This window comes from Peribacillus sp. V2I11 (genome assembly GCF_030817135.1).
In the GTDB taxonomy this organism is placed as follows: Bacteria; Bacillota; Bacilli; order Bacillales; family DSM-1321; genus Peribacillus; species Peribacillus simplex.
In genome coordinates this window covers 3,004,559-3,062,229 of record NZ_JAUSYW010000001.1, presented here as the reverse complement: position 1 = coordinate 3,062,229, position 57,671 = coordinate 3,004,559, and the positions used below count along the sequence as shown (strand labels likewise).

The following is a 57,671-nucleotide window of genomic DNA, read 5'->3' as shown; positions in this document are numbered from 1 at the left end:
TGCCGACCCATCTTTATCACTAATCGGAAAAGGCCGAAGCGCATATGTATTCCGAATACATTCCACCAATGAAGCACTAAAAGTGTTTTTCCCGGATCATACTCACACAGCTAAAGTTGAAGCTGAAATATACAAAACCGTCCAATCCATCGAATACTATCCAACCCTATATGATGCGGGGGTAAATTACCTGGTTATAGATCACATTGAAGGCAACACTCTTTTTGAATGTTTAACATTGGGAATCCCGATAACGGAAGAAAACATCGCGGAGATAGACCATGCTCTGCAATTGGCAAGGAAAGAGGGATTGAATCCTTCGGATATCCATTTACGAAACATCTTCATCACTTCCGAAAAAAAGGTGAAGATCATTGACGTTGCAAGGTTTAAGCAAGTGAAATCCTGCAATCAGTGGCACGACTTGAAAAGTGCATTTCACCTTTTCTATTCGAAGTCATTTTTCCCGAAGAAGATCCCTGGCTTCATACTGAATTCCATTGCAGCGATTTACAAAAAGAGATTTCTTCCCATTTGATCATTACTATAAATAAATTACATTGGAGGCCCATATGAAAAAAATAATGACCATTGCTGTACTTTCCATCCTTACCTTAAGCGGATGCTCGCTTTTGGGAGAAGTCAATTCATCATTGGAGTATGCAGATGATGCGACGGAGTATGTAAATACCGTTAAGGATTTTGCCAATGAGGTGCCCGCATTGTCACAAGACGCCGTCACGAATGACGAAGCAAGAGCAAACCTTGAAAAAGAACTGGAATTGATGAAAACGGAGATTGAAGAATTCAATGCAACTGAACCACCCCAAATCGCTGAAGGCATCCATGAAAAGATCGTCAGCTCAAATCAACAGCTTTCAGATGGAATTGAATTATATCTGAATAATATTGAAAATGGCCAAATTGACCCTAAGGCATTGGAAGATTCAGAGATAATGAAATCAATCGATAATATAACAGGATTGGCAAAACAAATTGAAGAGTTGGGTAATTAAGCAGCCTGCAATGAATAAAAAGGAATCGCTTGAAACAAATTATTGACATGAAACCAAAAGGTTTTATATAATCAACAAAGCGAAACCAATTGGTTTCATATCTTTAATTAAAAAGGAGAATCAGTATGGAAAATCAGCATACATTACAGGATATCAAGAAGACGGTCATTCTTGAAGCACCTATCCAAAAAGTTTGGGATACAGTTTCGACTGCCGAGGGCATAGCTGCATGGTTCATGCCAAATGATTTTCAACCGAAAGTGGGACATGAGTTCCATGTGCAATCACCTTTTGGTCCATCTCCTTGTAAGGTAATGGAGTTAGATGCTCCTCATCTGCTTTCATTCAGTTGGGATACGGACGGTTGGTTCATTTCGTTCATTTTAAAAGAACTGGATGGCAAAACGGAGTTCACCCTTATTCATGGTGGTTGGAAAGAGCCCGAAACGATTCTTCCGAAACCGAACGAAAAAAGCTCAGTCATTCGCGATAGAATGGATCACGGCTGGGAACAGATCGTTAATCAAAAACTTAAAAAGGCTGTTGAGGGCTAAGTGTCTGCAGCAGAAAAGCATGATGTATTTCAGGCTATCGCCGACCCAACCCGCAGAAAGGTCCTGCAATTGCTTGCTGAAGGGGATTTACCCATTTCAGAAATCACTTCTCACTTTTCCATGAGCCGTACAGCGATTGCCAAGCATCTTCATATCCTTTCTGAAGCTGAATTGGTCAGTGGCCGGAAGGTAGGAAGAGAGAAACGCTTTCGGCTTCAGCCAGAACCTTTAGCGGAATTGAAACAGTGGCTTTCTTTTTACGATCAATTTTGGGATAACAAACTATCCATCCTTAAACATGTGATTGAAAGTTCAGGGGAAAATGGATTGAAAGTCATCGAAAAAGAAAAGGACACGGATGAACCATCATAAGAAAACCCCCGGCGCATTGCACCGGGGGTTTTCTTCATTAATTTATGCATCCAGCTCAACATTGTGTACTTTGCGCTTCCTGATGACCATCGTTAGCAATAGCAGTAGATTAAAGACAATGATGCATCCAGTAAGGAACACTATACTCGTTGTCAATGCATCCGCTCCAAGACTCGTACTCATCGCCTGACGGAAGCCCATGACGGAGTATGTCATTGGTATGAACGGGTGAACATGACTGAAGAAGTTATTGGTCAGTTCCACTGGGAACATCCCTCCGCTTGCACCTAGCTGTAATACAAGGAATACCATCGCCAATAAACGACCTGGATTTCCAAATCCTACGGTCAAGAAGGTTACGATGAACATGAAGGTAAGGGAAGTCAGTATGGAAACCCCAATGAATTGCCCCATGTTCTCGACCTGTAAATCCATTCCCCAAATCATGATTGCATCCAACACTAATGCTGAAAGCGTCGCTTGGATAAATAGGACCGTGAATTTACTGAACCACCATGCCAATCCTGATGTAGGCCTTGTTGAAGGCAAGCCTGTCGGGAATCCCATATTGAAGGCAATAGCTCCTACAAATAACCCAAGAGACAATACATAGGGAGCCAGTGCATGACCATAATTCGGCACGTCACTGCTTTTTTGTTCTTTAACCTGAGTCGGCTCAGCAATCATGCTGTAATTATCATCGGTTGTTTTATTTTCACTTATTTCTTCTGCACCATCACTGAGTTTTTCCGAAAGCTCGACCGTTCCATCTTTAAGTGAGGAAATTCCATCACCCAATTTACCGGAACCTTCAGCAAGTGCCGATGAGCCTTCATTGATCTTACCTGCGCCATCAGCAAGCTGGATGACTCCATTGCTTAAAGTGGGCAGATTGCTTGCCAATTGTTCAGTGCCTTTAACAAGTGCTGATGAGCCCTCGTTCAAGGCAGCTGAGTTGGCATTCAGTTGATTGGCCCCATTAGCAAGTTTGTTTGCGCCTTCGCCAACTTGGCTAACACCGAATGCATACTTCTCAAGACCATTCCCAAAGGAGGATGACCCTGCTTGAAGTTGTGAAACTCCATCAACCAACTGACCAGATCCCTCAGTTAGTTTTGAAAGGCCATTATTTAACGAGGAGCCGCCTTGTGCTAACTGGTTGATCCCCTTCACTAATTCTGGTGTCCGTTCATTTAAACTTTGTGTTGCCGCCGTTAATTGATTGCTGCCTTCAACAGCTTCATTCAAGCCGCCATTTAATTGGGTTGCACCAGGAATCAATTGTTCTTCCAGTGCGTTCCTTATTGCCGTATATCCGTTTAATGCTGAAACGGCGTTTGGATTGACCTTATTCACTGCATTATTTAAATTGGCCACTTGTTCTGGAAGCTGGCCTAATCCATTCAATATTGGCATCACTTTATCCGTTAATTGTGTCGATAAGTCGGATACACTTGCAGCAAGAGTCGATGCAAGATGTTTTTGTGCTTCCGCCTGGTTTTGAAGTTCATTTTGAATGGCTCCGATTAATTCGGATTGTTGTTCACTGGTCATGCTTTTGAACGCTTCCGTGTTTTGAACGGCATTGATTGTACTTTGCCCATTATTCGCAATCGTTGATTGAAGTTCCGTTAAAGCCGCTTGGCTATTCTTAAGATCTTGAGTAATGCCTGATACGGTACCGGACGTGCTGCTTCCTGCGGGAACCGCTTCTTGCAATTGATTTACCCCGCTTTGAATACTAGTCAGTCCTTGCTTAAGTTGACTCAGCTGTTCTTCTGCGGGCAATTGGCCATCCATTTTTTTCAGGCCGTCATTTAACGCCTGGCTTCCTTCTGCCAATTTATTGATTCCCTCATTCAAACTCTGCTGACCTGCTGCCAATTTTGGAATCCCTGTCGATTGGTCCGTCAGCTGGCTTGCATTTTGTGATAATTGATTCAACCCATCATTCAAATTCGCACTGCCTGTTTGCGCTTGTGCCAAACCGGTATTTAAACTTTGGGCTCCTGGAACCACTTTGGCCAGCCCAGTGGAAAGTTGGGAAGAACCTTGTATAAGTGCTTCACTATTATTAGTTAATTTCCCTGTGCCTGATGCGAGTTCGTCCGCTCCCTTTTGCAACTGACCTACACCGGAAGTGTATTGTGAAATTCCCTTATTTAATTCCGACGCGCCACTTTCAAGCTTATTTGCTCCTTCCAAAAACTCGCCGACGCCAATTTGAAGTTTATTCGCTCCATCTTTAAAGGTTAATGTGCTGGAAGCTAATTTATTCAGGTTTTCTGTCACTTCTTTGTTTCCATCATGCAGTTTTTCAGCACCGTCATCCAGTTTTGATGCCCCATCTGCTGCATCGCCGAATCCTTCTCCGATTTCATCCAGTTGGGAGAAGATTGCTTCCGCATATTCTTTTGTGACACTTTCGCCAATTTCCGTTTTCAAATTATTCGTTGCCTGTTTTCCGACCGTTTCAGAAACGAAACTGCGTCCAGGATTCACGTCATACGTTAAATTCATTTTTTTTGGCTTATCATCCATGACAGTAGAAGCATTTTTTGAAAAGTCTTCCGGAATGGTAACGACCATATAATATGTACCATCATCGAATCCTTTTTTCGCTGCTTTCTCCGTTACGAAATGCCATTCTAAATCATCATTGTCCTTTAATTGCTCGATTAGCTCATTACCGACTGTTAAGGTTTTCCCTTCATATTCCGCCTTCACATCCTTATTCACGACCGCAACAGGCAATTTACCTGTATTCCCGTATGGATTCCAAGCAGAACTAAGGAATAACCCCCCATATATAATCGGGACGAACAGTAAAACGATTGCGACACCGACCAGTTTTCGATTTGTAAGGAAAAGCTTCCATTCTTGTTTAAGCATGTTCACTTCTTTTCACCTTTCTTTTCACGCAGTACTTCACTCAATGACGTCGAATTCCAATTAAGAGTCGGTATGTCCGTGGTGCCAAAGCTTTCTTTAAGCAAATCAGCCACCGTTCGGCTGGAAAAGAAACCCACTAAAAGTTCGTCCGCCCGAGAAAACATCCGACGAAGGACGTCCATCCCCTTCTCTGCATACTCTCCATCTTTAAACGCTTTTTCTATAAGTCCTGTATCGGGAAACATCGAAATGGGGCCTTCCATCGCCTCAATAATTTCAAGGTTTTTAATCTTATCTACACTTTTGGCAAGAGTAAGGCCGCCATTATTACCAGGAACTGAAGTGATTATCTGCTTAACGACTAATTTCCTTATGATTTTTTTCAAATAAGAAGGAGACACTTCTAATCGCCTGCTGATCTCATTTGACGAAAGCGGTACATTTTTATCCTGGGTAGAGAGTATAACAATGATGCATATAGCTTGCTCGACCCCTTTTGTAAATTGCAAATCAGTTCACCTCTTCCAGTATCTATGTGGATGTTCAATATCCATAATGGATATTCAGTATCTATAATTAAAACCCGTTTCATCTTAGAAATCAAGTTATTTCTAGAAAAAATTTCTAAAAAAAGGTGAACCCCGCATTACAGGACAATGCGGGGTTCACCTTTGCCGGGATCTTTTATAGGTCTTTTAGAAATTCATTGACCGCTTCTGGAGTTTTAGCATTTGCACTGTGCAGGTGTGCAACCTTTTCTCCATTTTTAAATACTAATAATGATGGAATTCCCATTACCGTTTGCTCTTCAGAAATCTCTGGGAACTCGTCACGATCGATTGTAAACCACTGTTTGTCTTGATGTTCTTGAGTGATCTCATCGATGAACATGTCTAAACGTTTGCAGTCCGGACACCATGTAGTCGTAAAAAGCCCGACCGTCAGTCCCTCTTGGTTGATTTGTTCACGGTATTCTTGTTCAGTATTGATATTTTTCATGATCGTCTCCTCCGGGCTTTTCTTATCATCATACTTTAATCCATGAATTAATGTACTCAAGGATTAATATATAATTAATTCCTTCCCAGTACAAACGGTTTATCCTGGATCTATCAAACTCTTGCCCGATTTATGTACTTTTTCTATGCTTCGGGGAAAGCCTCACAAAGTCTTCTTTAAAAATCATGGTTTAGGGTGAGCACTTCCGAATCTCCTTTAGTCAACAAACTAAAAAGCCACTATCCAGTGGCCTTTTCACTTCATTCATATCGGGAGGTTGAGTTGCCAGGAAACACCAAATTTGTCAGATACCCAACCGAACTTCTTACTAAAGGAATAATCACCCAATGGCATCAGCACTTGCCCGCCATCAGTTAAGCTCGAATAAAGCCTTTCAATTTCCTCTTCACTATCACATGTTAGGAATATTGAAAACGAAGGTGTAAACGTAAATTGATGCTTAACATAGCTATCGATGCACATAAATTCCTGATCCTTCAAGGTAAAGGTAGCCTGCATGACACTTCCCTCTGTCCCCGCTTCATTTGCACCATACCGGATCATGCTGGTTATTTTCGATCCTTCAATTAAAGATGTATAATAATCCATTGCTTCCTCCGCATTTCCTTCGAACATCAAGAAAGGTGTGACCTTCATCATTCTCATCAAACTCCTTTTCATCTTTAATTAAGTTTCTTGCATTGAATCATGGCGCCCACCAGTTACCTGAAACCACGATCATCGTCTGTAATTTTATCGTATTGGCAAAATAATCATCATCATCTTGTTCCCGTATCGTCCGATTCCATAACCGATTAATCCATTGCTGATTGGAGGAATCAACCATGGCACTCACCATGAATGGAGCAACGAAGCTTGTACTATTCCCTTCTTCCACGGTTTTTCCGCTTAGCGTATAACCGGATTGGATATTTTCAGGGTTGCCATCCGTTTCCGCTTTAATCCAATCATTCATCCGCTTTAATTGCGGAAGCGCCCTTTCATCACCAGTTAATAAGTAATCGAGCGTAAAGCGCCAAGGGGTCCTGCTGCTGTTCCAGCTATAATGGCCGTCATTCTCCCCTTCTAAAAAATCAGCTTGTGCCGGCTGATATTCTCCCTTGGATTGTATAATGAAGTCCGGCATTAGACCTGTATTGTTGCTTTCCTCCTCATAAATTGAATGAATGACCGCATAGGCCTTATCCGTTACATCTTTCCATTCATCATTCCCAGTTACCGTCCCAAATGACTTAAAATGATTGAGAAGAAGGTCAGATGAACGAGTCGATTGTCCGTATACGTCATCTTGATCTTCCGCCCAGTCCCCTAGCTTAACCAGGGACTGCGACCGATTTATCTCATTCGACATGATCGCATCCAAGATGTCCCTTGCACTGGCAAGATAGTCGATTTCCCCTTCACTTCCCCACTGGCGATCGGCCAATAATAACGAATAAGCGATATCCATATCGCCATCAGTTGCTGAATCGGCATCCCCTGGCGTATTGATGATTTTACCCGATTTATCCTTTACTTGCTGCCACGCCATTAATGAAAGGTCATTATCACTTCGATGCGCTTTATAAAAACGATAAAGCCCATCGAAGTACTGCTTGTCCTGTCTGCCTGCCATGATTGCCGTTATCATCATCCCATAACCATGCGCTTCAGAAACGGTCACTGCGTTCTTCGGATCTGCATAACCTTTATCATTGTAAAAAATATAATATTGATCATTTTCATCGGCAGGCTGCTTAAGATATTCATTTTTCCAGGTTTCATAAAAATTCGCTACGGCAGCATCCATCTCCTCCTGTGAAAGATCGTCAGGTTTTATCGTACCCGCTTGATAGACTGTATGCTGTGGAAATGCCCTTTTACCGGCGTTCTCTTTCTTTTTGGTTTGGGAAACCAATGCCATCGAGGCAATCATCCCGAATATGATTATGCCCATCGCTATCAATAAACTTCTTTTTTTCATGGCTTTGCTCCTTGGGTTATGGTGCAGTATTCACTTCTTTTTTATGTTCGGCTAGGAACATTTCAATGGTGTTATTAAATTCTTTTAGACTGCTAAACTTGCTTTATCCTTTTGCCAAAATTACAATTTATTCAAAATCAAAACATAGCCTAGCCTTATTTAAAGAAAGTGATATTTAATTTACTCCTAATAATTAATACTGATATTAAGAGTAACAAGTTTATAATCATAAAACTCGAATCAGTAATGAGATTAAAGTAATATCTTAATCCGAATAAGATCATTATACTTATAATAACGATTGTCAAAAAAATAAAGTTCTTCAACCAATCACGCCTTTCATCATTCCAAATTCCGGACTTATCAATCTTTCCCCTTGGTTATTTTCAGCTTTTTCAATTCCATTAACCCTTCGCCATCCAATGAAATAGCTAGTTGCTGATTTATGACTAGCGAAAGGGGAAAGATTTCCGACTCTTTATCCGAGAAAATCCAACGCCGTTTCCTTGGACCTAAAAGTAAAAACGAACCTGCTTCATGTTCCCCCATGAAATTCAATCCATCTTCCCTTATCGCTTCACCCTTCCTTACAGGTACACCATTATTGATCAATTGATTTCCCAAAACGGTGACTTCATCTGTCGTAATGTTTATTTCACTAATGCACAGGACGTTTTGAGCTGAAAAAGACTTAGCCTCGGATTCGGGTGATACGGAATATCTCGATATGAACCCGACAATGTTGCCTGAAGGGTCTAAAAAATAAAAAGAATGTGCGTCTGAAAAGCTAAAATAAACTTCGTCATCATCATCTTCTCTAGTCAATTCCACTTTTGATTTGGCCCATGCTTTTGCCGAAGTAAATAAATTGGTCGGTATGTTCATGGCAAAATGATAAAAAGGCTTTCCTTTGTGATGATATTTTTTAATTTCAAGCACACTTTCCCCAGCCTTAATTTCAAAACCATCATCAGTTTGCGATAGTAAATCAAATCCTAACACATCAACATAAAAACTCCGCATTTCATTCCATGCATGACTATACAAAGTGACCTTATTGATAATCAACGTTCAATCCCCCTTATTCCGATACACCTAACAAATATTGTAAAGTAATCCTGAATTTGTGCAAACATTCCGTACTCTTCAAAATCTATATATTTCTATTCACGCTACCTATTTTTACCACAAATAACTAATGAATTATCTCTTAACTATGAAAGCCAAATCAAAAAGGACCGCCAAATTGAACTTCACCCCAATTGTTAGACAACATCTAACAATTGGAGGTGCAGTTTTTTTGACTAAATATACGATAGACGAAAAATCAAATGCAGTTTTAGAGTACTTAGAAGGGAAAAAATCCTATAAATCCATTGCTCAAGAAAGAAATGTAGGTTTATCCCCTCTGAAAAGATGGGTCGCTCGCTATCTAAAACATGGGATGGAGGGACTTGTTTCATCCTATACAAATTACACTTTGCCCTTTAAACTAGAAGTACTTAAAAATATGAACGAATATGGGGCATCGATCAACGAGACCGCTGTACACTATAACCTTCCTTCCGATTCTACACTTTTGAATTGGGCAAATCAGTTTCAGGAAGGAGGTATAGACGCCCTTAAACCAAAGAAAAAGGGGCGTCTATCCATGAAAAAAGAAACTAAGAAAAAATCGCCAGCTAATGGCTCTCAAGAAGCACTTCTTGCCGAATTAGAATACTTACGTGCAGAGAATGCCTATCTAAAAAAGTTGAATGCCTTAGTTCAAGAAAAGGAAGCCTTACAAAGAAAGAAAAAGGAAAGTAGTCCATGAACTAAGGAAACAATTTGATTTAAATCTGCTTCTATCCATTTCTAAAATGGCACGGAGTACGTACTATTATTGGGTAAACGCCTTCGGGCGTGAGGATAAATACACAGAAATTAAATCCCTTATCAAAGAGATATTCCATACGCATAAAGGGCGTTATGGGTATCGGCGTATCACCCTAGAATTACGTAACCGAGGTGCTCGCATCAATCATAAAACAGTTCTCCGATTGATGAATGAACTAGGATTGAAGTCATTAGTTCGCATGAAGAAATACCGTTCGTACAAAGGGAACATCGGCAAGATTGCGCCCAACATTCTAGCACGTGATTTCAAGGCGGCAAAGTCCAATGAAAAATGGGTGACAGACGTCACAGAATTCCATCTAGCTGGGGAGAAACTATACTTATCGGCCATTCTAGACCTGTTTAATGGAGAAATCATCGCCTATAATATCGAATCTCGTCCTGTTTATCCGCTCGTTTCCAAAATGCTGGATAAAGCCTTTGATCGCTTGGAATCGAAAGATTCACCCATTCTCCATTCAGATCAGGGCTGGCATTATCAGATGAAACAATACTCGCATGATTTGAAAAAACATAACATTACACAAAGCATGTCCCGCAAAGGAAATTGTCTCGATAATGCGGTCATTGAAAACTTCTTTGGCTTATTAAAATCCGAATTACTCTATCTTCAAGAATTTGAAAGCATGGAGCATTTCAAACAAGAACTAGAAGAATATATCCATTACTACAATCATCAAAGAATCAAGGTAAAATTAAAAGGCATGAGCCCGGTAGATTACCGGGTTCATGCCCTCAAGGCTGCCTAAGTAAATAAAGTGTCTAACTTTTTGGGTTCACTTCAAATCGGTGGTCCCTCGATTTCTTATAGCTTTATTGAAAGATCTCTCCCCCAGCGCAGTTTACTCTCCATTAGCCATTTTTCACCTTAAAAAGGTTCACTCTTTAATTTTCAGTCCAAGCATAGCTGCAAAGACTATCGCTTGGTCCGGGGAAACTTCGCATCCCTTTAAATCCTCTGGGGAAACGGTAAGCCTTTGAAATGTAGAACTGCTAATATCAATCCCTTTGAGCGGTGTCCGGGAAAAGTTCACTTCATTTAATCTACATGTTTCGAACTTCACTTTGATGAATTTACACTCATAATAATCAGCACTTTCCAATGAGCAATGATTGAACTTCACTTGCTTTAAACTCGAATAACCAAAGGCACTTAAATTCATATTGCAATTTTCAAAGGAAACATTTCCTAAACTTGCGTCTGACAGGTTAGTGCCTAAAAGTTTGGACTCTTTGAATTCCACCCGATGAATCGATCCACCCATGAAATCGGCATTCGTCAAATCGCAATGATCAAAAATGACATCCGTCAGCTCGATATTCCTGAATGATACATCGCTGAATGTCACATTTTTAAAAACAACCTGTGATAATACGACTTTGTCCATCTTTTCTCTATCGATCGTACAATTGGTTATGATACAGGACTCAAGATAAGGCTCATCTTGATAATATATTTCCTGAAAGTTCGCTTGAGGTAAGTCTTGCAGCGGGATCTTTGGCTGTTCAATTTTGATTTTGCCTGACATATTATCACCTTTTCACTTTATTCTTCAATCACCGGATAACTTTTCCCCAACTGCATCACGCTTTCTATACCGGAAAAAGTACGTCTTGCTTTTAACTGCATATCCCTTTAGTTTTGAACCGATAAAGGCCTACCGCTGGTGATATAGCAACTGGTCTACTCAATTTCGACTTAAAAATAAACTATATTTCAGTGAAGTTCAATCTAAGAATTTCGTGAAAATGACTATTTTTTTTCGTTATTTTGTGTCATCTTCCATCAAAATAAAGCTGCCTCATCGACAGCCTTGTGCTTTAAATTTCAGTATCGAATCCTGTTGGCACCCGGAAATATAGAGCTGCACCTATTATGGACATCATTCCGCCTATCAGAAAAAACGCTTGGAAGATATCCCCTCCAACAGTTGGGGAATTGGATACAAAACCAGTTGAAAGCAGAAAAAGGATACCCAACCCCAACAAGAAAAGAGCCATTTTTTTAATCCTTCTTTTGAACAGGATATATCCCGTAAGTATGATTAAGTACGATGCGGCGAGGACCATAAGAAATGGAAATAGCGGTTTGAATTTTGCGGCATACACGAAATGATCGAAATTCGAAATATCATTTGCATCCAACGCCTGATCATCATTTACTTGTGTGAAATGCGTGGAATACTTCCATTCCCAAGGCCTATCCATAATTTCGCTGCCTTCATACCAGGTACAAAACGTAAAAACCATAAAGAATAGTGCAGCGATAATCATTTGCAAAAAATTGTTAAAAGTCAATATCATCTCCTCCAGCTGCCATTATACCAATAATTGGTTTATTTTTGAATATGCCAGTTAAAGCAATATGTAAACAAACACTATTTCCTGAATAATATAATGTAACCACTTTTAAGGAGCGTTTGAGATATGATCACTCATGGAGAGGATCTCCTTATTTCAGGAGCATGGTTACTTGGCATCGGCACACTTGTAGGGGCAATCGGGCAAACCCGGCAAACTTTAACGAGCACTAATCTCGGAAAAGATCTCGTCCTTAAAGGGAATGGCATTGAAGCCGTTGGAAATTCGCTGCAAGCGATCGGCCGTTCGAAAATGCTGAACCCGGAAAATGAACGTTCGCAAACCTACTTCATATTCGGCAATTGGCTTGAGGCCATTGGCAATACCGCAAATTCAGTTGGAATCGATATGCAGTTGAGTGGTTCAGTGGAGGAGGGGACCAGAACCGATGCAATCGGCAGTGGAATCCAAGGCATGGGTGCCGCTTTTGAAGCATTCGGGGCATCGCTGACTGAGGAGACCATTTCACCTTTTGAGATCAAGGGAAATGGCATCATTGCAGCCGGTTCTTTTTTGGAATCGGTCGGAAATATTTTCATTTTAAATCTAAAAGTACGGATGGGAGAACAAATTCTTTTACTAGGCAGCTGGACCCAAGTTTTCGGTGCATTCATATTGATCGAGGCCTTTTCTCTTGGCCCAGAACCCGAACCTGAGAAAGGGAAAGATGGACATAACGGCCATTATAGCTATGCCAACTATTGCGTATGATTAAGGAGCCACGAGTTCGACCTTCAGCCGATCTCCGAAATATAGAGGATAATGCCCCCTCCCACCGGCAAATGGATGCTTGTCGGCATAAAGGGCGGAACTCCTCTGTCCCTTAGTCAAAAACCTTGTTTCAAGCTTGTACAAAAACAATGTGCATCTCACACAATCTCCAACTCTCCCCGTTTTCCCACTCTTGAAATGGCACAAAGCATCCAAAAAACACCCCCAAAATAAATGGTCCTCTTTAAATTTGAAACATACAGCTCAATATGATGAAGAAATCCCTTTGACACTGTCACCATACCTTTAATATCGCTTTTTGGTGCGTTTTACTCGTGAGTTTGGGCGCTTTACTCGTGAATTCTGCTATTTTACTCGTGAGTTTCGAGCGTTTACTCGTAAATTCTGCCGTTCTCTCTCCCTTATTCTATAAAAATAACACTACAAATCCGAGTGGACAGAATGGATTTGTTTTGTTATTATAGTTACTCAGGGTAACAATTACTCATGGTAACTATATATTAATTGAAGAGGTGTTTCTGATAAAGACTTACCAAAAATTCTTTCAGCAATTATTACTGCTGTACCGACCGTTTGAAAATAATCTTAATATACAGCTGGGCAAACATGATTTACACAGGGCGCAATGGTCCATTTTATATTACTTAACCAATTATGGTTCGGCGACGCTTGTAGAGCTTGCCAATTACCAAAGCGTGGAAAAACCCACGATTACGAGGACCATTGCCCGCTTGGAAGAGTTGAGGTATGTCGAGCATGTGCCAAGCAAAGATAGACGCGAAAAAAGAATGCGGCTTACGGAGCTTGGAAAAAAGGTCTACAGTGAAGTCCGCGTGACAATCGATCAATACGAACAGGATATCTTGAAAGGGATCACTGAAGAGGAACAACTCGCAGCCATACGCATCATGGGCGAAATTAGAAATAACATTATAAAGTAAGGAGATAATAAAATGGAACAATCCAGACCTAGACTGTGGACGAAGGATTTTGTCATCGTTTCTTCCATTAATTTTTTCATAACATTAATCTTTTATTTATTGATGGTGACACTTGCCATTTATGCCGTAAATGAATTGGATGCTTCTACAAGCGAAGCCGGACTCATATCAGGTATTTTCATAATCGGGACGTTAATCGGACGTCTGTTCACTGGCCGTTTCATTGATTCAATCGGCCGCAAGAAAACATTATTCATAGGTTTGATCTTTTTCACTTTGACAACACTTCTTTATTTTGTGGACCTTGGAATTGGCTTCCTGCTTGTTAACCGCCTGATCCATGGTATGGCGATGGGGATGGCAAGTACTGCGACAGGAACGATCGTCGCCCAGATCATCCCGGCAACACGAAAGGGAGAAGGCATCGGCTATTACAGCATGAGCGCAACACTTGCGACGGCAATCGGTCCTTTCATCGGTCTGTATATGGCCCAGCATACAAGCTTCCAAGTGATTTTCAGTTTCTGCCTGGCTTTAGGGGTGATATCCCTGATTACAGCATTCTTCCTTTATGTCCCGGCATTGAAAGTGACGGCCAAAGTTTCGGAAAGCAAAGGATTCAAGCTTTCCAATTTCATTGAACCTAAGGCACTGCCCATCTCGATCATCACTCTGTTATTGGCATTCTGTTATTCCAGCGTCCTTTCTTTCATCAGTTTCTATGCCATCGAAATCGATTTGGTCAATACAGCAAGCTTCTTCTTTGTCGTTTACGCAGTAGCCGTATTGTTATCACGTCCTTTCTCAGGACCGTTAATGGACCGCAAAGGATCGAACTTCATTATGTATCCGGCTTTCATGATTTTCGGAATCGGTTTGCTGCTTCTAAGTATAACAACCAATAGTTTCACTTTACTGGTAGCTGGTTTCCTCATTGGCCTTGGATTCGGTAATATGCAATCAAGCTCGCAGGCGATTGCCGTTAAACTGACACCGCCTCACCGAATGGGGATGGCAACGTCCACCTTCTTTATCATGCTTGATGCAGGACTTGGATTCGGCCCTTATATTCTGGGATTCATCATTCCAGTAACAGGTTACAGCACACTTTATGTCATCCTGGGCGTTGTGGTCATCGCAACCTCCGTCCTTTACTACTTCTTGCACGGCAAGAAGGAACGTTCAGCCAGAACGAACTTAGCTTCCATATAAATGAAAAAGGGATATCCCATTGGGGGATATCCCTTTTTCATTTAAAGATTTTGATAGATAGTAGGTCTTTATTTTACTTCCAAGTCATTGATAAAAAGTCCAAAACTTTTGCTGTTCTTTTTATTTATGACTGTTTCACCTTTATATAAAGTCTTTCCAGTCTTTAAATCAGCAATTAGAAGTTGGATAGGCTTGTAAGTTAAAGAGCCTTGATCCACTTCGTTGCCTAACAGGAAGTACACACGCCCGTTCTTAAAGGCAGCGAAATAGTGTTCCTCTTTATTAACGGCTAAATCCAGCTCCGTATCATTCGTTAACGTTTGACTGCTGAGGTCAAATGTTTTAATGCGATATTTACCTGATTTCATTTCAACTACATAAAGGTTTTTTCCGTCTGCATATCCTGATCTTTCCCTGTCCAGGCTAAGCGATCCTTTTTTAACCGTTTTTAATTTTTCCGTTTCATAATTATAAGATAACAGCTTGCTTTCCTTTAGTTTTTCCTCAAAGCCATCCTCATGGTTTACCCCTTTAATTAACGAAATCAATACCATATTGTTTGGCTGGGAGGGAGCAACATCAGTTGGCATCTCAATATCAACTTGATTAGGGTAAGTAAAGGTTTCAGATACAAGGGTTTTATCGCTCAAGACTTTTTTATTGGCTACATCGATCGTATACAGATGAACCTCTTTTGTCTGCTTCTCATTGTTAACATTCACATCATTCATCGTTAAAACCTGTAGTTTTGAATGGACCAACTGCACATCCCTGACATCAGCATTCATGATTCTCTCTTGATTCGGAAGCTCGATTTGGAAAGAAGTTTCTTCTTCGTCCTTCTTCTCCAGTAAACCGATATCAAACTCCGCTTCCATTTTCCCGTTATTCGTAATTTCGCTATTCACCCAAGCGTAAGCCAGGAAATCATCGTCTTCATATAAAGAACTAATGGAATCCTTGCCACGCATAAATGAACGATGTTCTTTTACTAATCTTTCAATTCGATGATCTTGTCTTCCATTTAAGTTCTCCAAGAAAGACCTTTCGCTTTCGTATGTGGTCCCGTTGGATTCAATCATTAATGATTCAAAAAAAGCATTATTTTCAAGCGAAGCATTTATGAACACCGGATCAAGCTCTTTATCACTGCCTTCCAGTTTCTTGAACGTATACTCTGGAAGGCTGGAAGCGGAGGAAAATTTGACATAATAGGTCCCGATGCTTAAGATGACAACCATTCCAATAATGATGCTGCATAAATAACGTTTCACCTTGTTCACTCCTTTAAAGTTGTTGTTATACGGTAACACGATTTTTCAATAACCAGGCACCAAGCCAAACCGATAGTCCTGTCAAAATGATCCCTAATGCGAGCAGCAGACCAAATAATTCATTAGGGTAAAAATAGAAATCCCCAAACTCCATTACGAAAAATGGAGCTAAAAACAACGCCATAGCGATTCCGCAATATACCAAGCCCATTACGACTCCTTTTATACGGAAACTTCTTTCAAACATGATCGCCGTGAATAATATCGACATGACCATAAGTCCAATGCCATAGGAAAGCAGGAATTGAGTGAACGTGCTTGGAATGATCAATGCCAAAACCTGACTGGCTTTCGTGATGGTGGAAATTGATATTTCATTCAAGAGCTCTTCCGGCACATTTGAATGAAATAGGGCATTCTCCATTGGTAAAATGATGATCTGGAAAGCAATCAACCCTAATACCATCAGGAAGATGGCCGTAGCTTTGGAAAGGTAGATCGATAATCTGGATGTCGGTAACATCAATATGCGATAAATGAATGTATTTTTTCCAAACCAATCACGGTACCAAATAAGGAAAATGTAAAAAATAAGGGCAACCGCACTCAGCGCAATCGGTCCTACAAACAAGAAGGTATTGGCGATATGGGTAAAATCAATGCCTCCATAATTTGCAATATAAGCGGCTTCCGATAGTTTATCATTTGAAATGGTCTCCCTGGCATCTTTAAGAAGACTCTTGGTTACGATGATCACTCCTGCAAATTGCGAAACCAAGGTGATCAACAATAAGCTAAGATAGATTTTACTGAAACGATTGATTTCAAAGTTCACTAATTTTATATATCGCATCATGCTTGATACACCTCTCTCATTACATCGACTACCGATTTTCCTTCCTCTTCCCGCATTTCTTCTGTATTGAACTCCCTGAGCACTGTACCGTTATCCAATAAAATGACCTTGTCGATTAAATGTTCAATATCACCGATTTCATGGGTCGTGATGATGACTCCTCTATCTTCAATTAGGTGGCTCGCAAAGACATCGGCAATTTGCTCGCGGCTAAATATATCGATTCCCGAAAATGGTTCGTCCATCAGTACATAATCCACGTCAAGGGACAGACCAAGCATCAGGTTGAGCTTAGCTGTATTCCCTTTTGACAATTCCGAAATGCGACTCTCCTCTTTAAGTTTGAAAAACCCTAATAATTGGTTAGCTCTTTCCGGATTCCAGGACGTATAGAAATCCGACATGAAAACGATGGCCTGTTTAATGGTCATTTGCGGAAGCATGGTCGGTGCGTCCGGAATGAAGGTGATTTTTTCATAACTTTCCTTTGTCATCTTTTGACCATCGATCATGATTTCACCTTTATATGGCGTCAATCCCATGATTGCTTTGAGTGTAGTCGTTTTACCGACACCATTTATCCCGATCAGGCAAGTGACTTCCCCTTTATTGGCTGTAAATGAAACACTATCCAAGATCTTTTTCCGGCCATAATTCTTGGAGATCTTTTTTACTTCTATCATTTTTCTTCCTCCTCCCCTATTTCTTCCGAGTATTTTTCTTTAACCACACGAAGCAGTTCATCAACTGGTACATTAATCGGACGAATCGCATCGACAAACGTATCGACGGCTGCCAAAATCAATTCCTGCCTCACAGCCTGTAAAATCGTTTCATTCGTCGTGATTTGACTGGGGAAATTTCGTTCAGTATGAATCAAGCCCTGTTCCTCCATTTCTTTATACGCCTTTTGAGCGGTATTCGGATTTATGTTCAGTGTAGCCGCCAGTTCCCTTCGGGAGGGAATTTCCTGTCCAGCCACGAATTTGCCTATGGCTATTTGTTCTTTAAAATGCCTAACGACTTGCAGATATACCGGCTCCCGGGTATTAACGTTCATTAAAAACACCCCCTATTTATTTAGAATTACATGTAGTCACCTGTGTATGTACCAAGTGGTTCATACACCTTATAGATGTACTATACCCGTAATACACCTAAGCTGTCAATAATCAATTTCAACAAAATGAAAGCCCCGAATGCGCAGTGCAGTCGGGGTTTTTTAAAAAAAGAAATGCTAAAATCTCATTCGAATAGATGATGAAGCAGCCGATCCTTATCTTCAAAAAACTGTTTCATTAACAAATAGTGATTGGACTCCTCTAAAGTCACCTCACTCATACCCTCATCTGAAATTTGGAGGATTTTAGCACCCGGGTAGGCCATGATGATCGGGGAATGGGTGGAAATGATGAATTGGGAACCTTGTTTGGCAAGCTCATTTATCCTGGCGAGCATCGATATTTGTCTCAATGGCGACAAAGCAGCTTCAGGCTCATCGAGGATATACAATCCATTGCCTTGAAATCTTTCTATAAAGGCAGAAAAAAACGATTCCCCATGAGATTGCTGGTGAAGTGATTTTCCGCCGAAGGAATCGATGATTTTCGACCCAAACGATGCCTCCCTGTCCAATTCCTCTATATTCGTAGCTAAATTATTAAAGGTTTCCGCCCTAAAGAAAAAATGATCCTTCGGTTTGTACACGCCTTTTTTCAAACGGAGGTATTCGTCCAAATTGGAATGTGAATCATAATTGGAAAAATTGAAATTCAACGTTCCGCCTTCTGGATTGAAGCCATAGGCAATCGCAATACCTTCAAGCAAGGTGGACTTTCCCATTCCATTTTCCCCGATAACATAGGTAACACTGGGATGAAAAGCCACTTCTTGAAGGTGCTTGATAACCGGCAGATCAAGAGGGAAATGGTCATACGAAGATATTCGATCTCTATTCAGGTAGATGCCCCTGATGTACTGTGTATCATAATCCAGTTTCATTTGTTATCACCTTCTGCAGAATATATTTAGAACGCTGATATGTCCTTCTTACATTCCATTAAGACTGCAATCCAAGGCGCCATTAATTAGCCAAATTGATAGATTGATAATGTTTGATTCTAAATGACCGCCCACTTTGGATGCAATTCAATTAAACTTCCTGTAATGTGTTGGATTGAATCTTTCACTCCCGATTCCTTTATCAGCGCGGGCAATTCATTATCCACATACCGTTGATGTGAATATTCATTGTCCCATAATGAGAAGACCAGGTATCTCCCGTATTGCTTTTTACCGAATGCGCCTGACAGCAGGCCCGGTGTCATCCCCCTTTTTCCATACGCTTTTTTGCACCTGCTCAAAATGGGCTTGTTTATCATTTTCAACAGAACAGTCAGCCACTCGAAGTACTTTCCCCTTGCCAAAAAAATCCGTAATGTCTTTTGTTCCTATATGGAATATTTTCTCGTATATATCGACAGAAATATTTGTATATGTACTTCCTTGGTCACTCTTCCCGAATATTTCATCATGCTGATGCTGCATGTAACTTTGATAGGAATGGAAATCTTTCCAAACGGAGAGAATGCCTGCTTCAAAGGGGTCAGTTCTATTCCACCCTCCGATTTGACCCATGAAACCAGCCGAATTACGCAATTCTCCCCATCCCTCTTGTGCTTTTGAAAATGAACGCTTGTTTTCCTCATTCGCTTGGCATTTAATCCACTTCATTAACATGATGATCCCCACGCTTCGCCCAATGTTTCGCTTTTTCGTCAACCTTTTTTATAAAGTCATCTTTTCCGTTTACATATCCTTTTATATCATCTGGAAATTCCGCTGCCAAGCGCTGCTTCAGCCTACTATACTTTTGTGCCTCATCACGGTGTGCCAGCAAATAATCCCGAAAAGCGAGGTGTCTGGCTATTTCTTCATGTCCTTTTTGGAACATGTGAATATGGTGCGTCCTCCCATTCCCGCCTTTACGAAAAAACCGTCGTCCAGCGATTCCGTTCTCCCCCCTGGCATCATACCCTATCTCTTCCATCTCTTTATTAAAATCAGCCACACATTCCACATCTTTTACCACTGCCAAAATATCTATTACTGGCTTGGCATGGATGGCCGGGATGGCCGTACTGCCAATATGGTATAACTTTATCATTTCAGGCCCGAAAATATCCTGTAATCTTTGGCATTCATCATGAAATAGCTTGGACCATTCTTCCTTATGTGGGACGACCTCGACCTTTCTCATGTAAGCCTCCTTGATAGGAATTGGCATTTACATCCCTTTTCACTTTTTCCTTATTTTAACATCAAAGTGCATACATCACAAAAAAAAGCAGCCGGGACAATACCCCCAGTCGCTTTTTGGATAATGCTTACATTTTATTTTGTTTTACTCCGCTTTTTGTATGGAAGTCACATTTGAATCTTTCAAAATAGTTGGTTTCTTGCCTCTTCGCTGCGGAATGCCTCTTTCTTCTTGTTTCTTTGCAACCCACATCGTCAGCATGGGAGTTAGAATCGCAGTTACCAATACACTTGTCGCGATGATCGCCGTTGCCGATTCTGCTACAGGAGCAAATTGCGGGTTTAACTCGGCAATAATGAAAGGGACAGCAACTGCGGCACCCGCTGTTGAAGAAGCGGCGACCCCAGCAACACCATCGGAGCCTGTTACGTAGCGGTCCAGTAGATATAAGACACCGCCGGAAAGGAAGACGACAGCAACACCCATTAAAATACCCATGAAACCGGATTTTAAGATCATGCCAAAATCCAACCCGAATCCTAGAGCTAATGCGAAGAACGGGATAAGGACCGGTACGGCCTGTCCAAAGAAATCCCGGCATTCTTTATCAATGTTACCTACAATCATACCGACTGCAAATGGAATCAACGTGGAGACGATCGTTTGCCATGGAAACGTAGCAAGGCCTCCAATACCGAGGATGATCATCGTGAAGAACGGTCCGCTTTCAATACTGATGAACGGGAATGCTGCTGCATCTTCCGTTCTGCCCAATTTTGTCATGAGTGCGGTATAAAGACCGCCGTTCGTTTCATTAAAAGCTGCTATCAGCACTAAAACCGAAAGACCGGAAAAGAGACCAGTTTGAATCCCATTCTCTGGAAGCAGCAAAGCTGCCCCATATCCTAATAATGCCGCAAACACGACTTTACCGATAAGCAATGTAAATCCTTTTCTAGCAATATACCCTGATTGCTTAACATCTATCGTAGCTCCGACACAAAAGAAAAAGACGGCTAATATCGAAGCGGTACCTGTTAGCATGGCACCTGTAAATCCTCCAAAGAAGGTTGCTGTGTCAGGAAAAATAGTATGTATCAAAGCACCTATGAACAAAGGGACAACCATCATGCCACCGGGGATCTTTTCTATTCCGGCTTTTATTCTCATCACAATCTCTCCACTTCATTATCAAATTTATGATTATTTGTAATTGGAAGTCTAGTTGTGGAGTTAACTGGTTGCTGTTATCGATCATTCAACGTTTGATAGTTTGCTCTGACTTTCAATAAAGTCCTGTAATCTTTTCCGGCTAGGCATACCATCCATATCACCAGGTGACATGACTTGAAGAGCGCCAATCGCATTACCCCGAGTAACGGTTTCCATCGTGGATTTGCCTTCAAGCAAGCCGCTGATCACCCCGACGGCAAAACCATCGCCGGCACCTACTGTATCAACGACTTTATCGGGTACAAAGCCTTTAATATACCCTTCTTCATTCGCATTTTTATAATAGGCTCCCTCTGCTCCAAGCTTGATGACGATCATTTTAACTCCTTTGTTCAAATAAAATTCAGCCACCTCCTCAGGTTTTTTAAGTCCTGTTAATGCTTCCGCTTCAGACATGCCTGGAAGAAAGAAATCACAAATGTAAGCAAGCTGATTAATGCAATCCACCATTTTTTGTTTATCCGGCCATAGGCTAGGCCGTAAGTTCGGGTCAAATGAAACCGTTTTTCCTTGGTTCTTCATAAATTTCATGGCAGCAACTGTAAACTCGTGGCAGCCCTCAGATAACGCGGATGGGATACCTGTTGCGTGCAGATGTTTAGCTTGCCGGAAATATTCTTCTGAGAGGTCGTCAACATTCAGAGTGGAAGCAGCTGAATTTTTTCGGAAATATTCCACTTCTGGGTCTCCGTCAAGCACTTTAGACTTAATTAGCATTCCTGTCGGATGATCACTTGTAAAACGGATACCTGTCGTGTCGACTTTTTCTTTATTCAATTCTCCGATGATGAACTTACCGAAACTGTCGTTGCCAAGTTTCGTCATATAAGCAACATCTAAATCAAGACGCGCCAATCCGCATGCTACGTTTGATTCCGCTCCCGCAATCGCTCGGGAAAAGGATTTAACCTCATGTAAAGGCTCTGCTTCATTTGCATAGAACATGGTCATCGGTTCCCCAAAGGTGATCACATCTAAATCTTTCATTCCTAATTCCTCCTGAAAAAAGGCGTATACCGGTTTAGTAAACCAAAACTCACAAGAAAGCGCTTTCTTTTGAATGAAATCAGATTACCATATAAACCAGTTTTTAACAATACTAATCTTTATATTTTTATTTTGCATAAAAACATAGTATTTATCATATATTTCCTCTTTCATGCTGATTCACCCACTAAAATTTTCTATTATTATTGACTATTTGGAAAATATTATATATATTTTTAATATTGATAACGCTAACATTTTAGAAAATTCCGATAAACCGTTTTACTAAATTAGGAGGTTATTTATATGCATATGGAAAAACGTTATTCCATTCATCCGTCACAGGCCAAGCACTTTGATACAAGTGAAATCCGCAAAAATTTTTTAGTGGAAAATTTATTTCTCGATGATGACGTTTCTTTATGCTATTCCCTTGATGACAGGATCATCATAGGTGGAATCAAACCTGTCTCTAAAGGGGTTAAGCTTGAGGGCCATGATTTCATAAAAGCTGATTATTTTCTTCAACGAAGAGAATTAGGTGTATTTAATATAGGGGGATCAGGGAAGATTTCAGTTGATGGGGAAGTATTCACCCTTCAAAACCGCGATTGTCTCTATATAGGATTAGGCTGTAAAGAGCTGATTTTCACTAGTGATTCAGACACCGATCCCGCCAAATTTTATTTGGCCTCTGCTCCAGCTCATAAAAAATACCCCGTTCAACACGTAGCTTTCAAGGAAGTGCAAGGTAATGAGATGGGGTCGCAGGAAACGGCAAATAAGCGGACGATTCGCAGAATGATTCATGAAAAAGGAATCCAAAGCTGCCAACTGTGCATGGGAATGACTGAATTGGCTCCAGGAAATGTCTGGAACTCCATGCCTCCTCACGTTCATGACCGCAGAGTGGAAGTTTATATGTATTTTGACTTAGCTGAAGATGCCATTTTGTTCCACATGATGGGTGAACCCGATGAAACAAGACATATAGTAATGAAAAATGAACAAGCTGTCATTTCACCTCCGTGGTCCATACATAGTGGTTCTGCTACAAGCAACTACACATTTATTTGGGCAATGGCTGGAGAGAATTATACATATGAAGATATGGATACCTTTTCCATTTCAGAAATGAAGTAACATGCAAAGAGTGGTTATTAATCCATATGGGGATGGAGGAAATTAGATGAGTTTACTGGATTTTTCAATGGACTTTTTCAGTTTAAAAGGTAAAGTTGCCATCGTAACAGGGGGAAATACTGGATTAGGACAAGGATATGCGGTTGCATTAGCAAAAGCAGGTGCAGATGTTTTCATCGTTGCCCATGGTGATAATTGGCAGGAAACAAAGGACTTAATCGAAACGACCGGCCAAAAAGCAGTCTTTTATCAAGCAGAACTTACGAATAAAGAAAGCCTTAAAGGTGTTGTAAAAGGCTGTCTTTATGCATACGGGAAAATCGATATCCTTGTTAATAACGCAGGAACGATTCGCCGAGCCCCTTTATTGGAATATAAAGACGAAGATTGGAATGCTGTAATGGACATCAACCTTAATTCCCTCTATTTTCTTAGTCAGCTAGTTGCCAAAGAAATGGTTGAACAAGGCAGTGGAAAGATCATAAATATCGCTTCCATGCTCACATTCCAAGGAGGCAAGTTCGTTCCGGCATATACAGCTAGTAAACATGGCGTTGCCGGGCTGACTAAAGCATTCGCTAATGAACTAGCGTCTAAAAACATTCAAATAAACGCGATTGCCCCAGGATATATTGAAACGGCCAATACTGCGGCGCTTCGTGCAGATGAGTCAAGGAACAAAGACATTCTTTCAAGGATCCCAGCCGAAAAATGGGGAACACCCTTTGATGTCATGGGAACTGTCGTTTTTCTTGCAAGCAAGGCCTCTGACTATATGAATGGCCATATCCTCGCTGTTGATGGAGGCTGGCTCGTTCGTTAATCCAGATTAGGATTTTCAAATGAATATGTTTAAGGTTAACACCCTTAGCCAAAGTGCTTAGGGTGTTTCTTACATCCAATGTTTAACAAAATCAGCTAACTGGCGTTGGAATCGTAATGCTCCTTTGTTATGATGAAGGTATCCCATTCTATTTCAAGAAATAATATCCTTTAGGAGAACATCATGAAAAAAAAGAAAACTACCATATCAGATGTTGCTGAGAAGGCCGGTGTTTCCAAAAGTACGGTTTCTCAATATATTAACCAACGTTTTCGTTATATGAGTGCTGAAACAAAAGAAAGAATCGAGCAAGTCATCCAAGAACTTGACTTTCGTCCCAATGATAATGCCAGGAATTTAAAAGTGAAAAAAACAAAAGTGATAGGCATACTCGTAGCTAATATTTTACATACTTTATCCACTGAAATCATTCGTACCGTTGAAGAACAGCTTCAGCAGCATGGCATGAAAGTATTCATATGTGACTCTGCCGATGATCCAGAGAAAGAAAAGGAATACCTTGATTTGCTGGTTTCTACCCAAGTGGATGGAATCATCATTTTTCCGGTAGGAAATGATTTTAAAGTCTATAATTACTTGATCGATCATTCAATTCCAATGGTATTCGTTGATCGATTAGTTGATGGAGTTACATCCGATTCCGTTCTTTTGGACAATCATGCTGCAATCTTTTTAGCTGTTTCCATGCTGGCTGAAAAAGGACACGAAAATATTGCTTTTTTAACCTTACCGATCGATATCCCGATCACACCAAGATTGGAGAGAATCGAAGGATTTAAAAAAGCGATGGCATCTCATAAATTGGAAGTCAGGGAGGATGATATTCATTCTTTACCCCGAAATCGAATTCAAGAAAAATTGACCCAGATATTCGAAGCAGAAAAACCTCCAACAGCCATAGTGGCAGGAAATGATTTAGTGTTACGTGAAATCCTTAGCTATTTGAAAAAGCAAAAAATCCCGATCCCTGGGGAAGTGGCCATTGTCAGCATTGATGATGTCGCTTATACGGAGTTTTATGAACCATCCATCACAACAATCGGACAACCAATACAACAAATGGGCATTAAAACAGCAGAGTTATTATTGAACCGGATAACCAATGCAGATCAGACCCCGTACATTACATATCGGTTTGCCCCCGAACTCATTGTTCGAAGTTCATGCTAATTGCTCATACAAAAACGGCAGTTTACATTCACTGCCGTTACCATCTTTCAGGAAATTTACAGAAACATGGCTAAATCTTTCACCTTGGAAATCCCCCGCCATTCACCTCATTTTTTGCTGATTCTATGACATTTTGGATAAATGGCGCTTTCGCTTTCGTGTACCCCACTATATCTGCAGGATGCTTTTGAGCTAAGGATAATTTTAATTCCTGATATTGTTTCCGTACGTCATTATGGCTTCTTAGATAGTCCCTAAATGAAAGTTGATTCTTCCACTGTTCACTTCCGAATCTATAGATATGCAAATGGTGTGTCCCCGCTCTCCATTGGCCTTTTCTAAAAAAACGCCTTTCGGGAAATTCCCTATGCGGTACAAATTCATACCCAATCGATTTCAAGGGTTCAATGAATGTGTCAGCTTCATCTAAATGCCGGACACCAGCCATGATGTCCAAAATCGGTTTTGCCCTCAACCCTATGACAGATGTACTTCCAATATGCTCAACACAAAGGGGGGAATAGTTCTTTAAAACCTCCATTATCCTCGCTTTTTCCTGTTGAAATTCGCTAACCCAATCAGGGTTATAATCCTCGATCTTTACTGTTTTCTCCATATAATCACTCAACTTTTCATGTAAAAGATATTATCAGCCATCATTTCTCATCACGTGACCATTTGACGAAAGGATCTTGCGCGCTCGGCTCATAGTAAGTTCCGACATACACCTTTTCTTTTCCGGTTATTTTATTCGTTCGAATGACTGTATATCTTCCTTTATCATAATTTTTGGTAAGATAATATTTCCGATATGAAAACCCTTTTTCGGGACCTGTTAATTTTTCTTTAGTTTTATACGCTTCCGGCTTGTTCAAGCTATCTTTCACTACACCTTTAATATTCAGCGGAGTTCCCTCAAGCTTAACATCACTTCGGAAATCGGCATTCCTGGTCTCTGTTTTCCCTGAAGGCACGGATGCCATTTCGATCGTATCTTGGGTTTGTTCCGAGAATGATTTTGTGACACTGTATGAATACAGGATATTCATGGAACTTATATTGTCTTTCATTTTGCCAGCAAATTCAGGCATGGCAAAATTCAATAGAAAGGTGATCGATATACATACGATTAATAAAGTAAGCGAAATTTTCTTCATATTTCCTCTTTCTCAACTATGTATTCTTGTAATTCAACTTGTTCATTTTCCTTAGGAATAATTCCAAATTTAGCGATTAATAGAATCGCAAGAAAACTGAAACAGCAAAAACTAGTATTATCATTTGTAATAAATGAAGCCGGTATAATACGAGATGCCAGTAATGAATTCAAAATGTAGGAAAAAAGAAAACCCGAATAGGATAGGCAAATCAGATAGTTTCCAATCAGTATCCTCTTGTAATGTGCATAATCAGATTTACTTCCATTCCTGATACTGACGCATTGTCTAAATTGCCTAATCAGACCGTATGTGAAACCAATAATTAACATGACTACAATGAGAAAATCAATTATTGCTTCCTCCACTTCTACTCCTCCTTGGTAATTCGCCCTAATAAACTTGTAAAATATTACATTAAACTCATCATATACCATTTATGATAAAATGATAAATGTTTCCTACTTTTATATTGGAGTAGTATCATGAAAATTTTCGTAAAAGTCCTTTTATCGCTATGTATGGTTCTATATCTATTAATTCTTACAAAGCTCATTTTATTTAAAACATTCTCGATAACCGAAATGAATGATCATATTAGTTTTTCCTTCAATGGCCGCTATTGGGGATCCCATAATTTCATCCCTTTTAAAACCATTTTCTATTACCTCTTCTTAGCGGATGTAAATACATCCATCCGGATTGAAAACATAGTGGGGAATATCATCGGTTTTGTACCATTTGTCTTGATGCTTCCATTACTATCAAAAAGGTTTTCCCAACTCAAATCGATCTTGATTGCAACATTCTGTTTTAGCTTCACCTATGAGATTCTTCAGCTTTTATTTGATTTAGGCAGTTTTGATACCGATGATTTGAACCTGAATACTCTCGGTGGGGTTATAGGATACCTGCCGGTTAAGCTGTTTTACACAGTTTTCAAAAAGAATGGAACCATTCGCAGTCAAGTGCAGGCCGAATTATCCACTTATGCTGAAAGATGAATACATGCATGTTCTTATTCTTACGTTTAAAGTGAGATGAGGTTTCGATATAAAGGAAAATATACCTAATATTACTTGATACGCCCAAAAAAAAAACCACCAGATTGGTGGTTACAGACTGTAGACAAACTCGATGAAAATCGAGTTTGTCTATTTTTATGGCTTGTACAATTTGGACGTTGATTTCCACTCCAGGCACTCGCTTTCCGCGGGCGGTCGGGGAGCCTCCTCGGCTTTCGCCTGCGGGGTCTCCCCTAGACGCGCTTTTCCCGCAGGAGTCTCGTACCTTCCGTTCCAATCAACTTTGTCTTACCTTTTAGATAGAACACTTTTGCCTGGAGTCATTTTTGTTTTAAAATAGAAGTATTAAAACTTGAGGTGATGAGGATGCTTTCTAAACATGATTCTATTCAGCGAGATCAACTTGAAATGATTACTTTAGATCAACTGGTGCCACCGAACCATTTGGTTCGTAAAATGGAGGCTGCCATTGACTTCACTTTCATTTATGACTTGGTGAAAGATATGTATTCAGAGGTAGGACGCCCAAGTATTGATCCAGTTATTTTAGTTAAACTGACTTTCATTCAATATACCTTCGGTATTCGTTCCATGCGTAAAACGATTGAAGAAGTTGAAACCAATATGGCTTACCGTTGGTTCTTAGGCTATGGTTTCCATGATAAAGTACCTCATTTCTCTACGTTCGGGAAAAATTATGAGCGACGCTTTAAAGATACAGACCTGTTTGAACAGATTTTCTATCGCATTTTAATGACAGCTGCTAATAAAAAGTTAATAAGTGCTGAACACGTTTTCGTGGATTCCACACATGTGAAAGCCAGTGCGAATAAACGGAAATTTGAAGAGAAAATCGTTCGTAAAGAAACACGAGCGTATCAAGGACGTCTTCAAGAAGAAATCAATCAAGATCGTGAAAACCATGGAAAAAAGCCTTTTCCACCAGATAAATTTGATAAAGAAGAGACCAAAGAGATTAAAGAAAGTACAACGGATTCTGAGAGTGGCTACTATGTGAAAGATGAACGAACAAAACAGTTTGCCTATTCATTCCACGCGGAGACCGAAACGGTTTTGTATTGGGAACGATTGTAACACCTGGAAATACACATGACAGTCAGATCTTAGAGCCACTAGTTGAACAAGTGATTGAGAAAGTTGGAAAACCGGAAGCCGTTGCCGCAGATGCAGCTTATAAAACACCAGCGATTACAAGCTACCTATTTAACAAAGAAATCATACCGGCTTTACCTTATACACGTCCTCGCACCAAAGAAGGATTTTTCCGCAAACAGGACTATGTATACGATGAACATTTTGATTGTTACCTTTGCCCTTCGGGCGAAACTTTAAAGTACTCAACAACAAATAAAGAGGGCTATCGCGAGTACAAATCGCCAAAACAAATTTGTACAACATGCTCATTTTTATCTCGGTGTACAGAAAGCAAAGACTGTCAAAAAGTGGTGACACGGCATATCTGGCAAACACATGTGGAAGAAGCAGATCATCTGCGTCATCATCAAGATGTAAAACCTATATATGCAAAACGTAAAGAAACGATTGAGCGTGTATTCGCAGATGCAAAAGAAAAGCATGGTATGCGTTGGACTACTTTAAGGGGACTTAAAAAATTGTCGATGCAGGCGATGCTAACTTTCGCTGCCATTAATTTAAAGAAGATGGCCAATTGGACATGGCGAGGTCCAAAAATGGCCTAACATAGTGGGCTCGTAGAGCCCCAATCTCTTAACTTTAGGCGAAAATTCAAAGGGAATTTCAAAAGGGGTTCAGAATTTTTTAATTCCGAACCCCTTTTGTCTACAAACTGAGACCACCAGATTGGTGGTTATTTCAAATTTTCAAATCCGTGTTTTTCAAAAATTTTCATGGAGGCTTCCGTTTGGAGATAGTCATAGAATAGCTTGGCTTCCTTGGCATGATCCAGATCATTGATCATGCCGACGGGATATGTGATCGGATCGTGTAAATCTGCCTGGGCTGCTGCAATGATTTCAACTTTTGATGAGTGGAGCGCATCCGTTTTATAGACGAGGCCTGCGTCCACGTTTCCAGTTTCCACATATGTAAGCACTTGCCGGACATCCTTGGCATATACCAATCGATCTTCAACCTCTTTAAAGAGGTTCATGTTTTCCAAAGTTTGTTTCGCATATTGCCCTGCCGGTACAGACTCTGGAGTGCCAATCGAAATTTTAGCGGCTTTTGTGAGGTCTTCCAGCGATCCGATTTCCTTTTTGGAATCCTTTGGCACCACCAGCACCAGGTCATTGCCGACTAAATCGATTCCGTTTTTCTCTTCAATACGATCTTCATCTACTAACTTATCAAATTTATCTTCTGCAGCTGAGAAAAACAGGTCAACAGGTGCACCTTGGGATATCTGTTGCTGAAGAGCTCCAGAGGCGCCAAAGTTATAATGAACTTTCACATCTGCATTCTCTTTTTCAAAAGACTCTTTTATATCATTTAAGGCATCTTGCAAACTTACAGCTGCGGAAACCGTCAATTCCACTTTTCCGCCTGCTTGCGCCTTCATTTCCGTTTTTTCCGCTTCATCATTTGAACAACCCGCGCCCACTGCCGCAAACAGTATAATCAAAAAAATCATAAGGTATGTTTTTTGCAAAACCAATCTTTCTTCCGACCTTTCATATGGCTGCTAATTCAGCAGCCTTCCGTATTCATTCTACCATTTAGGATCACCAGTAAAAAAAAAACAATACATCTCAGCTATAAAGAAGTTTGGGCTGTCGGGCTAGATAGGAAGGCGTACCATTTTGATTAAGATTAAGGATGAATTTCATGACCTCCACTATTCCCTCAGGTTTCTCCAACTCTATTTCCTTATGATAGGATTCCATGGAGGTGTTCCATTTTTTCATTTTTTTCTGATCCTTCAATATACTCAACAATTGTTTTTCAAAAGGCGTTTTCTGATTAAGTTTAAATACAAGTCCTTGTTGTTTTAAATACTGTAGATTAATTTCCTCCTGCCCGGGAAGCCTGGAATGAACAAAAATGGGAAGCCTTTTTCGCAATGCCTCGCTAATCGTGACACCGCCCGGTTTCGTAACGATTGCGTCAACTTCTTCATAAAGCTTATTCATTTCAGACCTTGATGAGATATAAGGCAATGGTTTGATATGAGGTAAGTTCCATGTATCGATTTCTTCATAAAGCTTGTTGTTATTCCCGCAAAGAACTAAATAATCAAAGTCGGTTGAATTCTTTAACTTATCACCTAAGTTCAAAATCCCTCCCAGACCACAATTTCCTCCGGATATTAAAATTTTTGGTCGTTCTGTGTTTCTTTGTATACGGGCATTTTTAGTGATTTCCTCGTGCACGGGAATACCAGTGACCATCATCGTTTGTTTTGGTATTTGACGCTTACTCATCAGCTTTTCTTTTACTTCTTGACTAGGAAGAAAATGGGCATCTATCCCTTCGCTTCCCCACACATTATTAATAAAAAAGTCGGTGTACACGTTTATAACCGGTGTGCTGCACTTCCCTTTTAGCTTTAACTGACTCAAAAGATAGGAAGGGAAACCGTGTGTACACACAATTAAATCAGGCTTTTCTTCGGCTATCAATTGTTCCATCTTGCCCATGAATAATTGCTGATACCACTTAAATATCCGTTCCTTTGGCGAGTGCACATAAAACAGATTCTTATAGGCAAGATTATAGGTTTCCGGCGCATAACGGATCCATGTTAGATAACTATTTGCGATGATTTTTTCTAGAGAGGTATTGGTATAACTGATTAGATCTATTTTTTTATAAGTAATCCCATTTGAATGCTTTTTTAACATATCCATTAATGCCTCTGCAACTTGATGATGTCCCGACTGCATTCGAAAGAGAGGTAAAAACAAAATCTTCTTCATATGTGTCATCTCCTAAGAAATCATTCTGAAAATACGAAAATATATAGTTCATGATACCTTCCTCTTACAATATCGTTGAACAGATTCCTAAATTTCCAACGCTTTATAATAAGGAGCCGACTCAACTTTTGGACATTTGTTTTCTCTTTTTAATGTATTTGATAGTAACATATAGTACAAAAATAATTAAAAATAAAACACCTAAATATGGAACATATTTGGTATTAACATTAAAAGCATCCCCCACATAATAACCGGCCACTATAAAAGGGACGGTCCAGAGTATAGTGCCTAAGAGGGAAAAAAGGAAGTATTTCCGAATGGGTATAGAAGAGATTCCTGCAAAATATGGACTAATTTGTCTTATTCCCGGAATGTAAAATCCCAATACTAAGGTTTTTTGTGCATTATCCGTATAGTTTTTCTTTGCTTTCTCCCAGCGTTCACTCGTAATTCCAATGAATCTTCCATATTTATTTATAAATGGATACCCCACATATTTTCCGCATGCATAAGCTGCAAGCATTCCGATAAAGGCGCCGAGAATTGCACACAGCATTGCTAAACCCATTGAGAGCTTACCTTGGACAACCAACACCCCAATTAGAAATAGAAGTGATTCTTCTGGAGCAGGCACTCCCACAATGCCGAAGAATAAAAAAAGAAAAATGATTAGGTATCCATATGAATCAATAAAGTGTAAAAGCGTATCTATATTCATAATACCCCCAGAATTAGTTATAAGTCTTTTAAAGTAATAAAGTGTATTCCTTTTTCCTTACTCTCCTGTAGGTAAACTTTTAACATTTCAATCATATGGCCTGGTGCTTCTTTATCCGCCCCCAAGGTTTCACCACAGTCATGCAGCAACAGGATGGAACCTTCCGTTGAAGTGCTTCGCAGCTGATCAAGCAAAGTATTTCTGCATTTTTCGACTTTCCAATCACCGAAAATGCCGGACCACATTATCACTCTATATTTCTTACTGAAAAGTGGGGTGAACATATTAAAATGGCCCCATGGCGGTCTATAAAAAACCACCTTTTCATTCGTACATTCATTTATCGCCTTTTCAGTCATTTCCAACTGTTTCCTCAGATGGATGGGTGATAGCACCCAGCCTGAAACATGGTGAAAATGGTGGATCCCTATAGTATGTCCCGCTTCATGCATTCTTTTAATAATTTCAGGATTACTTTTCACTTTACTGCCAACAACAAAAAATGTGGCCTTTATCTCATACTCTTCTAAAAGATCAAGTAATTTTATTGTATATTCAGGGTTTGGGCCATCATCGAAAGTTAGCGCTATCCCATTATTCGAATTGATTTTTTTTGTTATTCCCAGACTGCATACACGAATAAGCACCGTTGGGATAATAGTATAAAATATTAATAGCAATAATAAAATAATAAAACTAATCAGCCATATATGCATCACACAAAACTATCCTCTCATTATTGATATTACCAATACTGATCCTTTCCCTATATCATTATCATTTACCACAATGCAGCAAATGTTATTGTATTCAGGTAATTCATTAAAAAACCTCTCCTTACAATTTAGCATTTTTTTTTCATTATTTTCACTTATCAATCATTTTTTTATTTTTGTAAAGGTTGAACGACCATTAGCTCTCTTACAGAAAAAACATGAAGGATAATCTAGTCTTGTTTTAAAATCGGGGGTAAGACCATTCCGAAACCACTTTTTTGTCACAAACTAAAAAAAAACACCCTAAGGGTGTTTTTTTTATATCTATATAGTATTTCTCAAAAAAGAAAGTTTTATAATCTTTTTTATCAAAGAGCACATTCTTCAATTTCAAATCCCAGGTCTTCGATGATTCCCCAATCCGCTGTGGGTTCTTGACCAGCTGTCGTTAAATAATCGCCAACGAAGATGGAATTGGCTGCATAAAGTGCCATGGGCTGCATGGAACGGAGATTGACCTCACGACCGCCGGCCAGACGGATTTCTTTACTCGGATTAACGAATCTCATCATCGAAATCAATTTAAGGCATTTAGTGGGGGTCAACTCGGAAGTTCCCTCAAGTGGCGTTCCGTCAATTGCATTGAGAAAGTTACAAGGTATGGAATCTGCATCAAGGCTGCGTAAGGATAGAGCGATTTCCACCGCTTCCGCCTCAGATTCCCCCATACCGAAAATGGCACCAGAACATGGGGACATTCCGGCATCTTTCACAGCCTCGACTGTATCTACCCGGTCTTCATATGTATGTGTCGATGTAATTTTGCTGTAGTTTTCCTGTGATGTATTCAAGTTGTGGTTGTAGCGATGGACGCCTGCTTCCGCAAGTTTGCCTGCATGTTCCTCATTCAGGAAACCTAAACAGCAGCAGATTTTAAGGTCTGTCGTTTCACGGATTTCTTTTACCGCTTCAATGACATGATCAATTTCCCTGTTGGTCGGACGACGGCCAGACGCAACGATGCAATAGGTACCCGCTTTGCGACGAATTGATTCTTGCGCTCCCTCGACAATCTTTTCTTTAGTCAGCCAAGCATATTTATCGATCGAGGCCTCCGACACGATCGACTGTGAGCAGTAACCGCAATCTTCAGGACATAATCCTGATTTCGTATTGATGATCATATTTAATTTAACTTTTTTCCCATAATGATGCTTGCGTATGAGATAGGCTGCATTCAAAATTTCCAAAACCTCTTCGTCTGGGGCTTGTACGATGGATAATGCCTCTTCCTCCGTCACTTTATATCCTTTGATAACGTTCTCCGCTAACATCTTCCAATCCCTTACCAATGTTTCCAAACCTAATCCCTCTTTTCTTTTAATGTTGTTTATTCCTTCCCGTGAATCTTCCGCGATTAATTACCGGAACCTCTTGGAACCGATTGGATAATTTTGCACATGCTAAATCGCTGGTTTATTGATTCCGTGACTATGTAATACCTTGGAAGGAGCAAGATCAACAATGCCTGGCAATGAAGTGATATAAATAGTTCTCCCGACAAAATAGAACTTTTAATTTGTTAACCTATTTTTTTTTACGTTAACATATCGATAGAATAATAACATACAAACAAAATATTATTCAATGGTCTTTTTTCAATATTTTCCTAGTCTGTTCTTTAAATCCTGAGAAAACTGGCATTTCATATGTTAACCAAACGATAAATTAGTTGACATATAAAATGGGAATCAGGCAAACTAATAGTGGGCATTATGCTGGCATCTCTAAAAAAGGAGGTTAAAAACTTGAAAGCAAGGACGATTTCTTATGTGGCCCTTTTTACCGCGTTAACTGCCATTGGCGCCTTTATTAAGATACCTATCCCATACATACCATTCACACTGCAAATTCTGGCAGTCTATTTGGCAGGCGCATTATTGGGGCCCCGGCTCGGGATGCTCAGTCAGTTATGCTACGTCTTGATTGGACTTGTCGGGGTGCCCGTGTTTGCTGAAGGCGGGGGATTCGGCTATATATTCAAACCCACTTTCGGCTATTTGCTCGGGTATATACTGGGAGCCTATGTAAATGGATGGCTGATCAGCCGGTTTTCCCTCTCCACGATTCGTTCCATATTCTTTGCTAACGCTGCCTCTTTGCTGACTGTTTACTTCTTTGGCTGCATCTGGCTGTATGGTGCAATGAAGTGGATTGTGGAAACGCCGCTTTCAATCAACCAAACGATTCTTTACGGCTTCTTATTACCTGTCCCCGGTGATCTACTGCTGTGCATTCTATGCGCTGTCATCATTCAACAAGTACGTCCGCGCATTGCAAGATATATAAACGTAAAGGAGCTGAATCATCCATGGGCCAAGCCTACTTTATAACCGGAACTGGCACGGATATTGGAAAGACCATCGTCACGAGCGCACTCTATCTGTCTCTTCAAACATTGGGAAAAAGCGTCACGATATTCAAACCATTTCAAACTGGAATCAATGAGGAAAACAATACATACCCGGACATATCTTGGTTTGAGCAGGAACTCGGTGTAAAGGAATCAGGGTTTTACACACTGGAACCTGAAACCTCCCCACATTTGGCGATTAAATTGACCGGAAAGCAAATTAATGAGAAGAAAGTCGTGGAAAGGGTTCATGAACTTGAGGATATGTATGACATCGTATTAGTCGAGGGTGCTGGCGGATTGGCTGTGCCGCTCATTGAACGATCCGACGGTTTCTATATGACGGCGGATTTCATAAGAGATTGCGGCATGCCTGTCGTATTCGTATCTACAAGCGGTTTAGGGGCGATTCATAATGTCGTGACGACGCATTCGTATGCCCAAATCCATGATATATGCGTGAAAACCATTTTGTATAACCATTACCGGTCAGAGGATCGGATTCATAAAGACAATATCGAAACCATTGAAAAGCTGACAGGGCTGAATGGCCTCGCCTGCATCCCAACACTGGCGGATGTTAGAAAAGACTTGAGGATCTGCATCCTTGATTTACTTGGTGATTTAGATTATACCCAACAACTGAAAGAGGTGTTCCAAGCATGAACAGTCAGGATTTAGAGCAATGGGATAAGGAATATGTATGGCATCCGTTCACACAAATGAAAACGTATCGGGAAAGTAAACCGCTGATCATCGAGCGCGGGGAAGGCAGCTACTTGATTGATGTGGATGGCAAACGCTATTTGGACGGCTATGCTTCATTATGGGTGAATGTGCACGGGCATAACGAGCCGGAATTAAATGGCGCCCTTATTGAACAAGTGAATAAAGTCGCGCACTCCACACTGCTGGGATCTGCGAATGTACCATCGATCTTACTGGCAAAAAAACTTGCAGAGATCACTCCTGGTCATTTATCGAAAGTCTTCTACTCTGACACGGGATCTGCTGCTGTGGAAATCGCCCTTAAAGTCGCTTATCAATATTGGCAGAATATCGATCCCGTCAAGCATCGGAATAAAAACAAATTCGTTTCCCTTGACGAAGCATACCATGGCGATACTGTCGGTGCCGTGAGTGTTGGCGGAATGGATCTATTCCATAGAATCTTTAAGCCACTCTTATTCCAACGGATTTCCGCCCCTTCACCATATGCCTATCACATGACTGAGTATGGAGATCAAGAAGCGGTGAAAACCCATTGCTTGAAGGAACTGGAGAAGTTACTGCAAGAACAATCAGAGGAAATTGCAGGATTGATCATCGAACCGCTAGTTCAGGGTGCGGCAGGCATCATAACCCATCCGGCAGGCTTTTTGAAAGAAGTCGAACAATTATGCAAAAAGTACAACATCCTCTTAATTTGTGATGAGGTGGCCGTTGGATTCGGTCGAACCGGAACGATGTTTGCCTGCGAACAGGAAGATGTCGTTCCGGATATCATGTGTATGGGCAAAGGGATCACTGGGGGATATATGCCACTCGCAGCCACCATCATGAACGAGCAGATCTTTCAATCCTTCTTGGGAGAACGTGAAGAACATAAAACCTTCTATCACGGCCACACCTATACAGGAAATCAGCTAGCCTGTGCCCTGGCCCTGAAGAATATCGAGCTAATGGAAAGCCGCAATCTCATTAAAGACATCCAGAAAAAATCAAAATACCTATCCGAAAAACTGCAAGCGCTATACGAACTTCCGATAGTCGGCGATATCCGCCAGCGCGGCTTCATGATTGGAGTGGAGATCGTTAAAGACCGCCAAACAAAAGAAACGTTCACCCTCCAAGAGAATGTCGTTTCCGGAATCATCCATACAGCACGGGAAAATGGCCTGATCATCCGGGAACTTGGTCCAGTCATCACGATGATGCCGATTCTTTCCATGTCAGAAAAGGAACTCGATTTCATGGTCGAAACCGTCTACCGTGCCATTCAGGAGGTCTCCATTCATAAAGGATTGATCCCAGCAGCAAACTGATTCACAAAGAACGGGATGAGCAGGGCTCATCCCGTTCCTTCAGTTCTTTGTAGGGGACATCGTGAAGAAAAATACAGATATTGTACATATACCAAAGATATCACTTTGGCTACCAAGAAGAGAAAGATGTTGAATCTGAGGAAGTTTTATATACTTATGTTTAAACAGCCTTTTTTAAGCGCAGCTATTGTGATCATCTCCATCAAGGATTTGATGGAATCAGAAAGGGCATCCTCGATGGGATGCCCTTTTTTTCCGAGAAATGTTGGATGATGTCACTCTACTCAAACAAAGGGATTTCCGGCGGCATCCCGGCTTCAGGCAAGAAATAAATGAAAATGGTGAAACAAATGATAAGCAAGGAAAAGATGATTGCAATAAACGAAATGCCCAAGAGAAATTTCTTACCTGCTAAATATAAGCTGATCACCAGACTTGCAAACCCAATGATCAAATAAATGCTTGCTCCAACATAGGAATTCAACATTGGTGTAATCCCCGAGATGAAAAGCAGCACGAAAGTCATTTGCATGGATATGCATATTCCAAGTAAACGTTTCATTTTTAACTCCTGTCTTTTGAAAAATCGAGTGCCATATAAATAATAACATTCATCCCTATCCGCTTCTTCATTACGCACCATTAATGGACTAATTTTAATAATCATTGATGTAAATGATTGGATATTTATTGTAAACTGGATAAGCAAAGGAGTGGATTTGCAGTATGGCGATAACAAAGAAAAGATTTTTCATAAGTTCTATAGTGGGTCTCATACTCATGTTTCTTGCTAACTCTGGTCTGCAATACTTCAGTGGCCAACCGATAGTGTGGTCAGGGAATTTAGGATATGCATTCTATTTCGTAGCATTTATTTTACTTTTTAGTTGGCTATTTGGAGATTTTGATAAGAAAAAGGCTGATCGCTAATAAAGTGTTCTCAGACTGTAGACAATTCGAGAAAAGCGAGTTTGCCTACAGTTTTTTTCTTCGAAAAAATTCCAGTCCATTTCAGAAATCCGCTCTCTTTCCGCCGACTGTCTGCCAAGCCGCATCAAAGCAAGCGTCTGTGGGGTCTCGGCTAGCCAGTTATTCGGCAGGAGTGTCGCAAATTTCTTCCATTTAGTAAGAGTATTATAAAATAGGAAAAAACCATAAAGTATAAACTAATCTTAAACATGGTTCGGGATGAGACCAGCTACAGTTTTTCTTAAAAAAACATTCTAGTTGATTGGAACGGAAGGACGAGACTCCTGCGGGGAAAGCTCGTCCAAGGGAGACCCCACAGGCGCAAAGAGCGCCGAGGAGGCTCCCGGACCGCCCGCGGAAAGCGAGTGCCTGGAGGCAACGTTCGAATTTTACAAACCCTCAAGTATCACCTCACGGGTTTTGCCTATACGCCTCCCATGAATCCAACTAGATTAAACCTACTTTAACCTATATGTTCACATTTTATTTCCCTCCCTTAGCGACTTCCTGCTGTCTTTTTCATCCCTTAAATAAAACCCAAGAAAAAATTAACTTTATTATAGTAATATTTACATAATGATTTGGTTACAAAATGATGTTGGGAGTTCCACTCCTAGTTGCTTGTGTCCCTGGAATATTAGTAATACTTTTAGCGTGGTGGTTTAGGAAATTACATTTATCTTTATTTGTAAGGCTTTTACCAGGCATATTAACCGTTATAACTTCAATTATTTTGTTTTACATTGGTTTTGTGAACATCGGAGGGTTTGAAGGAGCTGGATATGGAATACTGGCTTTCTTTTTACTTCCCTTTGCAATTGCGGCTTCAATTATTGCGAGTAAAAACAAAGGTGTGCAAAGCTAAAACTTTGTTCAAATAACTATGAAAGCAGGAATATATACAATGACTAAAACGAATAAAACCAATAAGAAAACGATAGGTGAAATGACAAATAGCCGCATGCGTTGGGGTTTGACCCCTCCACCCGCATTATTAAAAACAAAAAAGGAAAAGGTTCTTACAACCGGAAAAAGAGCAGTCCTATAAAGGATATTTCATCAAAATATACAATTCATGTTTTGCGGCGTAATCGTTAAATGGCGGTAACCTTTGGTGGACCAATACTAGCAAACCTTCAATCTGTTTCCTCTTAAGAAAACTTTGTTACAAATTCAGCAGAACCGTATCATTTCTAAAATTCCACTGATCACTTTTGGAATCTATCTATATAGCACCCATTCAGGAAGTTGCAAGGGCACGAGGTATGACAAAAAAGATGACCCTTTTCGGAGGTCATCTTTTTTTACTGCTTGCTAAGTGTTAGCGAATGCCTTTCATGTACCCTTGAATCTTTGGTGATAAGGCCATCAGGGCCAGTCCAAGGACTATTGAAGCAACACCGATCACGCCAAAATAAGCCATTTCGGTTTGAGGTGTGTAGAATCTAACGATTTGTGCGTTCAGTGCTTGTGCTGCTGCACTTGCCAGGAACCACAGGCTCATCGTTTGTGCCGAGAATGCGGCCGGAGCCAATTTTGTAGTTGCTGAAAGTCCAACAGGAGATAAACAAAGTTCTCCAAGTACTACAAGGAAATAGCTAAGTACAAGCCATAGCGGATTGACTAATGCGTCCGATCCACCGAAATAAACAGGAAGCAGGATCACCAGGAATGATAAGCCGGCGAACAGTAGACCTATTGAGAATTTTTGAGGAATGGTCGGCTGACGCTTTCCTAGTTTAATCCATAACCAGGCGAATACTGGTGCAAGGGTAATGATGAACAAAGGGTTCAAAGATTGGAACCATGCCGGGTTTATTTCTAATCCTGCAAAATTCAACTGTGTCCGTTTGTCTGCATAGCTTGCCAATATAGTTGCACCTTGCTCTTGAATCGCCCAGAACATGACGGCTGCTATAAACAAAGGAATATAGGCAATCAAGCGGGAACGTTCAACAGAAGTCGTTTTCGGGCTGCGATACATGAAAATGAAATAAAGGGTCGGAATAACGATCCCTAGGATACCTACGAGATTAATGAAGGTTTCAATCGTTAAGATGCCTGCAGAAGCAGTGATGCCGATGATGGCAGCTATGATAAGTGCAGCTATCCCCAATTTAGTGAATACTTTTTTCTTTTCATCCTGTGATAATGGGTTAGCAGGAAGAGTTCCAGCCAGGCCCAGGTTCTTTTTCTTTGTTGTAACAAAGACGATGAGTCCAATCAACATACCAATTGCTGCAAGTCCAAAACCAAGATGGAAGCTGTAGTCCATTCCGACTGTACCGACAACAAACGGTGATAGGAATGCACCCATGTTGATACCCATATAGAATATACTGAAACCGGAATCCCGGCGTTCGTCATTTTCTGCGTAAATTTCACCGACTATGCTGGAAACATTCGGTTTTAATAAACCAGTACCCAGAACAATGAGCACCATGGAAACAAAGAACATGGAGAGACTGCCTGGTACAGCAAGGACAATATGCCCGAGCATGATCAAGATACCACCGTAAAATACGGCTTTTGAAGTCCCGAAAATCCTATCGGCGAGCCATCCGCCAATTATTCCTGACATATATACTAAAGATCCGTAGATGGATACAAGGGCAAGGGCTGTGGGTTCATCAAGACCTAGTCCCCCTTTAGAAACTTCGTAATACATATAGTAAACAAGAATGGCCTTCATGCCATAATAGGAGAAACGCTCCCAGAACTCAGTAAAGAAAAGGGTGAATAGTCCTTTTGGGTTTCCAAAAAAACCTTTTTGGGGTACACTATCCACAATTTTCTGTTTATTTATCGTTGCCATACCTAGCCCTCCTTTTATTATTGTATAATAACTTTTATTTTTATTGTTGTAAACAAATATTTATTATATTTAAATAATTAATTTCAAAGTAAATAGAAGTGCTTTCCACCATGCAAGCAAAATTTCGCATTCCCCAGTAAAAAATATTCTTTCTAGTCTAATAGGGAGCGTTCATCAATGATATATTGCCCTAACTTCACCAATGGTATTACGTTTCAAATCACTTTGGTTTCCATGCACATCCAATGAGATTCGGAAAAATAGAGAGAATCATTTTGAAAAAAAACCCAACCACAACCGCTATATACACCGTATAATAGATATAACAAAAAATGAAGAGGCACCATAATGCTCGGGATCATAACTGTTGTGCTGATTTTTTCCATCCCCATAATCCGCTTACTGACAAATCATTTCGAAAAACAGTCAAAAATCAAACACAATATGTTACAAGTTGAATTGGAACTTGAAAAACTAAAACATGAAAACTTTCTTATGGAGACGGAAAAAATGAGGCTGGAGCTGGATCAGATGAAATTCGATCAAAAAATAGACGAGCCAAGGTTACTGTGATTAAGTAACGTTGGTTCGTCTTTTTTAATGGTATTGTGAGGTCCCCGTTTTAAAAACCTCCCTCCTGTCATAAGAATTACAAATAAGTTCGTTTTAATGGATATATTGATCGCCCACAAAAGAAGGTCTGACAGCACATTTGTCGGGATGATGAACTCGACGGCCCCCATATATCCAGGCGCAGCTTCATAGCTGTTAAAGGCGATGACTAGCTTGCCATCTTCGTTTATATAAAAGTTTTGGTTTTCATCGATGCCTTTAAAGGCAGTAAGATCATCCTCTTCGACCCAATATATCTTTTCCGGATCTTCTGCCATCTGCCGCTTCATCTGCCGCTTCATCTGTTCCTTGATGTTCTCACTGATTACCTGAAGATAGCGATCATCTTTAAATAAGCTATTTAACGTTAATAGCACTTCGTTTTTCTTGTCGACTGTATCGAATTGACTTACTGTAGAACTGGAAGCCTGAATCGTATCCGTATAACGTTGTACCGATAAAATCGTTACATTATCCGTCAATATCACATATCGGCTTTCCACCGAGATATTACCCTTTTCCCCTTCCTTCAGTTTTGACATGGAGTCCGTGAATTCCTTATAAAGCTGCTTGCTTTCCGATAAGTATTTATCATTCAAGCTATTTTCGAGCTGTTTATTCTCCAGACCGGATATAGCAGGTGTTTTGATTACTGCCGACGAATTATTCGCTTCTTCTTTCCATTCGACGAAGGTAATCACTTCGATGACCTTATCGACTATGGGAATATCACTCATGGCTTTTGCCACTGCCGGACTGATGTTTACGGAAGCTGTCACAATCAGAAGAGCTGCAGCCGCTGACACGAGGATATTCTTGCCAACCCTTTTGGCTTCCTTCTGGACTTTTCATTCAAGGCTGCTTGAACGACATCATTCAATTCCTTTGGTATCGGTGTTTTAAGATATTCTTCCCGCAGATCTTTTAATTTTTTTTCCATTTTTTCATTTCCTCCCGTTCAGTCATGTTGATCCGCAATAGTTGCAGCGCTTTATATAATCTCGTTTTAATCGTGCTTACGTTCTCTTCCAGCACTTCCGCTATCTCTTCCAACTTCAGGTCCTCAAAGAAACGGAGAACGACTACCGTTTTGTACTTGACCGAAAGTCCTTCCAGGGACTTTTGCAAATCCAGATCAGGATAGTGATCTTCCGCTGCGTAAGTATTCTATTGTTTCGTCATCGGCGATGGTCCATTTCTTTTTCTTTCGCAAAACATCCAATGCCGTTCGGACGATGATCTTATATAACCAACTATCTATAGAAACAGCGTCTTTGATTTTGCTGCTGGAGGCTAGCGCTTTCCTGATTAATTCCTGCACGATATCAAGGGCATCCTCTTGATTTTTGACATAGTAAAAAGCAAGTCTGTACAAATTATCTTGCCGTTCGGTTATCCGGGCCGCCATTAATTGATTCATATCTAGATTTTTCATTGCATGATAGAGCTCCTTACATATAAATTACGTATCCTGGGTACAAAGGATAGACGTTGGTGGAGCCATAAAAGTTTGAAAATGAACGAGGAAATATAAAAATATAAAAAAATGAAAATTTTTACAAACTTTTAAGGCTTTTGGCGCGTCTATATAGTAGAATGATTATCGAGGTGGAGTGCATCATGGTAAATTATAAAAAAGTCTTTATTTTTCTATTTTGTCTAACAGCTGCTGTGGGAACATTGGGGTTAGCCATCAAAAGCCTTGCTTTTGATAAGAAAAGAACCGTTTCAGCCTATACAACCGATAAAAATTACCCTGAAGCCGATATACAAACGTATGTGAAAGATAATACGAAAGGCGGATATTCAGCCAGCAGGCCCGTTCTGCATTTAGAAAATATCGACAAGCAGCTAGAAGCCTACATAAAGAAAGAAATTAAAGATTATGAAAAGAAATGGAAAGCATCCGACGGAAAAGCTTCCGAGCTTAACCTCACCTATACGATCCTCCATTTCAGCAAACAGACCATTACGATTTCCTTCGATAAATATGAGCAAGTGGAAGGAAAGAAGCAGTCTGGATCCCAGATCTTCACTTATGATATTCCATCTCAGCAAAAGCTCTCTATAGAAGACATCTTTGCCACGGATACTGATTATTTATCCGTTTTATCCGATATTGTTTTTGAAGAGTTGACGAAGAAGGAAGAAGAAGGCATTTCAAACAGTCTCATTAAAAAGGAAAACAAACTGAAGGCAGCCAACTTCAATTCTTTTTCAGTCTTGAAAAATACGCTTGTATTCTACATTAAGACTGATGATTCAACTAAGACCCATACAATAGCCATCAAGAAGGAACTTTTTAAAGATAGTTTGCTAGATTCATATCAAAGTCAAGATTTGAATGAGGATCATGTAAAGGAATGGCAGCCGAAACATATCGTCGCCAAACTGCCCGTGCAAAATGAATGGATCGACCCTTCAAAAAAGGTCATCGCCTTGACGTTCGATGACGGGCCACATCCAAGTCATACCATGTCCATTCTTGAAGACCTGAACAAGTATGATGGACACGCGACGTTTTTCGTAATTGGAAGCCGCGTTCAGCACTATCCGGAAGTTCTGCAAAAAATGCTGCAGCAAGGAAATGAGATCGGTAACCATTCATGGGATCATCCGCAGCTGACTCGCTTAAGCAAGAACAAAATTGAAAGTCAAATCGAAAAGACCCAAGACGCTGTAGAAAAAGCTACAGGTGCTGAGCCCAATCTCGTCCGTCCCCCATATGGAGCGATTAACAATAATGTGCGTGAATACATGGAGGATATGAAAGTCACACTTTGGGATGTCGATCCCGAAGATTGGAAAGAACGCAATGAAAAGAAAATCGTAAACAAAGTGATGAGCAAAGCCAAAGATGGCAGTATCATATTAATGCATGATATCTATCAAACTAGCGCCCAGGCTGCAGGAAAAATCATCAAACAACTGAATGACCAAGGATATCAACTGGTCACGATTTCGGAATTGGAAAAGGTAAAGAAAGACCGTGAACTTTCTGGAATCACCATAAATGAATAATCAAAAGGAAAGAGCCTGTTCCGTGATTCGGAACAGGCTCTTTCCTTTCAAATAAAATAAGCAGGCCTTTAATCATAAAGCAAAGGTCTGCCCGTTTTTTCATTCACCAAGATCTACATTATGATAAACTTGTTGAACATCTTCCAAATCTTCCAATGCATCAATCATTTTTTCGAATTGTGCTTGTGCATCTTCTGGAAGGGTCAGGTCATTTTGTGCAAGCATCGTCAGCTCTGCCACTGTAAAATCGCTGATTCCTGCATCCTTGAATGCTTGTTGGACAGCATGGAATTGTTCTGGTTCGGCATAAACGATGACACTTTCTTCTTCTTCAATGATGTCACGTACATCAACATCCGCTTCCATTAACAGTTCAAGAACATCATCAGCCGTTTTACCTTCAATTCCGATGACAGCCGTTGCATCGAACATATAAGCAACAGATCCGCTGACACCCATATTCCCGCCATTTTTCCCAAATGCGGCACGTACATCAGATGCCGTCCGGTTCACGTTGTTTGTCAATGCATCGACGATGACCATTGAACCATTTGGACCGAATCCTTCATAACGAAGTTCGTCATAGTTTTCTTCAGAACCGCCTTTGGCTTTTTCAATCGCACGGTCAATGATCGCTCTTGGAACATTGTACGTTTTCGCACGCTCAAGTACGACCCTTAATGCCTGATTGGACTCTGGATCTGGTTCACCTTGTTTTGCCACTACATATATTTCCCGTCCGAACTTAGCATAAATCCGACTAGTATTAGCATCTTTTGACGCTTTTTTTTCTTTAATGTTATTCCACTTTCGACCCATTATATTCCACTCTCTTTCATCATTGATATATACGAATAGATTATTAAGATACTGCCCTATGAGAAAACCCACCAGGGGAATTCCTTTGAAGATAGGCTATACGTTTACTAGATTATATTATACATCAATTGTATAATTTTGAAAAAGTCCTGCACATCCCTCACTGGCATTTATCGGTGCTTGACGCAAATTTTTATGTACTATGGAAAAGGTCAGCAGTGGTATAGTATGAAGTGATCGGAAAGGAGAGATGATCCATGAAGGACAACCAAATCATCATCGGGATACCCGGTAAATGGAAGGACCGGAAAGAATTGATTCAAACGGTCGCTTCCCAAAGCGAAGGGTATCTGTTAGCCGGGAATGTTTTTCATAACAAGGACAAGAACATTACTTTTCAGGCGGAGATCCATGATTATGAACCCACTTTAAAAGAGAGCTTTTCTTACGCCAGTAAAGACGCCTTTTCAGAGAATACATTAGAGGAAATCAATGACCATACCTTTACCGTTTATATAATAGCCGATGTATCCGATACCGGAACTGTTATCGATTTGATCGATGCGGGGGCAGCGATCCTAAGGGCAGGCGGAATGGCAGTGAAAATAGAAACGGCAGGAATTGCCCATTCAAAGGAAGATTGGCAGCATCTTCATCATAGCCCGGATATTATCTCGGTATATGCCCATTTTGTCACGATCATCGGAGAGGAAGATTATTATTGCTCATTCGGAATGAAAGCTTTTGGTCTTCCGGATGCCGTGACACTTAACACAATGAGTCCGAAAGAGGCGGCTGCTCTGCTTAACACATTTAATTATTACCATTTAGGTGAACGGCCTCTCTTTAAGAATGGCGAAACCTTTAGCATTCAACAAGATGCACCCGACTTTATATTGACTGGCCTTCAGGACTTTAGATATGAAGAGGACCATCCCTTCTACAACCCGTTTGGGTTATGGAATTTAGGGACAAGTAAATAGAAGAGCGGTTCGCTCCCCCCAGACTGTAGATAAATTCGATAAAGCGAGTTTGCCTGCAGTTTTTTCTTAAAAAAACAATCCAGTTGATTGAAACGGAAGGTATGGGACTCCTGCGGGAAAAGCGCGGCGAGGGGGCTCCCGGACCGCCCGCGGAAAGCGATTGCCTGAAGTGGAAATCAACGTTCAAAACCATAAAGTATAACCTAGTCTTAATCAAGGTTCGGGATGAGACCATCCCTCCCCCCTTTTGACGACAAGCCATTCGCTCCTCCATTTTTATTTTTCAACCGAGTTTTTCACGCTTTTCTTCTTCATGTTCTTTCTTCACGAGGGACATGCCGCTCGCTTGGTATTTGAGGATCTTTTGAATGACCGTTCCAAGATGCGCCCCTGCTTCAACCGGGGGAATCCCTCCTTTATGGATGTTGGAAATGACCATCCTCTCTGCTTCAATGGTTCCCAAACGTGGTTTATAGCAAATATAAGCGCTCAATGATTCAGCACTGACTAGACCAGGCCGTTCACCGATCAACAGGACAATGACCTCAGGTCCAAGGATTTCACCGATATCATCCATCACGGCAACCCGGCCCTTTTCAATATAAAAAGGTGTACCTGTATCCAGACCTGCCACCACTAAAGATTGTTTGAAAGATAAATAGACGTCCTCCACATTTTCTTCGATCGCCTTGGCACTTAAGCCATCGGAAATGATGATTTGTACCGTTGGGGCCTTTATGCATTTGGCTTCTATCACCCGCTTCGCTTCATCCGAAAGCTTCCTGCCATAATCCGGACGCCGTAAATAGACTTCCTTATCATCGGCCTTCGTTTTCACCTTGAATAAATCCAAGCGTTTCAAAAGAATATCACTGACTTCACCATATACAGCATCGACGGCCGCCGCATGGTCAAAACGGAACTTCAGCCAAGAATCCGTTTTCGGCCGGGTCCCTGACCTGCCTACCCCAATCCGCGCAGGGGTTTTCGCTATCAAAGCATCCAAATCTTCCTTATTATTCATTCCCATATCATCCACTCCTAATGGTTAAATATAGTTGGATCGCCAGCACGCTTCGTTAATTTTCCATTCTCCATAATCCCCATCTTCTCCAGCCAAGCTTCATATAATGGGGCAGGACGCTTATCCATCGTTTGCCTCAAAGTCGCTATATCGTGGTAACTCAAAGACTGGTAGTTTAACATGCAGTCATCCCCCATCGGAGTTGCGATGATGAAATTCACACCAGCCGCCGTTAAAAGTACACCCAAGTCCTCGATATCATTTTGATCCGCCTTCATATGATTCGTATAGCAAATATCCACACCCATCGGCAGTCCATGCATTTTTCCCATGAAATGATCTTCTAACCCGGCGCGGATGACCTGCTTGCTGTTATATAGATATTCAGGTCCGATGAATCCGACGACCGTATTGACAATGTACGGATCAAAATAGCGGGCAAATCCATAGTTCCTGGCTTCAAGCGTCACCTGATCGATTCCGAAATGAGCTTCCGCCGATAACTCTGAGCCTTGACCCGTTTCAAAATAAAGGTGCTGCGGGCCAGTGCCGGTCCCATAGGCCTTCGCGACCTCATTAGCTTCTTCGAGCAATTGAACGTTAATTCCAAAAGAGCGATTGGCCGTTTCCGTTCCGGCTATGCTTTGAAAGATCATATCAGCAGGTGCACCCTGCTGTACGGCCTTAATTTGCGTGGTCACATGCGCAAGCACACAATTTTGGGTCGGGATGTTCCACTTCTGGATGACATCCTGTGTCGCATGAAGCAGCCGCTTTACGCTTTCGACTGAATCATCGACAGGGTTGATTCCAATGAGTGCATCCCCGATTCCATAGGATAGGCCTTCTTTTAAAGAAGCCAGCATGCCATCCACATTGTCAGTCGGGTGGTTAGGCTGAAGGCGCGAAGCAAGCGTTCCTTTGTATCCGATCGTGCTATTATTCTTGGTGAGCACTTCGATTTTATTGGATGCATGGATAAGGTCGAGGTTCGACATTAACTTGGCTGCCGCAGCAATCATTTCACTATTCAATCCCCTGCTTAATCGCTTTAAATCCTCGCCGGTCGTTTCGTCACTCAAAATATATTCACGCAGCTCGGCAACGCTCCAATTCTTCACAGATTGATAGATGGTTCCATTGATGAGACCATCTATGATCCGCGAAACCTCATCCTCTTCCGGGGAGAGCAGGGGATAGTTCCTAATGTCCGCCAAAGTCAATTCGCTAAGCACCGCTTTCGCAGCAATCCGTTCTTGAACCGAATCTGCAGCAATTCCCGCAAGCCTATCTCCTGATTTCTCTTCATTCGCTTTGGCCAAGACTTCTTTCAACGATTTGAATTGATGGATTTCCCCAAAGTATCGAGTGGATAATTTCATCGTATAATCCTCCTTTTCCTAACTGTGAAAGGTTAGCGTTTTTACTACAACCGGAACGACCCCCGTCCGCAGCAGCCTTCCTATATCTAAATAATCACCATGTTCCACTTCTGTCTGATCAATGCAGATGACCGGCAGATCCGGTTGGTTCGCTAGAATGGTTTGACCAAGTGCCTTCCCATAGTCACTATCCATGACAATGATCAGAGGCTGCTGGCCATTCGGTTTTTGCTTCAGTGCCTCGGTAAAAGCGACTGCGAGCTGGTGGATGTCCCGAAATGATTGGTAAGGTAAATTCGTTAAATAAAACCCAAAATTCAGGCCCTCCTGCTGGGGATCGTATATCGTGATCGCATCCTGAACAGCTTGTGCCATTCTCGCGGTTACATCATCGAGCACACCATGAAAATCGACCCGATAGACTGGGATATTACGAACTGGCAGATGGGAATCATTCACCTCGATGGTAGCTCCGCTGATTTCAGTTGTATGTGCGCCTGCTCCAAGTACAGTCGCCCGAACCGTTTCAACGGGCTGTTCCCACTCCCATGCAGCCAATTCTTCATTTTCCTTAATAGAGGCGGCAAGCATCATGCCGATATCCCGGAAGCTTTTGTCCTCCCGTTCTTCATGATAGATGCAATCACTGACACCTCCTGAGAACATCAACACATCTATTCGTCCTGTCCAAGATGGCTCCTTCCCCACTAAAAGAAGTTCATCTTCTTTTGTGAATGAACCAGCCAAAAACCTCGAAAGCACCTTCGCCATTTCATTTGCGATGATTGCCCCATCACCATTCAAAGGTGAGAACCCCTTTGATTTCAGCCATTTCCCTATTGAAGGAGCAACCTCCAACTTCGCTCCCTCCCACTCCACCAATCGGCCTCCTATATGCAGTGTACAAGTTCCACAAAGCATGCCAGAACGATATACGGCAATATTCGCCGTTCCCCCGCCAATGTCTATGTTCGCTACAGTCTTTCTTGTCTTAATGGAATGTTGATAGGCACCGGATCCCTTGGCGGCAATGATTCCCTCCAAATCCGGACCGGCTGCCGCTACAAGGAATTCCCCCGCCGCTTTAGATAACCGGTATACCATTTCTTCTGCATTTTGTTTGGTTGCCGTTTCCCCCGTGATGATGACAGCCCCTGTTTGTATGTTTTCGATCGTAATCCCGGCTTGATGGTATTCACTTTCAACCATTCTTTGAACAGCAGGTATATCAATTACCGTCTCGGATAAAAGCGGGGTCCTGAAAATGGGACTTCGATACAGAATTTCCTTATCGGTAATTTCGATTTTTGGCACCTGTCCGCCACCCGCCACATTCCTAAGCGAAAGCTCGCTGATAACAAGCTTCGTCGTACTGGTGCCAATATCAATTCCTGCACTGATGATTCGTTCCACCTGTTCATTCATTAAAATCACACCCCAGTTTACACCACTTGGATTTCATTGCTGTCTTCTTCCTCGTTTTTCGTTTTATATTCATTTATGCCGATAACTCCTGCTGCACGATCCTTTTCCTCTAATTCCAAAGCTTTCGGAACGGACAGCCAGTAAGCAAGACCGATTCCAATCGCTCCGGCAGATAACTTACCGACAATGATCGGTAATATTAAGGAGGGCTGAAAGTTGGCTGTGAATGATAAATGATCGCCTAATAGGAAGGCCGCACACACAGCAAAGGAAATGTTTATGACCTTATCCTTCGGCGGCATATCTTTAACAAGCTTGAACATTGCTAATATATTGGCAACCGTGGCTAATATCCCAGCACTCCCAGCTTTGCTCAATCCGATTTTGCCGCCCATCGCTTCAAGCGGCTTGCCTGCATATTTTTGAATCAGGTAAATCATTGGAAAAGCACCTGCCAGCATTATCCCGATATACCCCGCTGTTTCCAGGGCACGGAACTGGTCTGCCTTATCGGCCATGATCGGATGGAACCCCCAAGCACCAAATACATTGGAAAACAGTCCGGTGAAAATTTCCACGATCGAGAACACGAGTACAAGTTTAATCGCGGCATCCAATATTTTTCCAAACCACATGAAACCTTTGATCATCAAATCCGGCAGGAAATAAAGACCTAACGCGAGCAATACCACAAAAATAAGAAGGGGGGAAAGATTCAGGGCAATTTCCAAATAGCTCAACGCGAATTCATATGTAGAATCCGCATTCGTGGAAATCACGTCGCGGATTTTCGAATTCGTTGCCACCACCAGCACGCTTGAGATAAAAGCGCCTATCGGAATCGTCAGGATTCCTGACATGACACCAAGTGCCATGTATTTATGATCACGCTTCTCCAGCATCGCAAGCCCCATTGGAATCGAGAATACAATCGTTGCCCCAGACATAAATCCGACAATCATCGCCATGATCCAGCCATTCATATGATTCCTGCAGCTCGGCCGCTAATTGGTACCCCCCCATATCCGTTGCCAAAATCGTTGTTGCGGCGAGGGCGGGATCTGCACCGATCGCAGCGAAAATCGGGCCGCATACTGTATCGATGAACCATGATAAATAAGGGATCGAGGCCATGATTCCAGCTGCCGGGATAAATATATGGCCAACGGTATGCAAACCTTCCATGAACTGTTTCCCCAAGCCTTGCTCACTGTCTTTAATCGATGCAATAGCACCGAAAACGGCACACACCATAATGATATAAATAACGAACTTACCTACCATCTCCATACATATTCCCCCTGAATTCCGATTTGATTTGGCCGATCGACTTTAAAAAAAGGGTATAAAAAAGACGCCTCACATAGCCCAAACTTAGGTTTTTCGGCAGAAATGCCTACCTACAACCAATTTGGTCCATCAAAGCGCCATTGCTTCATCTATTCACTTGTTTTTGATCATTTGCAATGATTCGGCGTGCCACCGTCTCCATGGAAAGCTGCTTATCCATACTTAGCCTTCTCAGCTTATTGTAAGCGATTTCCTCTGTAACATTCTTCCTTTTCATGATGATTCCTTTTGCCTTTTCAATGACTTTACGATTTGTGAGCGTTTCATCCAATTGAGCATTTCGTTCCTGATACTTCTTTGTATTGGCTGCTTGCAGCAAAGCTATCTCCACTGCCGGAATCAAATTCGCCTCCGTAATTGGCTTTACAAGATATCCGACGATATTCGCACGCTTCGCCTCGTCGATATAGTCACGCTGGCTGAATGCAGTTAAAAGCAGGACCGGAATCTGAAAGGTATTGGATATCACATCGCTAGCCTTAAGCCCATTCATTTTAGGCATTTTGATATCCATCAAAACGAGATCCGGCTGTAGTGCATGTGCCAATTCAATCGCCTTCTCGCCGTTACGGGCATGTCCAACCACATCGAAACCTGCATCCTTGAGCATAATCGTTATATCAAGCAGAACAATCGATTCATCCTCCACGACCAAAATCCTCTTGACCACTTCTCCCACCTACCTCTTGTATGGAAATCTTACAGAAGCCAGGGTACCTTCTTTAATCCGATGAATCGAAAACTCCCCTTCCAAATCATTTTCCACCGTCATGCGGATGATATCCAGCCCCAAAGAAGGTTTCGAAGCCTGAGAATATCCGATGCCATCATCTCTTACTTGAATTTCCAATTCAGGACCATCCTTTTGAAAGCATACCGTAATCTTCCCTTCCGTCCCTTCCTTGAAAGCATGCTTCACACAATTATGAATGAGCTCATTCACCACCAGCGCGACAGAAATGCCAATGTCGGAATCAATGGAATGAAGCTCACCACCACTATATTCAATGCTTAGGCTTTGACGGGCTTGATCCTCCGTATAAACAATCATATCGCCTATTTTCCTAATAAGCTCCAGCAGATCCACATGGTCGACCTGACTGCTTGCCAAAATGATTTCATAAACCGAGGATATGCTTAACACCCGATTCAAACTGACCAATAAATGGGGCTTGCTTTCTTCAGGGGCTCCCATCCTCATTTGCAGCCGAAGTAAACTGGCAACTGTCTGCAAATTATTCTTCACCCTATGATGAATTTCACGAATGGCCACTGACTTGCTAATCAGCTCCCTCTCTTTATCCCGCAGTTCAGTCAGGTCCCGGATAATGATGAACGTTTCATTGGAATTCTTGTTGCCCAAATGGAATTTCTTTATTTGGAAAATCTTTTTACCAATGTTCATTTCCTTCATTAAAATGTCCTCTTTTGAAGCAAGAACGTCGGCAATGCCAGGAAAATAACCGAAAATGGATTCACCTAAGACACAGTCCGTCAAACATATTTCCGATACTAAATTAATGGCAGCAGGATTCGTATAAACAAGTCGGTTTTGGTTATTAATCAGGAAAATGGACTCCTCGATAAATTCAGGAACTAAGGAATTTTGTTGATCTTGCCTATCAAACTGATTTGAAGTTTCAGGTTCTTCATGTATCACCTTTTCCATGATCAAAACGGCGATGACCCGATTGCATTCCCCCTTGATTGGAACGACACTTTGCTGGACCATTGCCCCCTCTTGAGTCAATGCCCGATTCACGAACATGTCCTTTCCGGTGCGCAATACATAAAATACTGCAGGTTCAAAAGCCTCATAGGCAAATTTCCCGACAACCGGATGTTCATAAACCGATTTCACGGAATGTCCGCATGCCTCTGCCAAGACAATGGCATGCTTCCCTTCACGCACCGGACAATCAATAAACACATTCGCTTTATTCAAATTGGCTATCAACGATAAATTCATTGATAGGTTTTCAAGAATTTGAATATCCTTGTCCAGTAAGTGTGTATGCATCTCACATAATTCTCGGACAGTCATTGTCCGTTCCATAGGCAAAACCCCAATAAACGTTTATTCATGGATATTATTATTGATTATTATAGATATCGCCCTTATTTTTGTCAATATTCAAAATATTATAATGTCATATAATCTTACAATAGTATCCCTCAATTATTAATGGAAAGTGAGGGTGGGCATCAAACTGTGCATCGATCATCCGAATGAATTTTTGTGATTTAAATGAATCCACCATTCACCCTAATCGTCTGACCCGTAACCCACTGGGCTTGTTCACTAACCAAAAACGAAACCACATTGGCAATGTCATCCGTTTCACCTAAGCGTCCGAAGGCACTCATTTTTTTCATCCCTTCGATTTGCTGCTCCGATTTCCCCACTTTAAACAACTCTGTGTTAACCGGTCCTGGAGCAATTGCATTTATCGTAATCCGTTTTGGGCCGAACTCTTTGGACAGATGTCTTGTGAATTGTTCAACTGCCCCCTTTGTACCTGCATACATGCTATATGAAGGAAACATCTGGCCTATTACAGAGGTTGAAATATTGACGATCCTGCCATCGACCTCCATATATTTCAAGGCTTGTTGGCAAGCGAAGAATGTTCCCTTCACATTCACTGCAAATTGGTTATCAAAGTCTTCCTCCGTCGCTTCGGAAAGTGGTTTATTCATCATCAGTCCCGCATTGTTCACTAAAATATTGACTTTCCCGAACGCTTGGACCGTTTCTTCGAAGAGATTTAAAATTTGGGAAACTTGGCTAATATCGGCTTGGATAGCGACAGCTTCCCCGCCTTTTTCCTTAATGCCTTGCACAGCTTCATCTGCTTTATGTGCACTGCCTGAATAGTTGATCACCACTTTTGCACCCAAATCTGCAAGCTGTTCTGCTATGGCGCGACCGATCCCTCTTGATGATCCTGTGACCAATGCAACTTTTCCATCCAACCGATTTTCCATTCATTTCCCTTCTTTCTTTTCTGGTTTTACTTCATTATAAAGCTTTCCAGTCCATATATTACCACCTTTCTTTTTTACAAGGTAGTAAGATCCTTGCATACTCATGAATTACACCACTTCTGGTTATAGTAAAGAAGAAAATATCGGAGGAGGTACTTTCCATGAAAAGTTCAAAGGAATTCGTTGAAAGCATTCAAGAGCAGCAGAAAAAGGAAGAAGGCAATATGCGCCGTCAAGGCAATGGGAATCCCGCTCAAAAATTACCGAATAAAAAACATTAATGAAGCCCATCTTCAAAAGATCCCAGCCTTAAAATCAGGCTGGGATCCTTCTCACTCCGATGCACTTTTTTTCTTCTTCATCTCTTCAATTTCTTTTGAGAAAGTGTCTTCTATTTCTTTTTTATTTCCATATAAAAAGAGGTTATCCCCTAATTTAATTTTATACTCATATAACTCTTTCCTGATTTTCACTTCACCGCTTTCAATAAATAAAATATTGATGTCGGCTCCACGTGATATGACATCAAACGCTTTGACATCTATGAATTCGGAGTCCTCATAAATATCGATCTCCATGACCACGTCTTCATCTTCTAAAAATAGGACCTCCTCTATCGGGTGTTCCCATAATTCATAATGATTGTACATTTCACTTTTCATCTTATTCGATATTCTATTATTCAGGAATGGAGCTTTCACTAAGACGGTTAAAACCACCAAAATTCCAATAATGATGCTTAACTCCATCAATCGTAGATCATCCGTAAGCAATGTACTAATTGATGAAATGATGACAGCAAGTGAGAAAGCACCAAATAAAATTAAAAACATGCTTATTTTCCTTCGAACGGGATGATCAATAATGGATTTTGACTCGTCAGTTGTAAAACCAGTACCCGTCAGCATGGAGATAACCTGAAATCTGGCCACTGTGCTTTTTAATCCAGTCAATTTCAGCAAGGTAACCGATATTTCAATAACAAGAACAATGATTATAAAATAAAGCAACATAAAAAGTAAATTCATCAAAACAATCACTTCCTCATCTATGGTTTACCCCAATCCCACCAAAAGAAATCGCATTCGTTTTTCTTTTCAAGTTCCATCAATATATTCGCTTACTGCGAATAACTGACATGATATACAAAAAAACACAGTAAGATCCCTTGCATCTTACTGTGTTTTTTTCCTATATTCCAATCAGGAGCCTTTTCCCGTTCTACTCTTGCTTTCCGTCCATATCCAGTTTAGTCAGTCCAAGGTATGACGAGTGCGGGAACTTGAATTCTCAAATGGTCTTCAGCAGCAGTTTTTTTAACAGCGGTGTAAATTGCTCTGGCAATTCCGCTACACTCGGAATCATTAGGCGTTCTTTGCCATAGATGTTTTTCATCGTCATTTCTTCACTTTCATCGATGCCTCCATCCGCTAAAAACAGGCCGATGACTTCTATGCCTTTTTTCCTGGCTTCCGAAACAGCAAGATGTGTATCGACAATGCCATTTTGATCATAATCGCTTGCTGCCGGCTCACCATCGGAAAATACGAGCAAGAATCGGTTCTTTTCCCGTCTTTTTTCCAATTCCATTGCGGCAACCCTGATACTGTATCCGTCCCGGTTGTCTTCCTCTGGTTCAAGCTGCATGATTTTAGCTCCTGAGTTTAGATAAAGGGAATCGGAATGGGACTGGATCACATGGAAGTAGTTCGGCTGATATCCTTCTCTCACTTCATTTGCATCTTCCCAAAATCCCACGATCGAGTGGGGGATCCTTAATTTTTTCAGTACTTCATGAAACAGGACGACCCCTCGTTTCGTTTCATCCATTTTGTTATGCATGGAAGCCGAGCAATCGATAAGCAATGTGAATACGGCATCCATTTCATTTGAATCCTGGTTCTTTTTATAAAAGACCCTTGGATTTTCTTCAAAGACAAGCGGCAGTAATTTCTTCGATAAACGGCCAAAAGCCAAATCTTTTCTTGGTGCGTTCTTTTTATTTTCCAGCGTCTTTTCAATTGTACTGGAGAGTTTCCTCTTGAACGGTTCGATATCCGCAACAAACTCACGGTAACGTTTTTCTTCCGTAAGTGTTGGTATTTTTGCTTCCTTGATTACTTGAACGACGTCTTTATTTTCTTCACCAAATGGATGTTCACCACTTTTGCCCATATTGGTTTGTTTCTTCTCCAGCGTTTCTTGCTGATTGTATTCCTTTTTTTGACTTTCCCCTGATGAACCCTGGATCGAAGCCAGTGCTTGGTCGGCATCTTCCGCTTCACGCGCACCTCCGCCCATCATACTTGTTTTCGTTCCCTGCTCCAATTCAAATTGAAGAAAAGTCGAATTACTCTCGCCGTTCTTATTCTCCCGGTGCCAAGTCGAGAATTTTTCATCAATGAACTCACTTTTCTCTTCATCAATATCTTCTGTATCATCGTTCAACAGTTCATCATTTCTAGTCAGTTCATCAAATAAGGTATTTCCCTTATACTTTTCCATATTTGCAATGGGGAAGATGAAATATTCATTCATCGTATCCTCGTATCGATCATTCA

The 57,671-nt window shown here is 41.0% G+C and carries 55 protein-coding genes and 7 pseudogenes (2 of these 62 running past the window's edge); 22 read left to right on the top strand and 40 right to left on the bottom strand.

Translation table 11 applies throughout. The features are described 5' to 3' along the window. From QFZ73_RS14960 to QFZ73_RS14945, 4 genes are all read left to right on the top strand, one after another. Window positions 1-538: the 3' portion of a protein kinase family protein gene (locus QFZ73_RS14960; protein ID WP_251432491.1), read on the top strand. It extends 68 nt beyond the left edge of the window; 538 of the gene's 606 nt are visible here — the last part of the coding sequence; its start codon lies off the left edge, out of view; the stop codon is at window positions 536-538. Between the two features lie 34 nt (window positions 539-572). Further along, entirely contained in the window at window positions 573-1,016 is a 444-nt protein-coding gene (locus QFZ73_RS14955) for a DUF6376 family protein (protein ID WP_251432494.1), read from the top strand. 125 nt (window positions 1,017-1,141) lie between these two features. Beyond that, entirely contained in the window at window positions 1,142-1,570 is a 429-nt protein-coding gene (locus tag QFZ73_RS14950) for an SRPBCC family protein (protein ID WP_251432496.1), read from the top strand. Then, complete coding sequence (locus QFZ73_RS14945; protein WP_251432498.1) at window positions 1,571-1,942, top strand: ArsR/SmtB family transcription factor; 372 nt, start codon at window positions 1,571-1,573, stop codon at window positions 1,940-1,942. A 42-nt stretch (window positions 1,943-1,984) separates the two neighbouring features. Here the strand turns inward: QFZ73_RS14945 and QFZ73_RS14940 are convergent, their stop codons facing one another. From QFZ73_RS14940 to QFZ73_RS14915, 6 genes are all read right to left on the bottom strand, one after another. Then, window positions 1,985-4,834 (bottom strand): YhgE/Pip domain-containing protein, encoded by a 2,850-nt coding sequence (locus QFZ73_RS14940; RefSeq protein ID WP_307272799.1) that lies wholly within the window; start codon window positions 4,832-4,834, stop codon window positions 1,985-1,987. A 2-nt stretch (window positions 4,835-4,836) separates the two neighbouring features. Then, window positions 4,837-5,343, bottom strand: coding sequence for an RrF2 family transcriptional regulator (locus QFZ73_RS14935; protein ID WP_307267513.1), 507 nt, complete (start codon window positions 5,341-5,343; stop codon window positions 4,837-4,839). A 175-nt stretch (window positions 5,344-5,518) separates the two neighbouring features. Beyond that, window positions 5,519-5,881 (bottom strand): thioredoxin family protein, encoded by a 363-nt coding sequence (locus QFZ73_RS14930; RefSeq protein ID WP_373459009.1) that lies wholly within the window; start codon window positions 5,879-5,881, stop codon window positions 5,519-5,521. Between the two features lie 216 nt (window positions 5,882-6,097). Beyond that, the gene (locus tag QFZ73_RS14925; protein WP_251432515.1) at window positions 6,098-6,493 is read right to left on the bottom strand and encodes a VOC family protein; all 396 of its coding nucleotides are present in this window, start codon (window positions 6,491-6,493) and stop codon (window positions 6,098-6,100) included. 46 nt (window positions 6,494-6,539) lie between these two features. Beyond that, complete coding sequence (locus tag QFZ73_RS14920; protein ID WP_307267507.1) at window positions 6,540-7,817, bottom strand: family 8 glycosyl hydrolase; 1,278 nt, start codon at window positions 7,815-7,817, stop codon at window positions 6,540-6,542. 363 nt (window positions 7,818-8,180) lie between these two features. Beyond that, window positions 8,181-8,885 carry a VOC family protein gene (locus tag QFZ73_RS14915; protein WP_307267503.1) on the bottom strand — a complete coding sequence of 235 codons (705 nt, stop codon included), beginning with the start codon at window positions 8,883-8,885 and terminating at the stop codon, window positions 8,181-8,183. 232 nt (window positions 8,886-9,117) lie between these two features. Here QFZ73_RS14915 and QFZ73_RS14910 point away from each other — a divergent pair. Continuing rightward, a pseudogene (locus QFZ73_RS14910) lies at window positions 9,118-10,465 on the top strand (IS3 family transposase). Window positions 10,466-10,594: 129 nt separating this feature from the next. On the opposite strand, the gene QFZ73_RS14905 reads toward QFZ73_RS14910, so the two are convergent. Together QFZ73_RS14905 and QFZ73_RS14900 are read right to left on the bottom strand one after the other, a co-directional pair. Beyond that, complete coding sequence (locus QFZ73_RS14905) at window positions 10,595-11,245, bottom strand: pentapeptide repeat-containing protein (RefSeq protein WP_307267496.1); 651 nt, start codon at window positions 11,243-11,245, stop codon at window positions 10,595-10,597. Between the two features lie 292 nt (window positions 11,246-11,537). Then, window positions 11,538-12,014, bottom strand: coding sequence for a YjdJ family protein (locus QFZ73_RS14900; RefSeq protein ID WP_251434385.1), 477 nt, complete (start codon window positions 12,012-12,014; stop codon window positions 11,538-11,540). 129 nt (window positions 12,015-12,143) lie between these two features. Here QFZ73_RS14900 and QFZ73_RS14895 point away from each other — a divergent pair, with 129 nt between their 5' ends. Further along, on the top strand, window positions 12,144-12,788 hold the full coding sequence (locus tag QFZ73_RS14895; protein WP_307267491.1) for a DUF6944 family repetitive protein: 645 nt from the start codon (window positions 12,144-12,146) through the stop codon (window positions 12,786-12,788). On the opposite strand, the pseudogene QFZ73_RS14890 reads toward QFZ73_RS14895, so the two are convergent. After that, window positions 12,789-13,090, bottom strand: a pseudogene (locus tag QFZ73_RS14890) (VOC family protein). 240 nt (window positions 13,091-13,330) lie between these two features. Here QFZ73_RS14890 and QFZ73_RS14885 point away from each other — a divergent pair. Beyond that, window positions 13,331-13,750 (top strand): MarR family winged helix-turn-helix transcriptional regulator, encoded by a 420-nt coding sequence (locus QFZ73_RS14885; protein ID WP_251434408.1) that lies wholly within the window; start codon window positions 13,331-13,333, stop codon window positions 13,748-13,750. A 12-nt stretch (window positions 13,751-13,762) separates the two neighbouring features. After that, window positions 13,763-14,962, top strand: coding sequence for an MFS transporter (locus tag QFZ73_RS14880; RefSeq protein WP_307267488.1), 1,200 nt, complete (start codon window positions 13,763-13,765; stop codon window positions 14,960-14,962). Window positions 14,963-15,030: 68 nt separating this feature from the next. Here the strand turns inward: QFZ73_RS14880 and QFZ73_RS14875 are convergent, their stop codons facing one another. The 9 genes from QFZ73_RS14875 to QFZ73_RS14835 form a co-directional block, all read right to left on the bottom strand. After that, a complete protein-coding gene (locus QFZ73_RS14875; protein ID WP_307267484.1) occupies window positions 15,031-16,236 on the bottom strand; it encodes a hypothetical protein in 1,206 nt (401 codons plus the stop codon). A gap of 25 nt (window positions 16,237-16,261) precedes the next feature. Further along, window positions 16,262-17,092, bottom strand: coding sequence for a hypothetical protein (locus tag QFZ73_RS14870; protein ID WP_307267480.1), 831 nt, complete (start codon window positions 17,090-17,092; stop codon window positions 16,262-16,264). Further along, on the bottom strand, window positions 17,089-17,775 hold the full coding sequence (locus tag QFZ73_RS14865; RefSeq protein ID WP_307267477.1) for an ABC transporter ATP-binding protein: 687 nt from the start codon (window positions 17,773-17,775) through the stop codon (window positions 17,089-17,091). The genes QFZ73_RS14870 and QFZ73_RS14865 overlap by 4 nt, the downstream gene beginning before the upstream one ends. Next, window positions 17,772-18,152 (bottom strand): GntR family transcriptional regulator, encoded by a 381-nt coding sequence (locus tag QFZ73_RS14860; protein WP_251434367.1) that lies wholly within the window; start codon window positions 18,150-18,152, stop codon window positions 17,772-17,774. Before QFZ73_RS14860 ends, QFZ73_RS14865 begins: the two co-directional genes overlap by 4 nt. Window positions 18,153-18,337: 185 nt before the next feature. Further along, on the bottom strand, window positions 18,338-19,093 hold the full coding sequence (locus QFZ73_RS14855) for an AAA family ATPase (RefSeq protein ID WP_307267474.1): 756 nt from the start codon (window positions 19,091-19,093) through the stop codon (window positions 18,338-18,340). A 291-nt stretch (window positions 19,094-19,384) separates the two neighbouring features. Then, complete coding sequence (locus QFZ73_RS14850; protein ID WP_307267471.1) at window positions 19,385-19,825, bottom strand: DUF4937 domain-containing protein; 441 nt, start codon at window positions 19,823-19,825, stop codon at window positions 19,385-19,387. Next, window positions 19,812-20,351 (bottom strand): GrpB family protein, encoded by a 540-nt coding sequence (locus QFZ73_RS14845; RefSeq protein WP_251434355.1) that lies wholly within the window; start codon window positions 20,349-20,351, stop codon window positions 19,812-19,814. The genes QFZ73_RS14850 and QFZ73_RS14845 overlap by 14 nt, the downstream gene beginning before the upstream one ends. 144 nt (window positions 20,352-20,495) lie before the next feature. After that, entirely contained in the window at window positions 20,496-21,521 is a 1,026-nt protein-coding gene (locus QFZ73_RS14840) for a 2-keto-3-deoxygluconate permease (RefSeq protein ID WP_307267464.1), read from the bottom strand. A gap of 84 nt (window positions 21,522-21,605) precedes the next feature. Continuing rightward, window positions 21,606-22,571 (bottom strand): sugar kinase, encoded by a 966-nt coding sequence (locus tag QFZ73_RS14835; RefSeq protein WP_307267461.1) that lies wholly within the window; start codon window positions 22,569-22,571, stop codon window positions 21,606-21,608. Between the two features lie 312 nt (window positions 22,572-22,883). Here QFZ73_RS14835 and kduI point away from each other — a divergent pair, with 312 nt between their 5' ends. From kduI to QFZ73_RS14820, 3 genes are all read left to right on the top strand, one after another. Beyond that, on the top strand, window positions 22,884-23,714 hold the full coding sequence (gene kduI / locus QFZ73_RS14830; protein ID WP_307272791.1) for a 5-dehydro-4-deoxy-D-glucuronate isomerase: 831 nt from the start codon (window positions 22,884-22,886) through the stop codon (window positions 23,712-23,714). Between the two features lie 46 nt (window positions 23,715-23,760). Beyond that, window positions 23,761-24,537: a 2-dehydro-3-deoxy-D-gluconate 5-dehydrogenase KduD gene (gene kduD / locus QFZ73_RS14825; RefSeq protein ID WP_307267459.1), complete on the top strand. Its 777-nt coding sequence runs from the start codon at window positions 23,761-23,763 to the stop codon at window positions 24,535-24,537. Window positions 24,538-24,720: 183 nt separating this feature from the next. Continuing rightward, window positions 24,721-25,728: a LacI family DNA-binding transcriptional regulator gene (locus QFZ73_RS14820; RefSeq protein ID WP_307267456.1), complete on the top strand. Its 1,008-nt coding sequence runs from the start codon at window positions 24,721-24,723 to the stop codon at window positions 25,726-25,728. A gap of 79 nt (window positions 25,729-25,807) precedes the next feature. Here the strand turns inward: QFZ73_RS14820 and QFZ73_RS14815 are convergent, their stop codons facing one another. From QFZ73_RS14815 to QFZ73_RS14805, 3 genes are read right to left on the bottom strand one after another with little or no spacing between them, the layout of a single operon-like run. Next, the gene (locus tag QFZ73_RS14815; RefSeq protein ID WP_307267453.1) at window positions 25,808-26,344 is read right to left on the bottom strand and encodes a GrpB family protein; all 537 of its coding nucleotides are present in this window, start codon (window positions 26,342-26,344) and stop codon (window positions 25,808-25,810) included. A gap of 40 nt (window positions 26,345-26,384) precedes the next feature. Then, the gene (locus QFZ73_RS14810) at window positions 26,385-26,885 is read right to left on the bottom strand and encodes a hypothetical protein (RefSeq protein ID WP_307267450.1); all 501 of its coding nucleotides are present in this window, start codon (window positions 26,883-26,885) and stop codon (window positions 26,385-26,387) included. Then, window positions 26,882-27,253, bottom strand: a complete 372-nt coding sequence (locus QFZ73_RS14805; protein WP_251434343.1) for a hypothetical protein — start codon at window positions 27,251-27,253, stop codon at window positions 26,882-26,884. The genes QFZ73_RS14810 and QFZ73_RS14805 overlap by 4 nt, the downstream gene beginning before the upstream one ends. Window positions 27,254-27,370: 117 nt before the next feature. Between QFZ73_RS14805 and QFZ73_RS14800 the strand changes: the two genes are divergently transcribed. Both QFZ73_RS14800 and QFZ73_RS14795 read left to right on the top strand, forming a co-directional pair. Then, window positions 27,371-27,889: a VanZ family protein gene (locus QFZ73_RS14800; protein WP_307267445.1), complete on the top strand. Its 519-nt coding sequence runs from the start codon at window positions 27,371-27,373 to the stop codon at window positions 27,887-27,889. 387 nt (window positions 27,890-28,276) lie between these two features. Next, window positions 28,277-29,631 (top strand): annotated as a pseudogene (locus tag QFZ73_RS14795) (IS1182 family transposase). Window positions 29,632-29,759: 128 nt separating this feature from the next. On the opposite strand, the gene modA reads toward QFZ73_RS14795, so the two are convergent. From modA to bioB, 5 genes are all read right to left on the bottom strand, one after another. Next, the gene (modA, locus tag QFZ73_RS14790) at window positions 29,760-30,560 is read right to left on the bottom strand and encodes a molybdate ABC transporter substrate-binding protein (RefSeq protein ID WP_307267442.1); all 801 of its coding nucleotides are present in this window, start codon (window positions 30,558-30,560) and stop codon (window positions 29,760-29,762) included. 100 nt (window positions 30,561-30,660) lie between these two features. Next, a complete protein-coding gene (locus QFZ73_RS14785) occupies window positions 30,661-31,827 on the bottom strand; it encodes an MGDG synthase family glycosyltransferase (protein ID WP_307267439.1) in 1,167 nt (388 codons plus the stop codon). Between the two features lie 121 nt (window positions 31,828-31,948). Continuing rightward, window positions 31,949-32,548 carry a DedA family protein gene (locus QFZ73_RS14780; protein ID WP_307267436.1) on the bottom strand — a complete coding sequence of 200 codons (600 nt, stop codon included), beginning with the start codon at window positions 32,546-32,548 and terminating at the stop codon, window positions 31,949-31,951. Between the two features lie 17 nt (window positions 32,549-32,565). Then, window positions 32,566-33,264, bottom strand: coding sequence for a polysaccharide deacetylase family protein (locus tag QFZ73_RS14775; protein ID WP_251434405.1), 699 nt, complete (start codon window positions 33,262-33,264; stop codon window positions 32,566-32,568). A gap of 368 nt (window positions 33,265-33,632) precedes the next feature. After that, entirely contained in the window at window positions 33,633-34,598 is a 966-nt protein-coding gene (gene bioB / locus QFZ73_RS14770; RefSeq protein ID WP_307272788.1) for a biotin synthase BioB, read from the bottom strand. Window positions 34,599-35,072: 474 nt separating this feature from the next. On the opposite strand from bioB, the gene QFZ73_RS14765 reads away from it, so the two are divergent. The 3 genes from QFZ73_RS14765 to bioA are packed head-to-tail and all read left to right on the top strand — an operon-like array spanning window position 35,073 to window position 37,722. Next, window positions 35,073-35,657, top strand: coding sequence for a biotin transporter BioY (locus QFZ73_RS14765; protein WP_307267433.1), 585 nt, complete (start codon window positions 35,073-35,075; stop codon window positions 35,655-35,657). After that, window positions 35,636-36,343, top strand: coding sequence for a dethiobiotin synthase (bioD, locus tag QFZ73_RS14760; RefSeq protein WP_307267430.1), 708 nt, complete (start codon window positions 35,636-35,638; stop codon window positions 36,341-36,343). Before QFZ73_RS14765 ends, bioD begins: the two co-directional genes overlap by 22 nt. After that, the gene (bioA, locus tag QFZ73_RS14755; protein ID WP_307267426.1) at window positions 36,340-37,722 is read left to right on the top strand and encodes an adenosylmethionine--8-amino-7-oxononanoate transaminase; all 1,383 of its coding nucleotides are present in this window, start codon (window positions 36,340-36,342) and stop codon (window positions 37,720-37,722) included. Before bioD ends, bioA begins: the two co-directional genes overlap by 4 nt. Window positions 37,723-38,002: 280 nt before the next feature. Here bioA and QFZ73_RS14750 read toward each other — a convergent pair whose 3' ends face one another. Continuing rightward, entirely contained in the window at window positions 38,003-38,284 is a 282-nt protein-coding gene (locus QFZ73_RS14750; protein ID WP_307267422.1) for a hypothetical protein, read from the bottom strand. Window positions 38,285-39,286: 1,002 nt separating this feature from the next. On the opposite strand from QFZ73_RS14750, the gene QFZ73_RS14745 reads away from it, so the two are divergent. Together QFZ73_RS14745 and arfA are read left to right on the top strand one after the other, a co-directional pair. Next, window positions 39,287-39,556: a YesK family protein gene (locus tag QFZ73_RS14745; RefSeq protein ID WP_307267419.1), complete on the top strand. Its 270-nt coding sequence runs from the start codon at window positions 39,287-39,289 to the stop codon at window positions 39,554-39,556. A 101-nt stretch (window positions 39,557-39,657) separates the two neighbouring features. Further along, window positions 39,658-39,789 (top strand): alternative ribosome rescue factor ArfA, encoded by a 132-nt coding sequence (arfA, locus tag QFZ73_RS28940; protein WP_373458938.1) that lies wholly within the window; start codon window positions 39,658-39,660, stop codon window positions 39,787-39,789. A gap of 223 nt (window positions 39,790-40,012) precedes the next feature. Here arfA and QFZ73_RS14735 read toward each other — a convergent pair whose 3' ends face one another. Beyond that, window positions 40,013-41,506 (bottom strand): peptide MFS transporter, encoded by a 1,494-nt coding sequence (locus tag QFZ73_RS14735; RefSeq protein ID WP_098936406.1) that lies wholly within the window; start codon window positions 41,504-41,506, stop codon window positions 40,013-40,015. Between the two features lie 348 nt (window positions 41,507-41,854). Here QFZ73_RS14735 and QFZ73_RS14730 point away from each other — a divergent pair, with 348 nt between their 5' ends. Then, window positions 41,855-42,079 (top strand): hypothetical protein, encoded by a 225-nt coding sequence (locus tag QFZ73_RS14730; protein ID WP_307267411.1) that lies wholly within the window; start codon window positions 41,855-41,857, stop codon window positions 42,077-42,079. A gap of 93 nt (window positions 42,080-42,172) precedes the next feature. Here the strand turns inward: QFZ73_RS14730 and rsiV are convergent. Both rsiV and QFZ73_RS14715 read right to left on the bottom strand, forming a co-directional pair. Next, window positions 42,173-43,058, bottom strand: a pseudogene (gene rsiV / locus QFZ73_RS14725) (anti-sigma-V factor RsiV). Further along, window positions 43,043-43,553: pseudogene (locus QFZ73_RS14715) on the bottom strand (sigma-70 family RNA polymerase sigma factor). Before QFZ73_RS14715 ends, rsiV begins: the two co-directional pseudogenes overlap by 16 nt. Window positions 43,554-43,738: 185 nt before the next feature. Here QFZ73_RS14715 and QFZ73_RS14710 point away from each other — a divergent pair. Continuing rightward, a complete protein-coding gene (locus QFZ73_RS14710; RefSeq protein ID WP_307267401.1) occupies window positions 43,739-45,139 on the top strand; it encodes a polysaccharide deacetylase family protein in 1,401 nt (466 codons plus the stop codon). Between the two features lie 99 nt (window positions 45,140-45,238). Here QFZ73_RS14710 and QFZ73_RS14705 read toward each other — a convergent pair whose 3' ends face one another. Beyond that, a complete protein-coding gene (locus QFZ73_RS14705) occupies window positions 45,239-45,958 on the bottom strand; it encodes a YebC/PmpR family DNA-binding transcriptional regulator (protein ID WP_053536610.1) in 720 nt (239 codons plus the stop codon). Between the two features lie 257 nt (window positions 45,959-46,215). Here QFZ73_RS14705 and QFZ73_RS14700 point away from each other — a divergent pair, with 257 nt between their 5' ends. Further along, a complete protein-coding gene (locus tag QFZ73_RS14700; protein ID WP_307267390.1) occupies window positions 46,216-46,941 on the top strand; it encodes a DUF4261 domain-containing protein in 726 nt (241 codons plus the stop codon). A 283-nt stretch (window positions 46,942-47,224) separates the two neighbouring features. On the opposite strand, the pseudogene eutC reads toward QFZ73_RS14700, so the two are convergent. From eutC to QFZ73_RS14665, 7 genes and pseudogenes are all read right to left on the bottom strand, one after another. Beyond that, a pseudogene (gene eutC, locus QFZ73_RS14695) lies at window positions 47,225-47,950 on the bottom strand (ethanolamine ammonia-lyase subunit EutC); the annotation flags it as partial. A gap of 32 nt (window positions 47,951-47,982) precedes the next feature. Then, on the bottom strand, window positions 47,983-49,347 hold the full coding sequence (locus tag QFZ73_RS14690) for an ethanolamine ammonia-lyase subunit EutB (protein ID WP_251434307.1): 1,365 nt from the start codon (window positions 49,345-49,347) through the stop codon (window positions 47,983-47,985). A gap of 18 nt (window positions 49,348-49,365) precedes the next feature. Further along, window positions 49,366-50,772, bottom strand: coding sequence for an ethanolamine ammonia-lyase reactivating factor EutA (locus QFZ73_RS14685; RefSeq protein ID WP_307267386.1), 1,407 nt, complete (start codon window positions 50,770-50,772; stop codon window positions 49,366-49,368). Between the two features lie 17 nt (window positions 50,773-50,789). Further along, a pseudogene (eutH, locus tag QFZ73_RS14680) lies at window positions 50,790-52,062 on the bottom strand (ethanolamine utilization protein EutH). 145 nt (window positions 52,063-52,207) lie between these two features. Then, the gene (locus QFZ73_RS14675; protein WP_063234976.1) at window positions 52,208-52,792 is read right to left on the bottom strand and encodes an ANTAR domain-containing response regulator; all 585 of its coding nucleotides are present in this window, start codon (window positions 52,790-52,792) and stop codon (window positions 52,208-52,210) included. A gap of 9 nt (window positions 52,793-52,801) precedes the next feature. After that, window positions 52,802-54,178: a sensor histidine kinase gene (locus QFZ73_RS14670; RefSeq protein WP_307267383.1), complete on the bottom strand. Its 1,377-nt coding sequence runs from the start codon at window positions 54,176-54,178 to the stop codon at window positions 52,802-52,804. Between the two features lie 188 nt (window positions 54,179-54,366). Beyond that, a complete protein-coding gene (locus QFZ73_RS14665; protein ID WP_307267380.1) occupies window positions 54,367-55,110 on the bottom strand; it encodes an SDR family oxidoreductase in 744 nt (247 codons plus the stop codon). A 161-nt stretch (window positions 55,111-55,271) separates the two neighbouring features. Here QFZ73_RS14665 and QFZ73_RS14660 point away from each other — a divergent pair, with 161 nt between their 5' ends. Further along, on the top strand, window positions 55,272-55,391 hold the full coding sequence (locus tag QFZ73_RS14660; RefSeq protein WP_048686276.1) for a DUF4023 family protein: 120 nt from the start codon (window positions 55,272-55,274) through the stop codon (window positions 55,389-55,391). Window positions 55,392-55,442: 51 nt separating this feature from the next. On the opposite strand, the gene QFZ73_RS14655 is transcribed toward QFZ73_RS14660, so the two are convergent. Beyond that, window positions 55,443-56,138 carry a hypothetical protein gene (locus tag QFZ73_RS14655; protein WP_251434400.1) on the bottom strand — a complete coding sequence of 232 codons (696 nt, stop codon included), beginning with the start codon at window positions 56,136-56,138 and terminating at the stop codon, window positions 55,443-55,445. A gap of 262 nt (window positions 56,139-56,400) precedes the next feature. Further along, window positions 56,401-57,671 carry the 3' portion of a vWA domain-containing protein gene (locus QFZ73_RS14650; RefSeq protein ID WP_307267373.1) on the bottom strand. It continues 646 nt past the right edge of the window, so the window shows 1,271 of its 1,917 coding nt (coding positions 647-1,917); its start codon lies off the right edge, out of view; the stop codon is at window positions 56,401-56,403.

Bases quoted from the DNA above. Each gene is read 5' to 3' on its own strand.
- QFZ73_RS14815 (WP_307267453.1), bottom strand. From the start codon at position 26,344: ATGGAGAAAACAGTAAAGATCGAGGATTATAACCCTGATTGGGTTAGC.
- bioA (WP_307267426.1), top strand. From the start codon at position 36,340: ATGAACAGTCAGGATTTAGAGCAATGGGATAAGGAATATGTATGGCAT.
- QFZ73_RS14775 (WP_251434405.1), bottom strand. From the start codon at position 33,264: ATGCATATATGGCTGATTAGTTTTATTATTTTATTATTGCTATTAATA.
- QFZ73_RS14655 (WP_251434400.1), bottom strand. From the start codon at position 56,138: ATGAATTTACTTTTTATGTTGCTTTATTTTATAATCATTGTTCTTGTT.
- QFZ73_RS14735 (WP_098936406.1), bottom strand. From the start codon at position 41,506: ATGGCAACGATAAATAAACAGAAAATTGTGGATAGTGTACCCCAAAAA.
- QFZ73_RS14660 (WP_048686276.1), top strand. From the start codon at position 55,272: ATGAAAAGTTCAAAGGAATTCGTTGAAAGCATTCAAGAGCAGCAGAAA.
- QFZ73_RS14685 (WP_307267386.1), bottom strand. From the start codon at position 50,772: ATGAATGAACAGGTGGAACGAATCATCAGTGCAGGAATTGATATTGGC.
- kduD (WP_307267459.1), top strand. From the start codon at position 23,761: ATGAGTTTACTGGATTTTTCAATGGACTTTTTCAGTTTAAAAGGTAAA.
- QFZ73_RS14690 (WP_251434307.1), bottom strand. From the start codon at position 49,347: ATGAAATTATCCACTCGATACTTTGGGGAAATCCATCAATTCAAATCG.
- QFZ73_RS14905 (WP_307267496.1), bottom strand. From the start codon at position 11,245: ATGTCAGGCAAAATCAAAATTGAACAGCCAAAGATCCCGCTGCAAGAC.
- QFZ73_RS14780 (WP_307267436.1), bottom strand. From the start codon at position 32,548: ATGAATATAGATACGCTTTTACACTTTATTGATTCATATGGATACCTA.
- QFZ73_RS14870 (WP_307267480.1), bottom strand. From the start codon at position 17,092: ATGATGCGATATATAAAATTAGTGAACTTTGAAATCAATCGTTTCAGT.
- QFZ73_RS14850 (WP_307267471.1), bottom strand. From the start codon at position 19,825: ATGAAGTGGATTAAATGCCAAGCGAATGAGGAAAACAAGCGTTCATTT.
- QFZ73_RS14955 (WP_251432494.1), top strand. From the start codon at position 573: ATGAAAAAAATAATGACCATTGCTGTACTTTCCATCCTTACCTTAAGC.
- QFZ73_RS14730 (WP_307267411.1), top strand. From the start codon at position 41,855: ATGCTCGGGATCATAACTGTTGTGCTGATTTTTTCCATCCCCATAATC.
- QFZ73_RS14880 (WP_307267488.1), top strand. From the start codon at position 13,763: ATGGAACAATCCAGACCTAGACTGTGGACGAAGGATTTTGTCATCGTT.
- kduI (WP_307272791.1), top strand. From the start codon at position 22,884: ATGGAAAAACGTTATTCCATTCATCCGTCACAGGCCAAGCACTTTGAT.
- bioB (WP_307272788.1), bottom strand. From the start codon at position 34,598: ATGTTAGCGGAGAACGTTATCAAAGGATATAAAGTGACGGAGGAAGAG.
- QFZ73_RS14855 (WP_307267474.1), bottom strand. From the start codon at position 19,093: ATGAAACTGGATTATGATACACAGTACATCAGGGGCATCTACCTGAAT.
- QFZ73_RS14895 (WP_307267491.1), top strand. From the start codon at position 12,144: ATGATCACTCATGGAGAGGATCTCCTTATTTCAGGAGCATGGTTACTT.
- QFZ73_RS14840 (WP_307267464.1), bottom strand. From the start codon at position 21,521: ATGAGAATAAAAGCCGGAATAGAAAAGATCCCCGGTGGCATGATGGTT.
- QFZ73_RS14940 (WP_307272799.1), bottom strand. From the start codon at position 4,834: ATGCTTAAACAAGAATGGAAGCTTTTCCTTACAAATCGAAAACTGGTC.
- bioD (WP_307267430.1), top strand. From the start codon at position 35,636: ATGGGCCAAGCCTACTTTATAACCGGAACTGGCACGGATATTGGAAAG.
- QFZ73_RS14785 (WP_307267439.1), bottom strand. From the start codon at position 31,827: ATGAAGAAGATTTTGTTTTTACCTCTCTTTCGAATGCAGTCGGGACAT.
- QFZ73_RS14820 (WP_307267456.1), top strand. From the start codon at position 24,721: ATGAAAAAAAAGAAAACTACCATATCAGATGTTGCTGAGAAGGCCGGT.
- QFZ73_RS14860 (WP_251434367.1), bottom strand. From the start codon at position 18,152: ATGAACGTTAATACCCGGGAGCCGGTATATCTGCAAGTCGTTAGGCAT.
- QFZ73_RS14710 (WP_307267401.1), top strand. From the start codon at position 43,739: ATGGTAAATTATAAAAAAGTCTTTATTTTTCTATTTTGTCTAACAGCT.
- QFZ73_RS14705 (WP_053536610.1), bottom strand. From the start codon at position 45,958: ATGGGTCGAAAGTGGAATAACATTAAAGAAAAAAAAGCGTCAAAAGAT.
- QFZ73_RS14845 (WP_251434355.1), bottom strand. From the start codon at position 20,351: ATGAGAAAGGTCGAGGTCGTCCCACATAAGGAAGAATGGTCCAAGCTA.
- QFZ73_RS14700 (WP_307267390.1), top strand. From the start codon at position 46,216: ATGAAGGACAACCAAATCATCATCGGGATACCCGGTAAATGGAAGGAC.
- QFZ73_RS14750 (WP_307267422.1), bottom strand. From the start codon at position 38,284: ATGAAACGTTTACTTGGAATATGCATATCCATGCAAATGACTTTCGTG.
- QFZ73_RS14950 (WP_251432496.1), top strand. From the start codon at position 1,142: ATGGAAAATCAGCATACATTACAGGATATCAAGAAGACGGTCATTCTT.
- QFZ73_RS14865 (WP_307267477.1), bottom strand. From the start codon at position 17,775: ATGATAGAAGTAAAAAAGATCTCCAAGAATTATGGCCGGAAAAAGATC.
- QFZ73_RS14925 (WP_251432515.1), bottom strand. From the start codon at position 6,493: ATGATGAAGGTCACACCTTTCTTGATGTTCGAAGGAAATGCGGAGGAA.
- QFZ73_RS14670 (WP_307267383.1), bottom strand. From the start codon at position 54,178: ATGGAACGGACAATGACTGTCCGAGAATTATGTGAGATGCATACACAC.
- QFZ73_RS14810 (WP_307267450.1), bottom strand. From the start codon at position 26,885: ATGAAGAAAATTTCGCTTACTTTATTAATCGTATGTATATCGATCACC.
- QFZ73_RS14745 (WP_307267419.1), top strand. From the start codon at position 39,287: ATGTTGGGAGTTCCACTCCTAGTTGCTTGTGTCCCTGGAATATTAGTA.
- QFZ73_RS14665 (WP_307267380.1), bottom strand. From the start codon at position 55,110: ATGGAAAATCGGTTGGATGGAAAAGTTGCATTGGTCACAGGATCATCA.
- QFZ73_RS14800 (WP_307267445.1), top strand. From the start codon at position 27,371: ATGAAAATTTTCGTAAAAGTCCTTTTATCGCTATGTATGGTTCTATAT.
- QFZ73_RS14920 (WP_307267507.1), bottom strand. From the start codon at position 7,817: ATGAAAAAAAGAAGTTTATTGATAGCGATGGGCATAATCATATTCGGG.
- QFZ73_RS14835 (WP_307267461.1), bottom strand. From the start codon at position 22,571: ATGAAAGATTTAGATGTGATCACCTTTGGGGAACCGATGACCATGTTC.